At 55.4% G+C, this 45,093-nt stretch carries 47 protein-coding genes (1 of these 47 cut by a window edge); 36 read left to right on the top strand and 11 right to left on the bottom strand.

Annotation, left to right across the window (positions count from 1 at the left end; genetic code table 11):
- From AQ1_RS01140 to AQ1_RS01075, 13 genes are all read left to right on the top strand, one after another.
- Positions 1 to 3,048: Ig-like domain-containing protein (locus AQ1_RS01140; RefSeq protein ID WP_042083086.1), on the top strand; the 3,048-nt coding region annotated here is incomplete at its 5' end.
- A 206-nt stretch (positions 3,049 to 3,254) separates the two neighbouring features.
- A complete protein-coding gene (locus AQ1_RS01135; protein WP_042083083.1) occupies positions 3,255 to 3,728 on the top strand; it encodes a Na+/H+ antiporter subunit E in 474 nt (157 codons plus the stop codon).
- A gap of 4 nt (positions 3,729 to 3,732) precedes the next feature.
- On the top strand, positions 3,733 to 4,056 hold the full coding sequence (locus AQ1_RS01130; protein ID WP_052370689.1) for a monovalent cation/H+ antiporter complex subunit F: 324 nt from the start codon (positions 3,733 to 3,735) through the stop codon (positions 4,054 to 4,056).
- Positions 4,056 to 4,406, top strand: a complete 351-nt coding sequence (gene mnhG / locus AQ1_RS01125) for a monovalent cation/H(+) antiporter subunit G (protein WP_052370687.1) — start codon at positions 4,056 to 4,058, stop codon at positions 4,404 to 4,406. The genes AQ1_RS01130 and mnhG overlap by 1 nt, the downstream gene beginning before the upstream one ends.
- A complete protein-coding gene (locus AQ1_RS01120) occupies positions 4,403 to 5,377 on the top strand; it encodes a DUF4040 domain-containing protein (protein WP_042083080.1) in 975 nt (324 codons plus the stop codon). Before mnhG ends, AQ1_RS01120 begins: the two co-directional genes overlap by 4 nt.
- A complete protein-coding gene (locus AQ1_RS01115) occupies positions 5,377 to 5,748 on the top strand; it encodes a cation:proton antiporter subunit C (protein WP_150006888.1) in 372 nt (123 codons plus the stop codon). Before AQ1_RS01120 ends, AQ1_RS01115 begins: the two co-directional genes overlap by 1 nt.
- The gene (locus AQ1_RS01110) at positions 5,748 to 7,235 is read left to right on the top strand and encodes a monovalent cation/H+ antiporter subunit D family protein (RefSeq protein ID WP_052370684.1); all 1,488 of its coding nucleotides are present in this window, start codon (positions 5,748 to 5,750) and stop codon (positions 7,233 to 7,235) included. Before AQ1_RS01115 ends, AQ1_RS01110 begins: the two co-directional genes overlap by 1 nt.
- Positions 7,232 to 8,698: a monovalent cation/H+ antiporter subunit D family protein gene (locus tag AQ1_RS01105; protein WP_042083076.1), complete on the top strand. Its 1,467-nt coding sequence runs from the start codon at positions 7,232 to 7,234 to the stop codon at positions 8,696 to 8,698. The genes AQ1_RS01110 and AQ1_RS01105 overlap by 4 nt, the downstream gene beginning before the upstream one ends.
- Positions 8,695 to 8,985 (top strand): hypothetical protein, encoded by a 291-nt coding sequence (locus AQ1_RS01100; RefSeq protein WP_042083073.1) that lies wholly within the window; start codon positions 8,695 to 8,697, stop codon positions 8,983 to 8,985. The genes AQ1_RS01105 and AQ1_RS01100 overlap by 4 nt, the downstream gene beginning before the upstream one ends.
- On the top strand, positions 8,975 to 10,669 hold the full coding sequence (locus AQ1_RS01095; RefSeq protein WP_042083070.1) for a Na(+)/H(+) antiporter subunit D: 1,695 nt from the start codon (positions 8,975 to 8,977) through the stop codon (positions 10,667 to 10,669). Before AQ1_RS01100 ends, AQ1_RS01095 begins: the two co-directional genes overlap by 11 nt.
- Before the next feature lie 123 nt (positions 10,670 to 10,792).
- Positions 10,793 to 12,040: a hypothetical protein gene (locus tag AQ1_RS01085; RefSeq protein ID WP_150006862.1), complete on the top strand. Its 1,248-nt coding sequence runs from the start codon at positions 10,793 to 10,795 to the stop codon at positions 12,038 to 12,040.
- A gap of 109 nt (positions 12,041 to 12,149) precedes the next feature.
- The gene (locus AQ1_RS01080; RefSeq protein ID WP_042083063.1) at positions 12,150 to 13,694 is read left to right on the top strand and encodes a flagellar hook-length control protein FliK; all 1,545 of its coding nucleotides are present in this window, start codon (positions 12,150 to 12,152) and stop codon (positions 13,692 to 13,694) included.
- 16 nt (positions 13,695 to 13,710) lie between these two features.
- Positions 13,711 to 14,379: a flagellar hook assembly protein FlgD gene (locus tag AQ1_RS01075; protein WP_042083061.1), complete on the top strand. Its 669-nt coding sequence runs from the start codon at positions 13,711 to 13,713 to the stop codon at positions 14,377 to 14,379.
- An 83-nt stretch (positions 14,380 to 14,462) separates the two neighbouring features.
- Here the strand turns inward: AQ1_RS01075 and AQ1_RS01070 are convergent, their stop codons facing one another.
- The 5 genes from AQ1_RS01070 to AQ1_RS01050 are packed head-to-tail and all read right to left on the bottom strand — an operon-like array spanning position 14,463 to position 17,981.
- Positions 14,463 to 14,951 carry a flagellar basal body-associated FliL family protein gene (locus AQ1_RS01070; RefSeq protein ID WP_042083059.1) on the bottom strand — a complete coding sequence of 163 codons (489 nt, stop codon included), beginning with the start codon at positions 14,949 to 14,951 and terminating at the stop codon, positions 14,463 to 14,465.
- Positions 14,952 to 14,966: 15 nt separating this feature from the next.
- Complete coding sequence (gene flgH, locus AQ1_RS01065; protein WP_313979321.1) at positions 14,967 to 15,731, bottom strand: flagellar basal body L-ring protein FlgH; 765 nt, start codon at positions 15,729 to 15,731, stop codon at positions 14,967 to 14,969.
- Entirely contained in the window at positions 15,706 to 16,389 is a 684-nt protein-coding gene (gene flgA / locus AQ1_RS14310; protein ID WP_052370682.1) for a flagellar basal body P-ring formation chaperone FlgA, read from the bottom strand. The genes flgH and flgA overlap by 26 nt, the downstream gene beginning before the upstream one ends.
- Positions 16,390 to 16,419: 30 nt before the next feature.
- Complete coding sequence (gene flgG, locus AQ1_RS01055) at positions 16,420 to 17,205, bottom strand: flagellar basal-body rod protein FlgG (RefSeq protein WP_042083056.1); 786 nt, start codon at positions 17,203 to 17,205, stop codon at positions 16,420 to 16,422.
- 41 nt (positions 17,206 to 17,246) lie between these two features.
- Positions 17,247 to 17,981: a flagellar hook-basal body complex protein gene (locus tag AQ1_RS01050; protein WP_042083055.1), complete on the bottom strand. Its 735-nt coding sequence runs from the start codon at positions 17,979 to 17,981 to the stop codon at positions 17,247 to 17,249.
- Positions 17,982 to 18,220: 239 nt separating this feature from the next.
- Between AQ1_RS01050 and AQ1_RS01045 the strand changes: the two genes are divergently transcribed.
- The 6 genes from AQ1_RS01045 to AQ1_RS01020 all read left to right on the top strand — a co-directional run bounded on the left by AQ1_RS01045 (position 18,221) and on the right by AQ1_RS01020 (position 26,029).
- Positions 18,221 to 20,065 (top strand): hypothetical protein, encoded by a 1,845-nt coding sequence (locus AQ1_RS01045; RefSeq protein ID WP_152550368.1) that lies wholly within the window; start codon positions 18,221 to 18,223, stop codon positions 20,063 to 20,065.
- 45 nt (positions 20,066 to 20,110) lie between these two features.
- On the top strand, positions 20,111 to 21,001 hold the full coding sequence (motA, locus tag AQ1_RS01040) for a flagellar motor stator protein MotA (RefSeq protein WP_042083049.1): 891 nt from the start codon (positions 20,111 to 20,113) through the stop codon (positions 20,999 to 21,001).
- Positions 21,002 to 21,025: 24 nt separating this feature from the next.
- Positions 21,026 to 22,030: an OmpA family protein gene (locus AQ1_RS01035; protein ID WP_042083047.1), complete on the top strand. Its 1,005-nt coding sequence runs from the start codon at positions 21,026 to 21,028 to the stop codon at positions 22,028 to 22,030.
- 141 nt (positions 22,031 to 22,171) lie between these two features.
- Entirely contained in the window at positions 22,172 to 23,455 is a 1,284-nt protein-coding gene (locus tag AQ1_RS01030; RefSeq protein ID WP_042083045.1) for a flagellar hook protein FlgE, read from the top strand.
- Positions 23,456 to 23,497: 42 nt separating this feature from the next.
- Positions 23,498 to 24,961, top strand: a complete 1,464-nt coding sequence (gene flgK, locus AQ1_RS01025) for a flagellar hook-associated protein FlgK (RefSeq protein WP_042083042.1) — start codon at positions 23,498 to 23,500, stop codon at positions 24,959 to 24,961.
- A gap of 9 nt (positions 24,962 to 24,970) precedes the next feature.
- On the top strand, positions 24,971 to 26,029 hold the full coding sequence (locus AQ1_RS01020; protein WP_081836966.1) for a flagellin: 1,059 nt from the start codon (positions 24,971 to 24,973) through the stop codon (positions 26,027 to 26,029).
- A 113-nt stretch (positions 26,030 to 26,142) separates the two neighbouring features.
- On the opposite strand, the gene AQ1_RS01015 is transcribed toward AQ1_RS01020, so the two are convergent.
- A complete protein-coding gene (locus tag AQ1_RS01015; RefSeq protein WP_052370680.1) occupies positions 26,143 to 26,952 on the bottom strand; it encodes a response regulator transcription factor in 810 nt (269 codons plus the stop codon).
- A 223-nt stretch (positions 26,953 to 27,175) separates the two neighbouring features.
- On the opposite strand from AQ1_RS01015, the gene AQ1_RS01010 reads away from it, so the two are divergent.
- From AQ1_RS01010 to AQ1_RS00975, 8 genes are all read left to right on the top strand, one after another.
- Positions 27,176 to 28,330, top strand: coding sequence for a flagellar basal body P-ring protein FlgI (locus AQ1_RS01010; RefSeq protein ID WP_042083038.1), 1,155 nt, complete (start codon positions 27,176 to 27,178; stop codon positions 28,328 to 28,330).
- Between the two features lie 51 nt (positions 28,331 to 28,381).
- Positions 28,382 to 28,660, top strand: coding sequence for a rod-binding protein (locus AQ1_RS01005; protein ID WP_042083142.1), 279 nt, complete (start codon positions 28,382 to 28,384; stop codon positions 28,658 to 28,660).
- A complete protein-coding gene (flgN, locus tag AQ1_RS01000) occupies positions 28,657 to 29,187 on the top strand; it encodes a flagellar export chaperone FlgN (protein WP_042083036.1) in 531 nt (176 codons plus the stop codon). The genes AQ1_RS01005 and flgN overlap by 4 nt, the downstream gene beginning before the upstream one ends.
- Before the next feature lie 222 nt (positions 29,188 to 29,409).
- Positions 29,410 to 30,651, top strand: coding sequence for a flagellin (locus AQ1_RS00995; protein ID WP_042083035.1), 1,242 nt, complete (start codon positions 29,410 to 29,412; stop codon positions 30,649 to 30,651).
- Positions 30,652 to 30,783: 132 nt separating this feature from the next.
- Positions 30,784 to 31,194 carry a flagellar biosynthesis regulator FlaF gene (locus AQ1_RS00990; RefSeq protein WP_042083032.1) on the top strand — a complete coding sequence of 137 codons (411 nt, stop codon included), beginning with the start codon at positions 30,784 to 30,786 and terminating at the stop codon, positions 31,192 to 31,194.
- A complete protein-coding gene (locus tag AQ1_RS14305; RefSeq protein ID WP_161760360.1) occupies positions 31,184 to 31,741 on the top strand; it encodes a flagellar biosynthesis repressor FlbT in 558 nt (185 codons plus the stop codon). The genes AQ1_RS00990 and AQ1_RS14305 overlap by 11 nt, the downstream gene beginning before the upstream one ends.
- Positions 31,686 to 32,054 carry a hypothetical protein gene (locus tag AQ1_RS00980; protein WP_152550367.1) on the top strand — a complete coding sequence of 123 codons (369 nt, stop codon included), beginning with the start codon at positions 31,686 to 31,688 and terminating at the stop codon, positions 32,052 to 32,054. Before AQ1_RS14305 ends, AQ1_RS00980 begins: the two co-directional genes overlap by 56 nt.
- A 2-nt stretch (positions 32,055 to 32,056) precedes the next feature.
- On the top strand, positions 32,057 to 32,866 hold the full coding sequence (locus tag AQ1_RS00975; protein WP_052370673.1) for a DUF1217 domain-containing protein: 810 nt from the start codon (positions 32,057 to 32,059) through the stop codon (positions 32,864 to 32,866).
- Between the two features lie 24 nt (positions 32,867 to 32,890).
- Here AQ1_RS00975 and fliI read toward each other — a convergent pair whose 3' ends face one another.
- Positions 32,891 to 34,369 carry a flagellar protein export ATPase FliI gene (fliI, locus tag AQ1_RS00970; RefSeq protein ID WP_081836965.1) on the bottom strand — a complete coding sequence of 493 codons (1,479 nt, stop codon included), beginning with the start codon at positions 34,367 to 34,369 and terminating at the stop codon, positions 32,891 to 32,893.
- 158 nt (positions 34,370 to 34,527) lie between these two features.
- Between fliI and AQ1_RS00965 the strand changes: the two genes are divergently transcribed.
- From AQ1_RS00965 to flhB, 7 genes are all read left to right on the top strand, one after another.
- Positions 34,528 to 34,929: a flagellar basal body protein gene (locus tag AQ1_RS00965; protein ID WP_042083027.1), complete on the top strand. Its 402-nt coding sequence runs from the start codon at positions 34,528 to 34,530 to the stop codon at positions 34,927 to 34,929.
- Positions 34,930 to 34,992: 63 nt separating this feature from the next.
- Entirely contained in the window at positions 34,993 to 35,409 is a 417-nt protein-coding gene (gene flgC, locus AQ1_RS00960) for a flagellar basal body rod protein FlgC (RefSeq protein ID WP_042083024.1), read from the top strand.
- Between the two features lie 45 nt (positions 35,410 to 35,454).
- Positions 35,455 to 35,778 (top strand): flagellar hook-basal body complex protein FliE, encoded by a 324-nt coding sequence (locus tag AQ1_RS00955; RefSeq protein WP_042083022.1) that lies wholly within the window; start codon positions 35,455 to 35,457, stop codon positions 35,776 to 35,778.
- Positions 35,779 to 35,816: 38 nt separating this feature from the next.
- Positions 35,817 to 36,083 carry a flagellar biosynthetic protein FliQ gene (locus AQ1_RS00950; RefSeq protein ID WP_042083020.1) on the top strand — a complete coding sequence of 89 codons (267 nt, stop codon included), beginning with the start codon at positions 35,817 to 35,819 and terminating at the stop codon, positions 36,081 to 36,083.
- 16 nt (positions 36,084 to 36,099) lie between these two features.
- Positions 36,100 to 38,163, top strand: a complete 2,064-nt coding sequence (flhA, locus tag AQ1_RS00945) for a flagellar biosynthesis protein FlhA (RefSeq protein WP_042083017.1) — start codon at positions 36,100 to 36,102, stop codon at positions 38,161 to 38,163.
- Positions 38,164 to 38,181: 18 nt separating this feature from the next.
- Complete coding sequence (locus AQ1_RS00940; protein ID WP_042083014.1) at positions 38,182 to 38,946, top strand: flagellar biosynthetic protein FliR; 765 nt, start codon at positions 38,182 to 38,184, stop codon at positions 38,944 to 38,946.
- Between the two features lie 7 nt (positions 38,947 to 38,953).
- Positions 38,954 to 40,054: a flagellar biosynthesis protein FlhB gene (flhB, locus tag AQ1_RS00935; RefSeq protein WP_052370668.1), complete on the top strand. Its 1,101-nt coding sequence runs from the start codon at positions 38,954 to 38,956 to the stop codon at positions 40,052 to 40,054.
- 9 nt (positions 40,055 to 40,063) lie between these two features.
- Here the strand turns inward: flhB and AQ1_RS14300 are convergent, their stop codons facing one another.
- The 4 genes from AQ1_RS14300 to AQ1_RS14295 are packed head-to-tail and all read right to left on the bottom strand — an operon-like array spanning position 40,064 to position 42,923.
- Positions 40,064 to 40,834 carry a MotE family protein gene (locus AQ1_RS14300; protein WP_052370666.1) on the bottom strand — a complete coding sequence of 257 codons (771 nt, stop codon included), beginning with the start codon at positions 40,832 to 40,834 and terminating at the stop codon, positions 40,064 to 40,066.
- A 1-nt stretch (position 40,835) separates the two neighbouring features.
- The gene (locus AQ1_RS00925; protein ID WP_042083011.1) at positions 40,836 to 41,318 is read right to left on the bottom strand and encodes a hypothetical protein; all 483 of its coding nucleotides are present in this window, start codon (positions 41,316 to 41,318) and stop codon (positions 40,836 to 40,838) included.
- Complete coding sequence (locus AQ1_RS00920) at positions 41,315 to 42,364, bottom strand: FliM/FliN family flagellar motor switch protein (RefSeq protein ID WP_042083009.1); 1,050 nt, start codon at positions 42,362 to 42,364, stop codon at positions 41,315 to 41,317. Before AQ1_RS00920 ends, AQ1_RS00925 begins: the two co-directional genes overlap by 4 nt.
- Before the next feature lie 22 nt (positions 42,365 to 42,386).
- Positions 42,387 to 42,923 (bottom strand): flagellar basal body-associated FliL family protein, encoded by a 537-nt coding sequence (locus AQ1_RS14295; protein ID WP_161760358.1) that lies wholly within the window; start codon positions 42,921 to 42,923, stop codon positions 42,387 to 42,389.
- Between the two features lie 135 nt (positions 42,924 to 43,058).
- Between AQ1_RS14295 and fliF the strand changes: the two genes are divergently transcribed.
- Complete coding sequence (gene fliF, locus AQ1_RS00910; RefSeq protein WP_152550366.1) at positions 43,059 to 44,765, top strand: flagellar basal-body MS-ring/collar protein FliF; 1,707 nt, start codon at positions 43,059 to 43,061, stop codon at positions 44,763 to 44,765.
- Positions 44,765 to 45,093, top strand: partial view of a FliH/SctL family protein gene (locus AQ1_RS00905; protein ID WP_042083003.1) — the beginning only. It continues 352 nt past the right edge of the window; 329 of the gene's 681 nt are visible here — the first part of the coding sequence; the start codon lies at positions 44,765 to 44,767; its stop codon lies beyond the right edge, outside the window. The genes fliF and AQ1_RS00905 overlap by 1 nt, the downstream gene beginning before the upstream one ends.

Below are 45,093 nucleotides of genomic sequence, written 5' to 3'. Positions count from 1 at the left end.
GATCCTGCGCAGGAATTTTCCGGCACCATTCACGGGGTTCAGATATTCGATGGGGTGCGCAGCGCCGGGGATATCGCGACCGATGCCGAAGGCGGGGTTGCCACCGGTGATCCGGCCATGGCGATGGGCTTTGATTTTACGGGCACCGATCCCCTTGTGGATACCTCACCAGCCGGGCAGGAGATCAGCCTTGGTGGGGGTGCGGTGATCGAATCCGCATCCGATCCGGCTTTTGTCGCCAATTTTGGGGCCAGCGATATTGATGGCGATGATCTCGTTTTCTCGATCATTTCAGGCAATGAGGATGGGGCCTTCCTGATCGATGCCGCCACCGGGGTGGTGACCTTCGCGCCCGGCGTGGAGCCTGATCTTTCGGATGGTGCGATCCGTAATCTGGTGGTTGAGGTGAGCGACCCTCATGGTGGTGTGGATCGGGCTTCCTTGCAGGTGACATTGGCCGATCCCAATCATCCGCCGATCCTGAGCCTCAATCAATCGGGGATCGAGCATGTGAGCCTTGATGGAACCGGCCTTGTGATTGATCCCAATGATGGGTCGATGGGGCGGCTGGGCGATTTCGTGACCATTACCTCTAGCGGGGCGGATGGCCATCCCGCCGATCTGGCGCTCACCAATGGGAATGGCATCGGGGTGAATGGCGGGCGGATCGGCACCCAGATCGATTTCATGGCTGATAGCGGTGCATCCGAGGCCCTGACCCTGAACTTTGATGGCCCGGTGGTGAATGTGTCGCTGGTCAGCGAACGGCAGATTGAAAATGAATTTCCAACCGGTGAGCAGGGCCGGTGGACGGCTTTTGATGCCGATGGCAATATCGTGGCCACCGGATTGCTCAATCTGGATGAAGGCACCCGCTTATCGGGTTCATCCGTGCGCTATGATATCGATACCGGCGGCGTGCCGGTTTTCTCGATTAAGATCGAAGCCATTGATGTCACCGGAAAAGCATCCGGCGATAATTCCGATTTCACTTTGAAATCAGTCAGTTTCGATAAAATTCCGCCTGCTGTGGCCGGTGCGGATGGCTATGAGGCAGAACTCTCGGAAAAAGCCGCCAATGGAACATTGGTGGCGGATTTCGATGGCAGCGATCTCGATGGCGATGATCTCGTCTTCTCGATTATCTCGGGCAATGAGGATGGGGCCTTCAGCATCGATCCTGTGACCGGTATCGTCACCGTTGCCAATGGCGATGCCCTTGATTTCAATGCAAAGGCCGAACATCGTCTGGTGATCGAGGTCTCGGATGGCAAGGGCGGCACCGATCAGGGTGATCTTGTGGTGCGCCTGCAGGATGTGAATGATGTGCCGATGGCCATTCCGGGGCTCGTCTCTGCTGTTGAGGATGGGCCCGTCGTCAATGGCCAGCTTTTTGCCATTGATGGTGATGGCGATGTCTTGAGCTTCAGCCTTCTCGAAGGGCCGGATGAAGGCTCGGTGGTGGTGAATGCCGATGGCAGCTTCAGCTTTGATCCCGGTGATGATTTTCAGGATTTGGGCTTGGGGGAAAGCCGCAGCGTCAGCTTCACCTATCAGGTGGATGATGGCCGGGGCGGGGTGAGCGAAGAGCGCATCAGCATTGAGGTGGCGGGCACCAATGATGTGCCGATCCTGACGGTTGCTTCTGAAGTCGAGGGCACAACCAGCCTTGATGCCAGCACTTTGGTGATCGATCCCGCAGATGGTTCGAGCGGTCGATTGGGTGATTTTGCCACCATAACGGCACAGGGTGCCGATGGTAATCCGGTCAATCTGGCGGTGAATGCCTCTAATGGCATCGGGGTGAGCGGCGGGCGGATCGGCACGCAGATCGATTTTATGGCCGAAAGTGGAACATCGGAATCGCTGGCCATCAATTTTGATGAGCCGGTGAGCAATGTGGAATTGATCACTGAACGCCAGATCGAAGGTGAATTTCCGGGTGGCGAACAAGGCCGATGGACGGCCTTTGATGCCGAGGGCCAGGTTATTGCCACCGGGGTGATGAGCCCTGATACCGGCACAAAGCTGTCGGGGTCATCTTTTGCCTTCAGCTTGGGTGTGGGCGGGGCGGCCATTGCCGCGATCAGGATCGAGGCGATTGATGTTACCGGAAAACCAACGGGCGATAATTCTGATTTCACGCTGAAATCGATCCGTTTTGATCCTGTGCCTGTGGAATTGCCCGATGATGGGGCGGTGCCGGTTGATCTGTCGGGTGGGATCAGTGATGGCATGACGGTGTTTGATTTCGATGCCACAGATCCCGAGGGTGGGGCTTTGACCTTTGCCATCAGTGGCGGCAATGAGGATGGGGCTTTCAGCATTGATCCTGTGAACGGGGACCTGCGCATTGCCGATGAAAGCCGCCTGGGGGCGGAAGGCGAAAGCGAGCGCCTTGTTACCATCGAGGTGACGGATGCTGCGGGCGGTCGTGATAGCGCCAGCATCAAAATTGCGCTGCCTCCTGCTGGCGATAGCCTCTCCGCTGACGGTGGGGATGCTACGCCGGGGCAGGTGATCGAGGGCACCAATCAGAATGATCGTCTTGTGGGCACCGACGGTGACGATGAAATTTTCGGTCGTGATGGCCAGGATCATATCGAAGGCGGTGCGGGCAATGATGTCATCGATGGCGGGACAAGGAACGATGAGCTGTTCGGCGGCGATGGCGACGACATACTGATCGGCGGACGCCTTCAGGGCAATGATCGCCTCGATGGCGGTGCTGGCAATGATGTTCTGTCGGGTGGCGAGGGCAATGATCGTCTTGATGGGGGCGAAGGCGCGGACATTTTCCTGATCGAGGCCAATGCTGGCCGTGATCGCATCGATGGCGGCGATGGGGCGTGGACGGATGTGATCGACATATCCGCCGCCGTTGGCAATGGGCAGGATTGGACCATTGCCATCGAAAATGGTGCCAGTTTCGAGGGAAGCAATCTCAGCGGCAATCTGCTTGATCTGGGCGAAAATGTATCGGGTACGATCAGCTTTGAGGATGGTTCAAAAATCGATTTCACCGATATTGAACATGTGGTTTGGTGAGGGGGTATCGCATGTTCTGATCAGCAGAATGGGTTCTTTTTGGTTGAAAATTTGCCCTGAAATTATCCGGAAAGACCCCACATACAGGCAATTTTTCGACTGATCATTTACAAGGGCCACGTTTCTTTGTAGTCACATGTCAGCGTGCCGCTTGGCATCAGGCTGAACATTAAAACGATCATTCAAAAAAATGGCGATTGAGGGGCATGATCAGAAGTCTTGTTTTATTTTTGGCGCTTTGTGGCACCTGGCTTTTATGGTCGGGGATCTATGAGCCGCTTCTGTTATCCTTGGGGCTTGGTTCATGCCTTTTTGTGATCTGGCTTTCCCGCCATCTTGGGATCATCACCAAAGATACGGTGCCGGTGCAGCTTGGTCTGTCCATTCTTGGCTATTGGATGTGGTTGCTCAAGGAAATCGCCCAGTCCAATTTTGCGGTGATCCGCGCCATTCTCTCGCCAAAGCTTGATATCAGCCCTGGCTTTTTGAAATTCGAAGCCGAAAATCCCCATGATCTGGGGCAGGTGATTTTGGGCAATTCCATCACCCTCACACCGGGTACGGTCACCTGCGATATGTTGCAGGGCGTTTTGCTGGTTCATAGCCTTGATGATCGCGATGCCTTGTCCGGGATCGCGGCTATGTCGCGCCGTACTCTTAATTTCAGCGGAGAAAACTGAGCCTATGTTCATTGGGGCAAGTCTGGCTTTGCTGGTCACTATGTGTTTGGCCATCGCCCGTGCGGTGGTGGGGCCTTCGGTTTATGATCGGATTCTGGCTGCCAATATGTTTGGCACGAAAACTGTTTTGTTCCTCGCGGTGGTTTCTTTCCTATCGGGGCGGCCGGATTTTCTCGATCTGGCCCTAGCTTATGCCCTGATCAATTTTGTAAGCATTGTGGCCGTTTTGCAATTTGTTGAGCGCCGTGCCCGCAACAGGGCATTGGAAGCGCAAAATCCTGTTGCGGATCATGCCGAAAAGGGTGCCGCGGATGGAAAGGCCCTGTGATGGATCAACTCATTGAAATTTTAAGCTGGATTTGTCTGATTGGTGGGCCTTTGATTGTTTTGATCGGCGGCATCGGGATGCTGCGCTTCCCCGATTTTTTCACCCGGATGCATGCAGCCAGCCTGGCCGATACCGGTGGTGCGCTTTTGGTTGTTTTGGGCCTTCTTTTGCAATCCGGCTTCACTTTGGCCAGCATCAAGCTTTTGGCGATCCTGCTTTTCTTGTTGTTCACCAGCCCCACAGCGGGCTATGCGCTGGCCCATGCGGCGATCAAATCCCGTGCGCATGGCAAGGATGTGCCAAAGCCTTTGGTGCTTGGCTCATCAGATAACGAGGGAAACGCGCCATGATGATCGTTTTCAGCCTGTTTTTGCTGACCATGATGGTGATCGTGGCGCTGGCCGTGGTGGAAACGCCCAATCTGTTTGCGGCTGCTATGCTGACCGGAATTTTCAGCTTTTTGATGGCCGCCAATTTCTTTGTTCTGGATGCCGCCGATGTGGCGCTGACCGAGGCCGCCGTGGGGGCCGGGGTGGCGACGGTGTTTTTTCTGGGCGCCATTGCGCTCAGCGCTGAACATGAACACAGCCCCACGCGCAAGCGGGGTATAGGGCTTGTGGTGATGGCATCGCTGGCCATGGTGATCCTGTTTTCCAGCCTGCAATTTCCGCAATTGGGCGATCCTTCAGCGCCGGTGCATCAATATCTGGCACCATGGTATCTTGAGAAAACGCCAGAACTCATTCATGTGCCCAATGTGGTCACGGCCATTCTCGCCAGTTTCCGGGGCTATGATACGTTGGGCGAGGTCTTTGTGGTGCTGACCGCGGCCATCGGGGTTCTATCCCTATTGGGCTTTCCCCGCGCAAAATTGGATGAGGCGGCGATCAATGATGGTCTTTATCATCAGCAGATCCCACGGGTGGTTGGCAAAATCCTCATCCCTTTCATCATTTTATTTGGTCTATATGTGCAGTTTCATGGGGATTTTGGCCCCGGCGGCGGCTTCCAGGCGGGCACCATCATTGCCACGGCGCTGATTTTATATGCTCTGCTTTATTCAGGCGATGTGGCCCGCCGCCTGATGCCGCCAAAGCTGATTTTTGGCCTCGCCTGCTTGGGGGCCTTCATCTATGCGGGGGTTGGGGGTGTCACGCTTTTGCTGGGGGGCAATCTGCTGGATTATTCCGTTTTGTCATCCGATCCGGTGGCCGGCCAGCATTTGGGCATCATCCTGATCGAATTTGGTGTGGGGCTTGCAGTTGCCAGCGTGATGCTGACCATTTTTCATGCATTCGCCGGACATGAGCACAGATCATGATGGATCTTTTAGGGCTATATAATTATTGGGTTTTCGCGTTTCTGCTGCTGATCGGCCTTTATGCCGTGATCACCAAACCCAATTATACCAAGAAGCTGATCGGCCTGAATATCTTTCAGGCGGCCATTTTCCTGCTTTATATCTCGATGGATAAGGTAGAGGGAGGCACCGCCCCGATCATTTCCCATGGTGCTCAGGCCGCCCATGATCCGCAGATATATTCCAACCCACTGCCGCAGGTTTTGATCCTCACCGCCATCGTCGTGGGCATTTCAACAACCTCCTTGGGTCTTGCCCTTGTGGTGCGGATCAGGGAAGCCTATGGCACGATTGAAGAAGACAAGGTTTCAGATATGGATCGGACGCACTGATGCTGGCGGCGCAATTCCCGGTTTTTCCGGTGATCATCCCTTTGCTGTCGGCGCCTCTTGCCGCTTTGATGCCCAATCGTTTGTTGGCCTGGCTTCTGGCTTTGGCTGTCAGCCTCGTGGTTTTTGTTACAGCCATTTTTTTGGCGATCAGCGTTTATGATGGCACGATCATTTCCTATGCCGTGGGGGGCTGGGTGGCCCCTTATGGGATCGAGGTGCGGATCGATGCCTTTTCGGCGCTGATGCTTCTGGTGGTTTCCGGGGCCTCAACGCTGGCGCTGCTGACCGCAAAGCCCAGCATTGATCAGGATATCGCAGCCGATCGCCAGCCTTTGTTTTATGCCGCTTGGCTGTTGGCGCTGGCGGCTTATGGCGGGATCGCGGTGGCGGGTGATGCCTTCAATATCTTTGTGTTCATGGAAATCTCATCCCTTGCGAGCTATGTGCTGATTGCCAATGGCCCCCATCGCGGGGCTTTGCCGGCCACCTTCAAATATCTGGTGATGGGCACGGTCGGTGCGTCTTTTTATCTGATCGGTGTTGGTCTGGTTTATATGATGACCGGCACGCTCAATCTTGCCGATCTGTCTCAACGCCTGATGAATGCCCCGCATCTGCATCCGGTGATGCTGGCGGCGGCTTTCGTCACCATTGGCCTCGCTTTGAAAGCGGCGATTTTCCCGCTCCATGTGTGGATGCCCAATGCCTATGCCAAGGCCCCTTCGGCAGTGGCGGTGTTTTTGGCGGCCAGCGCTACCAAGGTGATGCTCTATGTGCTGTTCCGCTTTGATTTTCTGGTTTTTGGCGGGGCTTTGGCCCTTCATGATCTGCATTTTGCCAGCTTCCTGATGCCCTTGGCGCTTTTGGCCATGATCATCGGTTCGGCGGTGGCCATGCGCGAGCAGAATATCAAGCGGATGATGGGCTATTCATCAGTGGCTCAGCTTGGCTATATCCTTTTGGGGGCCACTTTGCTCAGTACCGCCGGTTTAACGGCGGCGGTTGTGCATATGTTCAACCATGCGATGATCAAGGGCGGCTTATTTTTAGCCATTGCTGCACTTGTGGTGCGGATCGGAGGGGCCGATCTCAAGGCCTTTGAAGGGGCCGGACGACGGATGCCCTGGACCATGGCGGGCTTTGTCTTTTTAGGGATGAGCCTTGTGGGCGTGCCTTTAACAGCGGGCTTCATCTCGAAATGGGTTCTGGTCGAGGCCGCTTTGGAGCAGGGCGCTTTGGGCGTGGCGCTGATCGTGGCTATCCTCATCAGTTCGCTCATGGCGGTGGTTTATATCTGGCGGGTGGTTGAGGTAGCCTATTTCCGGGCCCCCGCCGATGATCTGCCGCCGCCTCGGGAAGCGCCTTTGGTGATGCTCATTCCTTTATGGGGCATGGTGGGGCTCAATATCTATTTCGGGCTTGATCCGCATATACCCATGGAACTGGCCGGACATGCCGCCCAGATTTTGATGGAGCATGCCAAATGACTGATCGCTTCATCCTAAGCGCCATCCTTCTCATTCCGGCGGTGGCGGCGATCCTCATTGCCTTCCTCGCACGCTTTCCAAATCTGCGCGATGGGCTCGGCCTGATCGCGGCCTTTGCCCTCACCATCATGGTGTGGTGCCTGCTGCCCGGGGTGATGGCGGGGGATCGGCCGCAGCTTATCCTGTTTGATATTCTGCCCCATGTGCCGCTGGCGTTCAGAATTGAGCCCTTGGGCATGGTGTTTGCCGCCCTTGCATCCCTTTTATGGATCATCAGCACGATCTATTCGATTGGCTATATGCGCGGGAATAAGGAAGCGCATCAGGGGCGGTTTTTTGCCCTGTTCGCGGTGGCGCTTTTTGCCGTTATGGGTGTGGCCATGGCCAGCAATTTGCTGACATTGTTCATTTTTTATGAAGTGCTCACCTTATCAACCTATCCCCTTGTCACGCATAAGGGCGATGCCAATTCCATGCGCTCGGGCCGGGTTTATTTCGGGGTTCTGATCGGCGCTTCGATCGGATTATTCCTGCCCGCCATCATCTGGACCTATAGCCTCACCGGAACGCTGGATTTTCAATCGGGCGGCATTTTAGACGGCCATATCGCCGGTCCGGCGCTGGGGCTGATGCTGGGGCTTTATGTCTTTGGGGTGGCCAAAGCAGCGGTGATGCCGTTCCATAAATGGCTGCCTGCAGCGATGGTGGCGCCCACACCGGTATCTGCCCTGCTCCATGCGGTGGCGGTAGTGAAGGCGGGTGTTTTTACCATCACCAAGGTGATCATCCTGATTTTTGGCTATGATTTTCTGTTCAATAGCGGGATGGGCAGTTGGCTGGTGCCGGTGGCCGCTTTTACCATCATTGCGGCGAGCCTTGTGGCTTTGCAGCAAACCAATCTGAAGCGGATGCTGGCCTATTCCACGATCAGCCAGCTTTCCTATATCGTGATGGCCACAGCCATATTGGCCCCCTTATCGCAGATTGCGGCGATTTTGCATATTGTGGCCCATGCTTTTGGCAAGATCACCTTGTTTTTTGCGGCGGGCAGCATCTACACCGCATCGAAAAAAACCGAAATCACTCAGTTAAACGGGATCGGGCTGCGGATGCCCATCACCATGGGGGCCTTTGCCATTGGGGCCTTGTCGATGATCGGGGTGCCGCCCACGGCGGGGTTCGTCTCGAAATGGTATCTGCTGAGCGGGGCTTTTGCGGTTGAAAATTATATTGCGATTGGCACCGTGGTCTTATCCACGGCGCTTAATGCGGGCTATTTTCTGCCGATCATCTTTCGCGCGTTCTTCCGGGCCGAAGATGTGCCCCCGCCCCTTGATCATAAAGAGGCGAATGTGCCGATCCGGATTGCGTTAATAGCAACCTCCCTTCTGGTTCTTGTGTTCTTTGTGTTCAATGGGCCGGTGATCGATCTGGTGATGCCGATTGTGGAGATGAGACCATGAGCGAACAATCCCCCCATCAACCTGATCCCGAATTGGCTGCACATGATGAACAGCCGCACTGGCTGGTGCGCCCCTCAACCATCCGGCTTTTATGGGTGGTTTTTGTGGCGATCCTGGCCGGGACCGTGGCGGCACAGCTTTTCGTCAAGCCCCATGCCTCATTTGGGATTGATGGCTGGATGGGCTTTGCCGCCGTGTTTGGGTTTTTATCCTGCGCGGTGATGGTGGTGGCCGCGAAGCTTGTCGGCTTTGTTTTGAAGCGGGGTGAAGATCATTATGAGCATTGAAATGATCCCTCCGGGCCTGATCATGATGCTGGCGGCCATTCTGATTGCCTTCAGCCGCGGGCACATGCGGACGCTGATTGTTCTGGCGGCGCCGCTCCTCACCCTTTATGCGGTTTTGCAGGTGCCTGATGGGGTTTCGCTTTCCGCCCATTATATGAACTATCCGGTGGAATTGATCGAAGGCAGCCCGGTGCGCCGATTGTTTGCCACGGTCTTTTCGATCATGGCCTTTGCCGGGGGGCTTTATGCCTTCAAAACCGCCCGAAATGCCGAACTCGCAGCGGCTTTTGCCTATGCGGGCGGGGCCATTGGCGTGGCTTTTTCCGGCGATCTGCTGACCCTGTTCATTTTCTGGGAAATGATGGCGATTTTCTCAACCCTTGTCATTTTGATGGGGGGAACCGAAAAATCCCGGGCGGCGGGGTTTCGCTATGGCGTCATCCATTTTCTGGGCGGCGTGATCCTGATGGTGGGGATCATCGGCCATTATCTTGGTACCGGATCCCTTGAGATCATGGCGATGAAAGCCACGGATTTTTCAAGCTGGATGATTTTGATCGGCTTGCTGATCAATGCGGCGGCCCCGCCCTTATCGTCGTGGCTGGCGGATGCCTATCCTGAAAGCAGCGCCACCGGCATGGTCTTTCTCTCCGCCTATACCACCAAAACAGCGGTGCTGACGCTGATCCTGCTCTTTCCGGGCGAGAAGATTCTGGTTTTCGTAGGCCTTTATATGGTGTTTTACGGCATCATGTATGCGCTTTTGGAAAATGATGCGCGGCGGATCTTATCTTATTCCATCGTCAATCAGGTGGGCTTCATGGTCACCGGCATTGGCATCGGAACAGAAATGGCCATCAATGGCGCGGCCGCCCATGCTTTTGCCCATATCATATACAAAGCGCTTTTATTGATGAGCGCGGGCGTGGTGCTGCACCGCACCGGCAAAAGCCTGTGTACCGATCTGGGGGGCCTGTTTCGGACCATGCCGATTACTGCATTGTGCGGGATCATCGGGGCTTTGGCGATTTCGGGCTTCCCGATGACATCGGGATACACCACCAAAACCATGATATCCGAAGCCGCGGCGCTGGAGCATTTGCCGGTGGTGTGGTTCTTGCTGGCGGCAGCCTCGGCGGGGGTGTTTCTTCATGCCGGGATCAAATTCCCGTGGTTTGTGTTCTTCCAAAAAGACAGCGGCATGCGGCCCAAAGATGCGCCCTGGAATATGGCGCTGGCGATGGGGCTGCTTTCGGCCTTTTGCATCGGCCTTGGCATCTGGCCCGAGCCACTTTATGCGATGCTGCCTTATGAAACGAGCTTTCATGCCTATAAAGCATCAAAGCTGGTGTTTTATTTGCAGCTCTTGCTGTTTTCGGGGCTGGCTTTCTTCCTGTTCCTGCCCCTGATGCGGCGCACCCGTACCATCTGCCTTGATACGGATTGGTTTTATCGCCGGGCTGGCAAGGCTTTGGCCCTCCGCCTCTCGCGGGGGCTGGGGGCTTTGCGGGCGGGCGTGATGGCCATATTGTCATCCCTTTGGGGATCGATGGGATCGGGTTTCGATGGCCTTGTGGGGCAGCAAAAGCGCTTGGCCGCAAGCTGGAGCATCGGCATATCGGCCCTGTGGGTGCTGGCTTTCGTGGTGGCTTATGCGGTGATCTATTATCTGCGGGCGATGTGATCCCTATCGATGGTAGCCGATCCATCCCCGCTCTTTTGATCGGCCAAATGTTTAAGCCGGAGTATAGATCCTGATATTTGGGGATTGAGCCGCAGGCCTTCGCCATGGATAGTCGTTTTTTCCATGATGCTGACGGCGGGGGCTTCAGTGATAAAGCGCGCTACACTCAACCGGATTTTGGCCTTTTGTGCCGGGCTGTGCCTGGTTTTGGCGATGATCCCATTTTTGGGATTATCCATTTCGATACCGAAACATCCCAATATTTTCTACAGCATTTCATGGTTTCTGTACGCGCTTATGCTGATCTTGTCTTATCGGCAGCAGGCCATGCCCTTTTTTGTGACGGCGGTTTTTTTAGGCTTGGGATTGCTTTTTCTCAGCCTTCTTGAAGCTGGGGACCGGCCCCGTTTTCTGGCGCTTTTCAGTCTGGTTTTTGTGGGTTTTTGGAGCCTTGCCTATGGCGTAATCCACGATCACAATCGCACATCCTTCCCTAAAAGGCGGTTTTTTGCCGGGCTTGCGGTGGCTATGGCGATGTTTTTGGCCGTTTTTTTTCCGCCTCTATGGATTGGGGATGTTTTGGGCGGCTTTCTTTTGCGTCCGTTTTTTTCCGCATCATCGGTGTTTTCGCTTTTCCCCGATCTGGGCGGGCTGATTTTGGTGCTGAGCATAAGCGCGCATGTGTTCAAATCCGAAAAGGGGCCGATGCTGGATGATCGTATTGCCCTTTTGCCTGCTGTGACGCTCTTTTTTCTGGCACTCAATCAAAATGTGGATCCCGCGCTTGCGGCTTTTCAGGGGGCTTTGGCGCTTTTTTGTGCGGCTTTCGGCATGGTTTTTTGGACCTATCAAAACCGGCTGATCGATCCGCGCACGGGCCTTTATCGAAAGGCCGCTTTAAAGCCCTGTCTTGCAGCCCTTGAGCAGCCTTTATTTGCCCGCTTTCGCTTCAAGGGGCGGGAAGAACTCCAATTGGCTTTTGGCTCGGAAACGATCAGGGATATGGAGCATTTGCTGGCAGCCCGCCTGCGCTCTTTCGCCTCTTATGGGGCTTTTCAATTGGCGCAGGATGAATATCTGGTGCTGATGCGGGCGATGCCGATGGCGCATCTGCAAAGCCGGGCGGAAGATTTTTCGGCATCCATCCGAGCCTATCCTTTTCGCATTCGGCGGCAAAACAGGCCCAGCAGGCTGGAGCCGGATGAAGCCGAAGAAAAGCGCAAGGCCTTTCATTATTATGGCCCCCAGATCCATCTGGAATTTTTTCTGGAAGCTGTGGGTGCAGACGAGCCTGAGACCTTTGACCCGCAGGGAAAGTGGGGAGACAAGACAGGCGATTTTCCCTCAAAACATCTAAAATCCGAGATTTAGTGCGGGTTTAATCCGCTCAGCATAGGCTGATCATCATTCTTATGGAGGGGATATTATGCCCATGCCACCGGGTTTCGGACTTGCCGAGACAAGACCTGTCCCACGGCCGTTGTCCGAACAGCAAGATCGCCTTGGTTCGCGGGACGAACGGCCTTTTGCGCATCTGATGGAAGCTGCAAAAGATGCGCAGCGTCGCCCGGAAAAGGCGCCATCGGATGATCAGCGCATGCCTGCGCCTGCCCGCACGGAAGCCAGAGTTTTAGAAAGCGGGACGGAGTCAGGCAGGGTCGCGCCCAATGAAACCGAGAAAGCCGCCCCCCTAGATTTGCCAGATGGCAGCAGGGCCCAGAATAAGCACTTGGCGGCCCCTAGCGGCATGAAGCTGATGCTGGGCGATCCAGACATTTCAATACCCAAAGAGCCGGGGCGTGATCAGGTTTTTGCCGGCGTTTTGCTCCATCCGTTGATGAAACCGCTCATCAGCAGCCCAAATCCGGAAGCACAGATTCTGGCGGCTGAGCTTGGCGGCATGGCAAATGAGGGCGGGCCTATTCTATCCGCATCGCCCGTGATGCCGGCAGCCCAGCCATCGGGGGAATTGCCGCTGATCGAGGGGCTATCGGCTGATCTGCCAAGGCAGGGCGTGGCCAGCGATCTTGTTCCCGTACCTGTTCCGATGCCAGCCGCTTTATCGCCTTTTCCTGCACCACCATTTCAGGGTGCGGGCCAAGCCGTGGTGATCAATGGGGCAGCCACAGCGATACCAGTGCAGCCCATGCCTGTTCAGGCAGGCCCAATGCAGCCTCTCCCGGTGCTTCCAAATGGGGCGGCGGCGCTGCCCTTAGAGCCTGCCCCTCCTGCTCTTGTCATCGCAGATAGCACGATCATCAACCCAACCGCAGCCGCATCCAAAGGCAGTTCAGTCGGGGCTTTGGCAGCGTCTTTGGACGTACCACCATCACCGCCGTCACCGGCATTGCCACCATCGCCTAAAGGTTTTTCGGCCGTGGCGGCATCACCTTCCTTCATTCCGGGGGGCATAAGCGAGGCTGGTTTGCCTTCTTCATCCTTTTCGGCTTTTAGCGGCGGCGGTGCGTTCTCATCTGGTGCGGCACCGGGCGGGCTGGCCTCAGCCGCTCTGCCCGCCGCCCCGGCGATTGCCAATCAGATCATCGCACAGTTGAATGGATCGGCGCGCCACAGCCTGTTGCAGGGTCAAAGTCATATGCGGATCAGCCTTCATCCATCGGAACTGGGGCAGGTGGATGTGCGGCTCAGCATGCGGGATGGCAAGATGACCGCGCATCTTGTGGTCGATCGTGCTGAAACGCTGGAAATTCTACAAAGCCAAAGCCGCCATCTGGAAAAGGCGCTGGCCGATCCGGCGGCTCGGGCTGACGACCGATCAGATGCCAAGCTGGAATTATCGCTCAGAAATGATCGGGGAAATGACCGGGGCCATGATCGGGGCGGGCAATTTGGCGGCTTTTTGGGCGGCTCGGGGGGTGATCATCCTGATCGATCGGATCGCGCCGCAGCAACGGCCATAGCAGGCGCTTTAGCGCCAACAGACCTAGAGGCCACAAGCAATGAAAACAAGGCCGCACCGCTTTTATGGGGGCGGCGCGATGGCCATGTGGATGTAAAACTTTAGACAAGGATCAAAGCTGATGGATATCACCAATACATCATCTGTAGGCAGCGCCACCACGAATGCCCTGAGCGGGGATATCAATACCTTCCTGCAATTGCTCACCGCGCAATTACGCAATCAGGATCCCCTCAATCCTGTGGATAATACCGAATTCGTTGCCCAATTGGCGCAATTCAGTCAGGTGGAACAGCAATTGGAATCCAATAGCAGCCTGAAATCCATTCTGGATGTGATGAAAGGGCAAAGCCTGAGCGATCAGATCGCTTTCATGGGGCAGATTGTGGAAGCCAGAACCGATCGTTTGCCTCTGGGCCCGGATGGCGCGCAAATTCAATATCGCCTTGATAATCCCGCCGATGCGGTAACAATCACGATTTTGGGGCCGGGTGGGGAACCCCTTGCCACACTGCCCGGATCGGTGGAAGCCGGGGCGAATACCGTGCTCTGGGATGGCCGGGGCGAGGATGGCATCGCTTTGCCCCCCGGCAGCTATGCCATTGCTATCGAAAGCCTGCGTAATGGGCTGATGAGCCGGGTTGATCCCGTCATCGCCGGAGTGGTGAGCCAGGTGCGGGTGAATGAAGCGGGCGAAGCCGATCTGATCTTGTCGAACGGGCTGACCGTGCCAGCCGACAGCATCACCCGAGCCGCAGCCCCCATGAACCCTGTGGCCCCGGCGGGCTGAGGGATGCTGCTTTATTCGAGATCAAAAAAACCCCCGTTCAGAAAACGGGGGTTTTTCATATCCGTAAAGGGTATTTCTAAAGCTTATGAAGGGCGGGGTTGCAGCATCAGGCGGCTGAAATGAACCGAGGCGATGTGTTCAGCCCCCAATCGAGCGTTCATATCCTGACGCAGAAATTCCGATAACAGATCAGGTTTCTGGGCATTTTGCAGATCAAAAACCCCCCGCGCCGCCAATTGCATGAAACCCGCCAAGGCTTCATGGCGCACCCGGGGCATATGCCGCAATAAAAAACCGGCGCTTTCATTGCTGGAGGCACCAAGGCTGATTTCGGCCAGCAAAAAGGCTTTGACCTCATTGTTCAGATCATGAACGGGGATTACCAACTGGCCCATATCCAGATAGCTGTTATCGGCCGATAAAGCGGCTTCTTTTTCATCCTCACCCTCGGCTTTTTGATTTTGGGCCTTATCCGGATTTGTAAAATAGCCAACCCCATACCCCCCAAGCCCCACCAAAAGGCCAAGGATCACAAGAGGATGGGTGAGCACTTGTTTATAAGGAAGGGGCATGGTGCAGGGCCTTTGTCAAAAGGGAAGGATGATATCTAGGAATTCCTGACCATAGCGGGGTCTTTGAATATCGCTGAGCACGCCGCGGCCGCCATATTGAAAGCGGGCTTCGGCAATCTGGTCATAGCGAATGGTATTATCGGTGGCCACATCTTCGGGGCGGATGATCCCGGCGATACGAACTTCGCGTAATTCAGAATTCACGCGCAATTCCTGTCGCCCGGAAATCACGAAATTTCCATTCGGCAATTCCTGAATCACAATGGCGGCCACCCGCAAACTGATTTCTTCCTCACGGTCGATCTCGCCTTCACCATTATGCTGACTGTTGCTATTGAGATCGATAGCGGCCGAAGGATCAAAGCTATTGGGCAGGGCATCATCCAATTCCCCTGGCAGGCCGAAAAATCCATCAAGCCCCAGATCGGAATTGGCGGTCCGGTTTTGCCGGGTGGAATTGGTTAATTCCGCTTCATCATCTATATCGATCACCACGGTTAAAAGATCGCCGATGGATTGGGCGCGCAGATCCCGGAAAAAGGTTTTTTTCCCCGCTGTCCATAAAGCATTGGGTGGCAGGGTCTGATCACCCATGGCGGGCAGGGGGTAGCTCACCACCTGATCCTCCCGGCGCTGCTGGGGATCTTCAACCGGGGTCATTTGTGGATCTTCGCCGATCCGCCCCAAGCGCCCGGAACAGGCGCTGAGGCTGGTGCCAAGGCTGGCCAGCAGAATGGCTTTGAAAGCGGCGGACTTAAAAACTGACTTCAACATGGCCATGACCGATAATCCTTGCTTCAATAACTTTCTTGCTGGCGATATTCATCACCTGCACCATTTCATGCATTCCGCCATCGGAAAGAGCGCGCCCTTTGCCGGTGATTTTCATCTGTGCGGAATGATAAGAAATCTCGACGAGGCTATTGCGACTGACGATGGTGCGTGCACCGATCTGGTGGGCTTCGATGGGTCGTCCTGCGGGCAAAGCGCGGCGGGCCTCCTGACCGATCAGATCTCTGCCATCGAGCACAGCATCGGGCGAAATGTCAGACAGGCGTAATGGCTCGCGCACCAGATCAGCGGCGGTGATCATTTCCCCGGGCCGGATGGTGCGGTTTGGCACGATGGCTGGCTTTTCGACATAAGCGCGGCCATAAATCCGGGCAAGATGGCCGCCGGTATCGATGAGCGCGCTGAAGCGACCCGAAGCGCGGTCGTAATCGATCTGCTGGATGTGCATGGCCTCGGTGATGCCCTGGCTTGCTACCCTGACGATCAGGGTTTCATCGGCATCGAGCATATTGTCCTGCTGGCTCAGGATGTGCTCTGCCAGTTTATTTTCCAAAGCAATGCTGGCCCATGCGGGATGCCCCGGAAAAAGCGCGGCATAGCCGCAGATAGCAAAGCAGAGCAATCCTTGCATGATGATACGAGCCATGGCGTTCATCCCTTGATGCCTTGTCAAAATCTAGCGCAGATTGGTCACGGTCCGGGCCATTTCATCGGCGGATTCGATGATTTTGGAATTCATTTCATAGGCGCGCTGCACGGTGATCAGATTGGTGATTTCCTCAACGATATTGACATTCGATCCTTCAACGAAGCGCTGGCGCAAGCGCCCAAACCCTTCTTCGCCGGGAATGCCCAATTGCGGATCGCCCGAAGCGGCTGTTTCGCGAAACAGATTATCACCCAAAGCTTCCAGCCCCACTTCATTGAGAAAAGCAACAAGGGTGATCTGCCCCTGAGCCACAGGATCATCCTGGCCATCCACCACGGCAAACACCTCGCCCGAGCGATTGATGATGATATCTGTGGCTTCCTGGGGAATGAAAATGCCCGGATCGATCTGAAAACCCTCATTGGTGACAATCTCTCCCTCATCGGAAAGCTGGAAATTGCCGGCCCGCGTATAGGCGGTTTCCCCATCGGGCAGGGTTACGGCGAAAAATCCCCGGCCTTCGATGGCCACATCAAGGGGATTGGATGTCTGGATCAGCGAACCCTGGGTGCCGATTCGGCTGACGGCGGCGGCCTTTACGCCCAGTCCCAATTGCACCCCGGCAGGGACGATGGTGCCCGCATCCGAAGAAAAGGCACCCTGCCTTGTTTCTGTCTGGTACATCAGATCAGTAAATTCGGCCCGATTGCGCTTGAAGGATGTGGTGTTCACATTGGCAATATTATTGGCAATCACCTCAACATTCATTTGCTGTGCCATCATGCCGGTGGCGGCGATTTTCAAGGCTCTCATGACGGATCTCCTCAGGAAAATTGAAGGGGGGCGCTGTGGTATCAGCTTCGGCGGCCAAGCCTGCTGATGGCTTCACGCTTTAATTCATCGCCATTTTCAATGAACTCCGTGGCTTGCTGAAAGGCGCGGGAAATATCCATCATGCGCACCATTTCCAGTATCGGCTGCACATTGGATTGCTCCAACGATCCCTGAATGAGCGCGCTTTCCAAAGCCGGTTGCGGCGGCGCCACGGCGGCATAAAGGCCATCGGCGGCGCGTGTCAGGCTTTGATCTTCGGGAAATTGAACAAGTCCGATCTGGCCGACCTGCTGCTCGAACTCCCCCAGCTTTTGGGAAATCATGCCATTTTTGGCTATCTGTATCGGCCCGCCTTCCGGGTCGATGGCAATGGGGGCCTGGTTGATATCAAGGATCGGCAGCCCGCTAATGCGGGTGACCAGAACGCCATCGCGGGAAATCGCCATCCGGCCATCCCGGCTGTGCAAAATCCCTGCTGGGGCATCCACACTCAGCCAGCCTTCCCCCATGATCGCCAGATCGAGGGGATTGCCGGTTTCATCCAGATTGCCTTGGCGCACATTAAGAAAATTCGCTTTATCGATCACAAATGACACTGGATCAGATAGCCCGGCTTTCTCCATGGATTGATCAAAAAGGGTGCTGTCGCCGCGATAGGCCACTGTGCCGGCATTGGCAATATTATGCGCCACGATATCAAAGCTGCGTTCCAAAGCCACTTGGCGCGACAGCCCCACATAAAGCGATGTATCCATGATCCACTCTCTCAATTTGAACCTGAATTTAATGTACAGCACGTAGTTTAAATCGAAGTTTCAAAACAAAAGATCGTTGAATGAAGTAAAGAATTGCAAAAATGATGAAAAATTTAAATAAAAAATTTGTCATTAAATTTTATATATTTTTGGGGTGCTTATTATTTTTGCCGCACTCCCATGGTGTTTTTGCACAATCCATGGTGATTCCTCGGCCCAAGCCTATCAAGGCTGAGGGGGTGGCGGCTGTTGCCGATAAACATCGGTCCTCCGCATCTTTATGGGCGCTGGGGATGCAATATTGCCGCTTGCCGACCAAAGCCCTGTTCAGCGATCCCATCATCCCGCCGATCCCATCGGATCGCAGTTTCCAGGAACAGCGCGCTGCCTATCATGTGGCTTTATCCCGTTTTGATAAGGGCTCTTTGGCCTATCAAATGGCGCTCAAGGACCTCGCCCGTTTTTATTTTGGCCATGCCATGCTGGCTGAAACTCTGGCGGTTTTGCGCGATGATCCTGCCCCCGATCCAGCACTTTTGATGGCGTCGCACATTCTGCTCGATCGCCCCATGGATGAGGCCAGATTGGCGGGATGGCTGGTGGATGGGGATCGCGATGCCTGCCTATGGGCGGCAGCGCAATCGGCTTTGAAAGGCGGGCCATTGGCCGATCATCTGTGGTTAGGGGCAGCCTATCGGCGCCTTGCCGCCTATCCTTTATGGTTGCGCGGGCGGCTGACGGCGATCTTTGCAGAGTCCTTGGTGGAAACGGGCCGGGTCGAGGAAGCGGCGGATTTGCTCGGGGCGGAAAGCTTGCCTTCCCGGTTATCTGAACCCCGGTTGTCTGAACAGACAAATATCTTGCCAGCCGATCAGGCTGCCCTGCTCATGATCCGGGGGCGGATCGCCGATAATCAGGCTTTATATGAAGAGGCAAGAGCCCTTTATCTCGATGCCATGGCCGGGGAAGGGAGTGCCGCTATCGAAGCGCGCTTGCGCTTGCTGCTGATGGTGGCAAAACGCCAAGACATAACCATGCCCCAATTGATCACAGCCCTTGAGGCTTTGCGCTATGATTGGCGTGGCGATGGGATCGAAGCGCAGGTGATGCTGGCTTTGGCCGCGGCCTATCGGCAGATAGGGCAATCCATTGAAAGCGGCCTTGTTTTGCATGATGTGATCACGGCTTTTCCGGGCAGCCTGTGGGCGCTGGTGGCGCGGGAAAAATTATCCGAACTGGTTCATGCTTTGGTTAAGCCAAAGGGGGATGACGCGATCCCGGATGAAGATCGGCTGGCGGTGATCGATTTTCTGCTGGTAAGCCATGCTGATCATGAGCCGGGGCTGATCCAGCGTGAAATCACCCGCTATTCCAGCCATTATCTGATGGCGGCGGGCCTGCCCATGGCGGCAGCCCGCATGATGCAGGCCTATCGTGCCGCGATCAGCCCACAGGAGGCAGATGCCTTTGCGATCAACCATGCCCATGCCCTGATGGCGGCATATCAGCCGGAGATGGCTGCGGCCATTCTGGATGCGGCCAATCCGCAAAAGCCGCCCCTGCTGGCCGAGGTTGATCCTTTATGGCTTGAAATCAGGATCGCCATTGCGCGCGATGAGCAAAGCCGTGCCGCCGCGCTGATCGCCGAATATGAAGCGGAAAATCCCCTGGGTGCTGCGGATTTTTATTGGCAGATCAGGGCTTGGGCGAAGGCGGCTTCGGCCTATGAAGCGGCGATGGCCGCTGCGGATCCCATGGCCCTGTCCCCAAAACAGCGCCGGCGCTTTCTAGTGGCGTCATATCTGGCCGGAAACAATCTGGCCCGAAACAATCTGGCTCCAGATGATCTATCGGCAGGCCATGCGGCTCTTTATGCAGCCCTTTATGGTGCTGACCTAAAAGCGCCGTCAGCGCTCGCGTCCCAACCGTCTCGCGATGGATCATCCCCCAGGGCCGAACCTTTGAGCCATGCCGAGATGCTGAGGCAGGACCTGCCGGATATCACGGCGCTGGGCACGATCATCGAGCAGATCACCGAAGATATTTTAAATCAGCAACAAGATTTCAATGCAGCAGAAGGCTGAGGGGGTGACGCTCATGCCGCAGAAGCCGCAAAAGGGAGGCAAATCATGAATATGATTATCGGTGCGATCATTGTGATCGCCAGTGTTTTGGGCGGCTTTGCAGCCCTTGGCGGGCATGTGGATCTGTTATGGCAGCCTTATGAAATTCTGATCATTGTGGGGTCGGCCATCGGGGCCTTTACCATTGGCAATCCGCGCCGGGTGATCCGCGATACCGGCCGGGCGCTGATGGGGTTATTGGGAAATAACAAATATAAGCGCGCTGATTATCTGGAATTACTGTCTTTGCAATTTGCCCTTTATAAGCAGGCAAAAGCCAAGGGCATGATGTCGTTAGAACGCGATATCGATGATCCTTTTTCCAGCGATCTGTTCAATAAATTTCCCGGCATCCTGAAAAATGAACGCGGTCTTTTGTTCATCACCGATTATCTGCGCCTGATTTCATTGGGATCGGAACGCGCCCATGAGCTGGAAGCCCTGATGCAGGAAGAAATGGAAACCATGCAAAGGGAGCAGGCCCAAGCCCCAAAGGCCCTGCATCGGGTGGCGGAAAGCCTGCCTGCATTGGGAATCGTGGCGGCCGTTCTTGGGGTGATCAAGGCGATGGGGGCGATCAATCAGCCGCCAGAAATTCTGGGTGGATTGATTGCCGGTGCTTTGGTCGGCACCTTCATGGGGGTGATGCTGTCTTATGGCTTTGCCTCGCCGGTGGCGGTGGCGATCAAAACCCGGCGCGAGGAAGATCTGAATTATTTCACCTGCATCAAGGCCGGGCTTTTAGCCTATCTCAATGGCTATGCGCCCCAGATTTGCGTTGAATATGCCCGCAAGGTTCTGATCACCGAAATGCGCCCCAGTTTTTATGAGGTGGAAGAAGCGACGATGCTGGCGGTGGCGATGAACAGAAAACAGGAAGAACAGGCGGCGGCCTGATCTCAAATCTTGAAAGTGTGAACCATGGCCAAAAAACCGGATAATCTGATCATCATCCGCCGTCCGAAATTATCGGATGATGATGATGGCGAGCATGATGGCGTGTGGAAAATTGCTTATGCCGATTTTACCACGGCCATGATGGCATTTTTTCTGGTTTTATGGCTCGCCACCATCACCACCGAAAGCCAGCGCGATGGGCTGACCGATTTTTTCAATCCGGTTTCGGTGTCTCGCTCCAATTCAGGGGGCGAAGGCATCATGGGCGGACGCTCTGTGGATCAACAGGGTTCGCTCACCTCTCCCCATGCCGAGGGCGAGCGCAGCCTGCCGGTTTCATCCCCGCCGGTGGAAGCCGAAATCGGCAGCGAAATTCGGGCCCCTTATCTGGGCGATGATTTAAACCTGCCCACAGGCAATGAGGCAAGCGCGGATGCGCGCCGCCTTCTGGCCGAAATGGATGAAGGCGTGAAAGCCGAAATGCGCAGGATCAAAACCATGGCAGAAAGCGAGACCACGGCCATGGATGGGCTTGAGGAAGCAATCCTGAATGCGATCAAGGCCGAAGACGATTTGACGGACCTGCTTTCGGTGATGCTGTTTGAACGTACACCTGAAGGATTGTTGATCCAGATCACTGACAAGCAAGGCTTTGCGATGTTTGCCACGGCGCAATCCCAACCAGGGGACCGCGCAGCGCTTTTGCTTGATCTGGTGGCCCGGGCTTTGAGACGGGTGGATAATCCGATCATCGTGCAGGGCCATACCGATGGCGCAGGTTATTCGGCAGAAGCTTTTGGCAATTGGGAATTATCGGCAGCCCGCGCCAATGCGGCCCGGCGGCTTTTGGAATCCGGCGGGGTGGCAGGCGATCGGATCAGGAAAATCGAGGGGATGGCCGATCGCGATCCCCTGATCATGGATCGCCCCCTTGATCCGCGCAATCGGCGGATTGCTATTCATGTTTTGCGGCAAACACCCTTGGCGGTGAATCTGTTGCCGGAATTTTCCAATAAATACCGCCGTTGAACAAGCATAAGAAGGCGGGGTGTGCTGGATAGGCAAATAAATATCTAAAAATATCAGTAAAAGTGAAATTTCATCGCAGTTTAAAGTGACGGGCCTAGTCTTGGGAGAGCGATGAATGAACCCCATAGAGGAGTAGACGACATGAGTTTGGGAAGCGCATTACAAGCCGGGGTGAGCGGTCTTTTGGCTCAGGCCACCAGATTGGCGACCATTTCCGATAATCTGGCAAATTCTTCTGTGGTTGGCTTCAAACGATCGGATGTTGATTTCACATCCCTATTCGTGGGCACCGGCGGCGGCAGCAGTTTTGCCGCATCAGGCACCATTCCCAATGTGCGCACCGATATTTCCCTGAATGGAACCATCACCACATCGAGTGGCAGCACCGATCTGGCGATTGCCGGGCGCGGCATGTTTGTGGTGACATCGGATGTTGCGGGTACCGGGGCCAATGAATTTGCCCTCACCCGTGCCGGGCAGTTTTCCCCTGATGCCAATGGCTTTTTGCGCAATAGCGCGGGCTTTGTGCTTCAGGGCTTTGCCCTTAATCCCGATGGCAGCTTTGCCGCAGGGGTTCCCAGCCGCGATACATTCGGCAGCTTGCAGCCGGTCAATATCAATGCGTTCAATAATATCGGCACCCCCACAACCCAATTGGGCCTGCAGGGCAATCTGCCGGCGCAATTGACCGGGCTTGCCCCGCCTCCCGGCCCGCTGGTGACATCGGTGGAATATTTCACGCCTTTGGGGGCCGCCCAAACCCTGACCCTTGAATGGCAGGCCACGGCCACCCCCAATCAATTCGATCTCAGCATCACGGATTTCGATGGCACGGCTTTGGGCACGGTTACCATCGATTTTGATGATGGCATCACCCCCGGTGTTACGGCGGGATCGCCCGCGGCCTTTACCACCGCCCTTCCCGAAGCCAATGGGGTTGTGACCCTGACCGTCAATGGCGGGCAGGTCATTGAATTATCCCTGGGCAATGTGGGGGGCTTGAACGGCATCACCCAATTTGTGGGCGATAATTCGGTGCGGGCGCCCGTGCGCGATGGCACCCCGGCAGGGGAATTGCGGGGCGTGGAAATCGGCGATGATGGCACGGTTTTCGCCATCTTCGATTCCGGGGCAAGGCTCGCCTCTTTCATCGTGCCGGTGGCGGATCTGGCCAATCCCAATGGCTTGCAGCCCATTGATGGGAATGCCTTTCAACTGACCAGAGACTCGGGAACCTTCCGCCTGTTCAATCCCGGGGAAGGCCCCAGCGGCGAATTGCGGAGCAATGCTCTGGAAGTGGCGAATGTTGAAATCGCTCAGGAAATCACCTCGATCATCGAAACCCAAAGGGCTTATTCCTCGAATGCCACGGTGATCCGCACCGCCGATGAAATGCTGGAAGAAGCCACCCGCCTGAAACGATAAAATCACTTGATGCCCGGGCTTTAAGCGAAAGGGAGAGCGATCATGAGTTTGACACTGGCCTTGTCCAATGCGCAATCCGGCTTGCGGGCGGCGCAGCAGCAGATTGCCACCACATCGGTCAATATTGCCAATGCCAGCACGGAAGGCTTTGTGCGCAAGGATGTGTCGCTCAGCTCATTGGTGCTTGGGGGCGTGGGATCGGGGGTGGTCTCCAGCCAATTGCGCTCGCCGGTGGATCAGCAGCTTGTGCGCGATATCCGCTTTCAATCCGCGCTCACAGCGGGTGCTGAGGTGCAGGCCGAAGCTTTGAGCCGCTATAGCGATCAATTAGGCGAGCCGGGGGAGGAGCGATCCATCCCCTTTTTGATCGAAGGTTTGGCCGATGGCTTCAGGGCCTTGTTCGATGCCCCCGCCAGCCCCAGCGCCCAGCGTGGGGCCTTGAATGCCGCCAATGCTTTGGTTGATGGCTTTGGCGCTTTGCAAGATACCCTCAATGCCGAAAGGCTGACGGCGGAACAGTCTATTTCCTTTGCCGTGAGTGAAGCCAATGAACGGCTGGGGCGGATCGAGGATCTGAACCGGGATATCCGGCAAGCCGTGGCTTTAGGCGAAGATGCCTCGGATCTGCAGGATGAGCGCGATCGCCAGCTTGATGGCTTATCCAGCCTTATGGGGGTGCGCAGTTTTACCCGTGAAGATGGGGAAATGGTGGTCCTCAGCCGCGAAGGGGTCACTTTGGTGGATGGCAGGGCCCGGCAAATTGATTTCACGGCTGTGAGCGCCATGCCCCCCAATCTGGTTTTCGGTGCGGGATTGAGCGGGCTGAGCGTTGAAGGGATCGATATCACCCCCGGCGGTGGCGATCCCACATCGATCCAATCAGGCCGATTGGCGGGGCTTTTTGCTCTGCGCGATGAGGTGTTCCCGGCTTTTCAGGCCCAGCTTGATGGGTTGGCCAGTGGGGTGATCAACAGTTTTCAAAATGCCGATCCCAGCGTTCCGGCCGGTACGCCGGCTTTATTCACCGATGCCGGGGTGGCCCATGATCCGACGGCCTTTGCCGTGGGTCTGGCGGGTCGCATCGCCGTGAATGGCGCGCAGGTCGATCCGGCGCAGGGGGGTGTTCTCAGTCGTTTGCGCGATGGTGTGGGGGCGATTGTGCCGGGGGCCAGCGGGGATAGCAGCCAGATTGCCAATTTCCTTGATGGCCTGACCGGCACCACAAGCTTTCCCCCCGGCACGGGGCTTCCCACGTCGCAAACTTTGCTGGGCTTTGCCGCGGCCATGGTGGATCAGCAGCAAACGCAAAGAGTGGCAAAAGAGCGCGATGCCGGGTCCAGCGCCATTGTGCGCGATACCCTGATGAACCGGCTGGTCAATCAAACCGGGGTGAATGTGGATGATGAAGCCCAAAGGCTTTTGATCATCGAACAGGCCTTTTCCGCCAATGCCCGGATCATTGCCACGGTTCAGGCGATGTTTGATGAGCTTAATCGTATCAGATAGGATGGCAAGATGATCAGTCTAACTCCTTCAACCCTGGGCGCGCAGATGAGCAGCGCTTCACTGGTTAAAAATCTGCAATCCGATATTGCGCAATTCCGGGAACAATCGATCACCGGGAATAAGCTTGATATGGCGGCTGAAGGCCCCGGCCAATCGGCGCTTTTGATCGGTTTGCGGGCGCAATTTAGCCGGATTGAAAGCGATATGCGCTCTTTGCAAAGCTTTCAAAGCCGCGCGGATTTAAAGCAGCAGGCGATGCAATCTGTTGAAGGCAGCCTGACCGGCGTTTTGACCATTGCCGCTACCGGGCTTGATGATCTGAATGAAACCATGCGGGTGAGCCTGCAAACGGCGGCGAAAGGCGCGCTCGATGAGTTGATCGCGGCTTTCAATGTCAGCGATGGCCAGCGCTTTTTATTCAGTGGCATTGCCACGGATCGCGCGCCCATGCAGAATTTCAACCAGATAAATCCGGGCACCGGTTTTTCGCCGGCTCAGGTGATCGAAAATGCCATTGCCGCCACCCCACCGGTGGATGCAGCCAGCGCCACGGCGCTTCTGGCTTCCATCGATCAGATTTTTGCCGATACCGCGGCAGCGGGTACCAATTTCGAAGAAACCTTTTTCAATGGGGCGCCCACCGGCAGCCCGCCCTCGCAGGCGCGGATTTCCGATCAGGTGATTGTTGATTTCGGCCCCGAAGGTAATGATCAGGCCCTGCGTGATATCATCAAGGGGCTGGCGGTTTTTGCAAGCTTTGATCCGGCAGCTTTGGCCGATGATGCCTTTCCGGTTTTGATGAAGGGGGCCTTTGATTCACTGTCATCGGGGCTTGATGGCTTGCGTTCAGGCGCGGCCCGCCTTGGCGAGCAGCAGCGCCTTGCCCAATCTTTGGAAGATCGCAATGGAGCCCTGAAAACCATCCTGAATGAGCGGGTGGTGAATCTTGAAACCGTCGATCCCTTTGAAACTCAGGTACGCTTGCAGGCGCTGATCGGGCAGTTGGAAACCTCTTTCACCCTCACCGCCCGGATTGCCAATCTGTCGCTGGTCAATTTTATCCGCTGATCGGGCTGAAACAGGCCGCTTTTCCTCACTTTTTTTCATGAAAAATTCACAAAAAACCCCCTGCCAGATCACCGGGCGGGGGGTTTGTCATTTTATGCTATAAAGCTATGTTTTCAAACAGCTTTTTGCAATTGCGGGCGGCTGATCTGCGCGATGCTGATCGGTGCCTTCACCATCGTGGGAAGCCGGATGGCGGGGGTCTGTTCGCAGGCCTTGCCGAATCGGGTGCGCCCGGCGCTGGTTTTTTGGGGCAGATCGAATTTATAGCCGCGCCCATAAACGGTTTCGATATATTGCTGACCGCCTGTGGCATCGGCGATTTTTTTGCGCAACTTGCAGATATAAACATCGATCACTTTATCGTGGGGCAGCATATCCACCGTGCCATAAACAGCATTATACACCGATTCCTTGGAAACGACGCGTCCCGATTGTTGGGCCAGATGCATGAAAATACTGTGTTCGCGGTGGCTGAGCTTCAGCCGCCGGCCTTTGACATCGGGATCGCGGCCATCCAGAAAAATGGTGAGATCGCCGATCTGAAGATTGCTTTTGTTTTCACCAAATCCGCGCCGCAAAATCGCCCTGATTCGGGCGGCCATTTCATCGCCATTGATGGGTTTAACCACCACATCATCGGCCCCGGCTGCCAAAAGATCGGCAGATTGACGGGCATTTCTGAAGGGAAGCAATGGAATGATCGCGGCTTTCAGATTGCACTGCCGCAAGGTGGCGACGATATCGATTGGGCAGGCAATATCGCCTAAAATAACCGCGCCATAAGCATCGAGCCCAAGCTGTTCCTGATCAAGACCATGCAACAGGCGTGGGTCCATCAGATCCGTGGGAAATTTGGCGCGTTCCATGGCATTGGCGATGGATCGTGCGGTTTCTGGATTGGTTTCGAAAAGCAAGGCACGCATAAGAACCCCCTTATTTGCGGTTGTTATCACATAAAATTTCGTGTTTTTCACCTGACACGAGATTTTGCGAATGCAGGTGAATAATCGACACAACCATATTAAGTAAAGATAAATAGAAAACTCTAAATTAGATCAAAAATTTGACGTTCTAAACGATAAACAAGCATAAAATTTTAGCAAATAGGTATTTATAACCTATTTTAAAGTTTGCGCTTTAAGGTGCATGGAATTGGATCAGTTTTTACATAGGTGGAACGTGGCCAGTTTTTCTAAAAATTTAATTTTCATTCTTTTATCTTTTTATGCGATATCCGCCCAAATCGCTCAGGCGGCCCAGGTGCGGGTCAAGGATATCACCAGCTTTGAATCCGTGCGTTATAACCAGCTTATTGGCTATGGCCTTGTGGTGGGGCTGCCCGGCACGGGGGATCGCCTGACCAACACCCCCTTTACCGAAGTCAGCATCATCAGCATGTTGCAGCGTTTAGGGGTGGCTATTCCCGATGCCAATCTGCGCACCCGCAATGTTGCGGCGGTGATGGTTACGGCCCGATTGCCCGCTTTTGCCCGCAATGGTTCGGCGATCGATGTTTCGGTGGCGGCGATGGGGGATACCACTGATCTGCGGGGCGGGATGTTGCTGGCCACGCCTTTATTGGCGGCTGATGGCCAGGTCTATGCGGTGGCCCAGGGGCAGCTTTCGGTTTCCGGTTTTGCGGCCGGTGGTGATGCCGCCAGCATCACCCGTGGGGTTCCCACCATTGCCAGCGTTGCCAATGGGGCTTTGGTCGAACGCGAAATGGGGTTCAATCTTGATGATTTCAGAAGTTTGCGGATGCGCCTGCGCAATCCCGATTTCACCACCGCTTTGCGCGTTGAGGCGGCAATCAACAGCTATTTCGATGCGCGAATTGCCAAGGCTGAAGATTTATCGACCATCGTGATCGCCGTGCCTGAGCGCTTTCAAAGGCGTGTGGCCCAGTTTTTGGGCGAGGTTGAGGCTTTAAGGGTGGAGCCGGATCAATTGGCCCGGGTGGTGATCGATGAAAATTCGGGAACCATCGTGATCGGGGCCGATGTCAGGATCAGCGAAGTGGCGGTGACTTTGGGGTCGATCACCATCGAGGTGAATGAGCAGCCGGTCGTCTCGCAGCCGGCACCCTTTGCCGAACAGGGGGAAACGGTGGTGGTGCCGCGCACCAATATCGGGGTTGATGATCAATCCGAAGCGCGGTTCCAGCTTTTGCCCGAAGCCCCCACCTTACAGGAACTGGTGGCGGGTCTCAATGCGCTGGGGGTTGGCCCACGGGATGTGATTTCCGTATTGCAGGCCATCAAATCGGCCGGGGCGCTTCATGCGGAACTGATCATAGAATAAGAAAAGCCGATGTTTGATCCCATAGCCCAAATCAATGCGTTTCCCCTTCCCATGTCAGCCGAAAGCCAGGCGCCCATTGATGAAAAAGCCTGGGGCGTGGCCAAGGATTTTGAAGCTCTGATGATGGGTCAGATGGTGGAGCAGATGTTTTCGGGCCTTGATCAGGATGGTTTTTTCAGTGGCGGCTATGGCGAGAAAATGGCCCGGGGCATGCTGAGCGAGCCTTTGGGAAAAGCCTTGTCTTCATCAGGAACACTTGGCATTGCCGAAGCGATTTATCGAGATATTTCAGGTATTTATCAATCCTATGGCACAATGGGTGACGCATGATGATGGGTTTGCGCTCGATCTTGAAGGATTTCACCGGCAAAAAGCCTGAAGCACAGGATGCCCCCGCTGTTGAGCCCACCCTGAGCGATGGGTCTGAAGGGGAGGATGATCAGAATATCTCTGAACATGAAGCCGCCTTCATAAAGAATATGGATCAGCTCATCGCAGTGCTGGAGCAGGAGGGCAGCTATCTGGCAGCCGGCAGGATCGACTCTTTAACCGGGCTGCAATCGGAGAAGGAAAAAGCGCTGGATCAGTTGATTGCTGCGGCCAAAAGCTTCCGCGAAAGCGCCGATACAGCCGGATGGACCGTTTCGGAACAGCTTTTGAAAAAAGCCGGGCAGTGCGATCAATTGGCCCAGGAATGCAAGCATAAGCTGGAAGCGCATAAACATGCGGTGCTGCATTTGCATAGTTGTTTCATGATGGCGCTGGAGAAAAGCCATGCCGATGGCACCTATGCCAAAGATGGAACTCTCTCGCGTCCGGGCAATCTTTCGCAAAAAGGGCTGAATACGCGGCTTTAGGGGCTGGCTCTAATAGGCATATATGAAGTTGTCGTGCCCGTTCTTTTTTATAGAGCGGGCATGTTCTTTTATGATTTGATGCGTAAATACCTAAAATACCATTTTTTAATTCGCCTTAATCGGCCTCTGTCACAGTGATGGTGCAGAGGGATAGAACCCTGTTCCTCATGCCCCAGCGTCAGAAGGCGCCCGTGTCAACCTGAGAAAACGGGAACTTGTAAAATGGCTGGTATTTTAACCAATGTGCAGGCGCAGGTCGCCTTGCAAACCCTTCGTTCGGCAACCAATAGCCTGAATGAAACCCAGGATCGGATTTCCACCGGACTTGAAGTGCGGACAGCGAAAGACAATCCGTCTTTCTTCCTCGTCTCACAGCAGGTGCGGGGCGATAATGCCGTGCTCAATGGTTTGCGAGACAATCTTACCCTGTCGGTGAATGCGGCAAAAACAGCCACCAATGGCATCACGGCCATTTTTGGTACGATCAACGAAATCCAGCAGGCCCTGACCACCGCCGACTCCGGTCAGGCGCTGGATGAGCTTCAGTTCACCATCAATAATCTGGTGGGCGAAGTGGAAGGCACGATCAATGCCACCTCTTTCAATGGCATCAATCTTCTTGCGGGGAACAATACCCAGACTGTGACCACCACGGTGACCCGCGACGGCGGTAATTTCAATATCTCGACCTTTACCCTCGTCGAACAAAATCTTGGTGATATCTCGCGCTTTGATGCCACGGCAGCGGGGGGTGTGCTCACCCTTGAGCGTGCTTTCGCATCTTTTGCTCCGGGTGTTCTGGATCAGATCGATGGGGCCAATCCCACGGGGCAGGGCGGTAATGGACAGATCGATTTCGTAGCCGGTGGCGACGATGATCTGGCCGCCGTAGCTTCTCCCACGGTAACAGAAATCACGGTCAATGCCGATGTCGGTGCGGCCATCAATAATGCATTGGTGCAATTTGGTCAGACGGCTATTGCTGCCAATGCCGATGGCACGGTGACCTTTGATGGCGCGGCTGCGGTGGCCCTTGATTTCGATGGCGATACTTTTAATGAAGTCAATACCCTTGAGGAATTCGTCAATACGGTTGTTGTGGGGGATACGGCCCTGCGTCAGGCGGTTGCGGAATCCGGCTTCACCGGTGCTTTGCGGACCATTGCGGTGAACGGTGCCAATGGCAATGTGCAGGCAGGTCTTGTGGTGGCCGATGCGTTGATCGGTCAGGTCAATCTGGCTTCATCCACCTTGGGGACATTCGAGCGGACCTTGGAAAATCGTCAGAATTTCCTGGATAATCTGTCCGATTCTCTGGAGCAGGGCGTTGCCTCTTTGGTGGAAGCGGATCTGGATGAAGAATCCACCCGCTTGCAGGCCTTCCAGGTGCAGCAGCAGTTGGCCATTCAGGCCCTTGGGATCGCCAATCAAAATCCTCAAAACATCCTGTCGCTCTTCCGATAGGACGTGTCCCCCGGCTTTTGGTCGGGAAACGGGATCGTTACGGGACGCTGTCATGGCGTCCCGTTCTTCCCGGCGCTGCGAGGCTTATGGATCGCCTGCGCGCCCTTGTAGAAAAGCAAGGAGACTGGATCGATGTTGGCATCGGCTGTGGGCGGCGCATCCGCCTATAAACAAACCATCAGGGAAACCGAAAATCCACGTTCCATCGAACGCCGGGTGTTCAAATCCGTGACCGCATCCCTTGAAATGCTGGCCCATGAAAAGCCGCCCTTCAAACCCGATATCATGCGCGCCCGCAATGATGCTTTGGCGCGCAATTCGCAATTATGGGGCGTGGTTTTATTTGAAGTTTCAGATCAGGAGAATGCCCTGCCCATGGCTTTGCGCGCTCAATTGATCAATATGGCGCTTTATGTGGATCGCACTACCCCGGATGTGGTGGCGGGCAAACGGCCCATGGATAGCCTGATCGATCTCAACCAATCCATCATTCGCGGGCTTGAGGGCATTGCATCGGGCGATGGAGGCGGGCATGGCGCTTAGACTGAGGCTGAAGCCCTTTGAAAAGGTGATCATCAATGGCTGTGTCGTTACCAATGGGAACCGGCGCAATACCATTACTTTATCGAATTTCGGCCATGTCATCAAAAGCAAGGATATCATGCAGCCGGAAGGGGCGAAAAGCCTTTATGGCCGCTTTTATTTTCAGGTCCAGACCCAATTGATCGAAGCGCAAAAAGGTGATGTTCATATCGACGAGATCAATAAGATCGCCTCGCAGCTTTATCTGGCGGCAGCATCTCATGAAGAACGCACGGCCCTGATGCGGGCGCTGGATTTTGTCCATGCCGGTGATTTTTATAAGGCCCTGTCGCATATCCGCGCTTTGATGCGCCGTGAAGCCCCCGATTGCCTGCCATCCGGGATGGATGCTGATCACGCGCCAGACAACAGCCCCGAGGGCGAGGAGACAGCGCCCAGGCAAGGGCAGAAGCCCCGCAGTATTTTTACCTATAGCGTTGAGGAGGAAGACCATGGCGTCAGTTCCCCCGATCGGATCTGGAACCGTTCAACAGCCCACCACCCTTGAAACGGCTGCCGATAACAGAGCATCCGTGGCGCAAACCCAGGGCCGAACGGATACGCTGGAAGCCAAAGCCATTGCCCGCGCGGCTTTGGCCGATGAGGTGCGCGACAAGCAACAGAACCGCGAGGCTTTTCGCATCCGCTTTCGCGATAAAACCCGGCTGGTGACCGAAGTGCTCGATTCCCAAACCGGCAATGTTCTCTATGAAATTCCCCCGGGCTTGCGCCCCTTGGAGCCGTTCATGGTGACCCTTGATGATCTGTTGGAAGGGGAGCCGGTGCTTGAGGATATTCCCTCTATCCGTGAGGAGCGCTGATCATGACCAGCAGCTTTGCCCAGTTTTCTCTGGTGGATCGCACCTTCAATAAGCAGGTTGAGACGATGGCTTCGCGGGGGGAAAACCGCCGCGAGATTGAATATTTCGTGAACAATATTGCCAATGTGGAAAGCGCCGAAGACCTGGTGAAGGATAGCCGCCTTTTGCGCTTTTCCCTGACCGCCTTTGGGCTTGAAAGCCAGTTTTTTGCCAAGGCTTTGGTGCAGCAGGTGCTGGAAAGCAATCTGAATGATCCCCGGTCTTTGGCCCGGCGGATGACGGATCGGCGCTTTCGGGATTTTGCCGCTGCCTTTAATTTTGGCGGTCCCGGCGCGCCCAAAAATGGCGATCTCGATTTGACCAAAGCGGTTGTTCAGCAGTTTTTATCGGTGAAGGTGGAAGAAGAGCAGGGCAAGCAGAATGAAGCCGTGCAGCTCGCCCTGTTTTTCCAAAGACAGGCGCCGCGCATCAAATCCTTTTTCGATATTTTTGCCGATCGCGCTTTATCCGAAGTGTTTCGCGTGGCCTTGCGTTTGCCCCAACAGGTTTTTTCGCAAGATCTTGATCGTTTGGCGGTCAAGCTTGAAAGCCGCTTTGATCTGGAAAAACTGCAAGATCCGGTTGAACTGGAAAAATTCATCAAACGCTTCACGATCCTGCATGATCTGGAAAATGGCGGCGGTGCGGGCGGTCTTTCCGGGGTTGCTGCGGACCGCCTCAGCCTCTTCAGGCCTTTGTCCTTGCCCTCATCGGGGCAGAATAATCTGCTATCCATCCCCCCCATCACGGTGCGTGGGCCTTTCGTCTTTTAATATTCAGCCCGATGATCGAAGGTTTCAGGAGTCCATCACCGCAGGCCGATGATCAGCGGTCATGGCAAGGGGGCCGCTTTCGTCAGGGCCTAAAACGGTGCCCGTTCGCACCTCGCTTTTTTGATCGTCTTTGCGCCATTTGGATTGATCTTGTTCTCCATCATGATGATGGGGTGGGGGATCGCTAAATTCGATGATTGCGGCCAGTGTTTCAAAGGCTTCCATCTGATTGGCATGGTCATGGGTGGATTGGCGGCAGAAATCTTCAAGCCTGGGATAATAGGCGATGGCCTGATCCACATCGGGATCAGAGCCCTGCTTATAGGCGCCCAAACGAATCAGGTCTTCGCGTTCTTCATAGATGGCCATCCATTTGCGGGCCGCTCGATAGACCGCATTTTCCCAATCATTATGGCAATCGGGCAGCATTCTCGACAGGCTGCGCAACAGATCGATAGCTGGAAAGCGGCCTTTTTCCGCGAGCTTTCGCGATAGCACCATATGGCCATCCAGAATGCCGCGCACGGCATCGGATATCGGCTCATTATGATCATCCCCATCCACCAGCACGGTGAAAATTCCGGTCACATCGCCTTGGCGGTTGATGCCCGGTCCGGCGCGTTCCAAAAGCTTGGGCAATTCCGAAAACACCGAAGGGGGATAGCCCTTGGCGGTGGGTGGTTCCCCTGCGGCAAGACCGATTTCGCGCTGGGCCATGGCAAAGCGGGTGACGCTATCCATCACACATAAAACCTGTCGGCCGCGCTTGCGTTGATCTTCGGCCAAAGCCAAGGTGAGATAGCTTGCCTGTTTGCGCATCAGCGGGCTTTCATCGGACGTGGCGGCCACGATGATCGATTTTTCAAGGCCGGCCCGGCCCAAACCATTGATGAATTCACGCACCTCGCGGCCCCGTTCGCCGATCAGCCCAATCACATTCACCGTGCTTTCGGAATGGCGCAAAAGCATCGATAAAAGGGTGGATTTGCCGACCCCCGAGCCTGCGAAAATTCCCATTCTCTGGCCCCGGCAAAGGGGGGTAAACAGGTCGATGACCTTGATCCCGGTCTGGATTTTGCCCCCCACCGGGCGACGGCTCATGGCATTGGGGGGGGTGTTGCGCAAAGGCAGAACGAATTCGCCCTGCGGCAGGGGACCAAGGCCATCGATGGGCTGGCCCAAAGCATTTACCACCCGCCCCAGCCAGCCATCATGGGGCCTGACGCTGAAATAGGCCCCATCAAACATTACCTTGCAGCCATGGCTGATGCCATCCATATCCTGAAGCGGCATGACAATCGATTGACCATCGCGAAAACCGATGACCTCGGCCTGAAGTTGGGTGCCATCGCGGCGCATGATCTGGCAGATATCGCCAACCGCCAGGCGGGTTTCCAGCCCTTCCACCAAAAGCGTGCGGCCCGCCGTTGCGGTGACCGAGCCCTGCCAGCGCGGGCCGGGCATGGCGCGCAGTTCCAGCGTTAATTCATCAAATATTTTCATCAAAATATCCGCTTATGGATGCCTTTCCATCAGCATAGGTTCGCCCCGTCAAAGAGACGTAAAAGATAAAATTGTTCCCTTTAAATCGTGTTTAAGTCAGCGCGTGCATGGTTTTGTGAGCCAAATCAGGAATTGATTCTGTTACCGGAGCCTTTCAGATGCTGCTTGATGGAATAGAAGTCGTCCGCATGGCGCAGATGCGGCTTTCATATTTAAGCGAACGCCACAAGCTGGTGGCCAGCAATGTGGCCAATGCCGATACGCCCAATTTCCAGACCAAGGATTTGAAACCCTTCGATCAGGTGATAGATAAGGCGTTCGGGATGGCCATGACCACGGCCCGCACCCATGCCGATCATCTGGGGCCATTGGCCGGCGAACAGCGCTTTGCCCTTGATCGCAAGGCCGATGGCTGGGAACGGGCACCGGCGGGCAATAGTGTTGTTTTGGAACAGGAAATGATGAAAGCCTCGCAGATTTCCGGGGCCTATGACCTGACCAGCCTGATTATGGGCAAAACCGGCGACATGATGCGCACCGCCCTGAGCTTCAGGGCCTGATTGCGATGATCCCTGATCGCACAATCGCAAACCCCCCGCAGATGAATAGTCAGGAGCCGCGCTATGGATGCCCTTGAAGCTGTGATGAAAATTGCATCCCACGGGCTGCAGGCCCAAAGCCTGCGCCTGCGGGTGGTGGCAGAAAATATCGCCAATGCCAATTCCACGGCCAGCGTTCCGGGGGGTGATCCCTTTCGGCGGAAAACCGTGGTATTTGATCAGATCATGGATCGCGCCACCGGCGCAGAGCTGGTGACCATCAAAAATATTGGTGTGGATCGCTCCGATTTTCTGGAAGTCCATGATCCCGGCCATCCTTCAGCCGGGGCCGATGGCATGGTTTTGATGCCGAATGTAAAGCCTTTGATCGAAATGACCGATATGCGTGAAGCCTCGCGCAGCTATCAGGCCAATCTCAATGTCATCGAACAGGCGCGCTCAATGGTGATGAGCACGGTGGACCTTTTGCGCCGCGCCTGATCCTCATTTTTTCATATCCCCCACAAGCTTGGAAGAATTTCAGCCATGGCGATCACTTTTCTCCCCGTCGAACATGTAGCTCAGGCCTATAACACCGCCCAATCCATGGGCCTTGATGGCCCCGGTGCGGCATCCTTCACCGATCAGAACGGTGTCAGCTTTGAAGATTTCATGAAAGCCGGGGTCGAGACCGCGATCAATCGCGTGCGCGGCTCGGAAGCGGTCACCGAAGCGGCTTTGCGCGGTAAAGCCAGCGTGCAGGAGGTGGTGCAATCGGTGATGGCCGCCGATATGACCGTGCAATCGGTGATCGCGGTGCGTGATCGGCTGGTCAGCGCCTATCAGGAAATCCTCAGAATGCCGATCTAGGCAATGCTGGGCAATGCCGGGTCGGATGGTGGCGTACCATGAATGAAGCCGATGTGATCACGGTGATCCGTGAAGGTTTATGGACCGGGCTTGTGGTGGGTGGCCCTTCTTTGGCAGCGGCTTTGCTTTCGGGCCTTTTGATCGCATTTTTCCAGGCGCTGACCCAAATTCAGGAAATCACCCTCACCTTCGTTCCCAAGATTTTCGCCATCTTCTTTGCGGTGCTGATCAGCCTGCCATTCATGTATCAGGCCATGGCCCGCTATGCCGAACTTCTGGTGGATATGATGATCCGGGGCTATTGATAACAGGATAAATCGTATGGCAAGCCTTGCTCTGCCCCATGGCGCCAAACGCCATCAGGATCTGATTTTTGCCATTGGTGTGCTGGGCATTCTGGCGGTTTTGTTTCTGCCAATGCCCGCCTGGGCGCTGGATGCCGGATTATCGGCCTCTATGGCTTTGGCCTTCCTGATCCTTTTGGTGGCTTTGTGGATCGAAAAGCCCCTTGATTTTTCAAGCTTTCCGGTGATTTTGCTGGTCGCCACGATGTTTCGTCTGGCCCTTAATATTGCGTCCACCCGGCTTATTCTGGCCGAAGGTCATACCGGCCCCGATGCGGCGGGCGGGGTGATCCAGGGGCTATCGCATTTCATCATATCGGGCAATTTTGTCATTGGCCTCATTGTGTTTGCGATTTTGGTGGTGGTCAATTTCGTGGTCATCACCAAAGGGGCGACCCGCATTGCCGAGGTGGGGGCGCGCTTTACCCTTGATGCCATTCCGGGCAAGCAGATGGCCATTGATGCCGATCTTTCGGCGGGGCTGATCGATGATAAAACAGCTAGAACCCGGCGCAAGCAGCTTGAAGATGAAAGCTCGTTTTTCGGATCGATGGATGGCGCATCCAAATTCGTGCGGGGCGATGCCATTGCCGGTTTGATCATCACCGCGATCAATATCATCGGGGGCATGATCATCGGGGTGGTCCAGATGGGGCTGGAAGCCGGTGAGGCGGCGGCGTCTTATACCATCCTCACTGTGGGCGATGGGCTGGCCAGTCAGGTGCCCGCTTTGGTGGTTTCATTGGCGGCGGGGCTTTTAGTGGCCAAAGGCTCCAATACCGGCAGCGCCCATGTGAGCGTGGTGGCGCAATTGGGCGGCTATCCAAAGGCTTTGATGCTGTTGGCGGCTTTGATGGTGTTGTTTGGTTTGATGCCGGGCCTGCCCGCGCTGCCTTTTCTGATTTTGGGCAGCTTATCAGGAACAGCGGGCTGGCTGGTGCATAAAGGGGTTTTGAAAACCCGCGCCGAAGAAGATGAAAAAACCGCCAGTGCGGCCCTGCCGGATAAAGAGCAGAGCGCCGAACAATCCTTGAAGATCGAGGATATAGAGGTGCAGGTGGGGGGGCAATTGGTGCCCCTGATCGCAGCGCCCGATAAGGGGCTTCCCCCTAAGGTGAAATCCTTGCGGATGCGCTTTGCCCGGGAATTCGGCTTTTTGCTGCCCCCGGTCAGAATCCGTGATGATGCCTATGTCGATGCCAATGCCTATGTCATTTTGGTGCAGGATATCGAAGTGGCACGCGGCCATGTGATGATGGGCCGCAAGCTGGTGATCAATCCCAGCGGCGGCGATGTGGATGTGCCGGGCGAGGCGACGAAGGAACCCACATTCGGCCTGCCTGCCAAATGGGTGGATGATGCAACAGCCGAACTGGCCGAAGCCCGTGCCTATACGGTGGTGGATACGGAAAGCGTGATCATCACCCATCTGGCAGAAGTTTTGAAAGGGCAGTTGCATCATCTGCTGACCTTCGCCGCCTATCAGCGCTTGCTGGATAATCTTGATCCCGATTATGAAAAGCTGCTGGGCGATATCGTGCCATCGCAGCTTTCATCCACGGCCATCCAGCGGGTGTTGCAAGCGCTTTTGGCCGAGCGTTTATCGGTGCGCAATCTGCCGCTGATTTTGGAAGGCATATCCGAAGCCATCGGCTGGACCCGCAATGTCACCCTGATCACCGAGCATGTGCGCGCGCGGCTTTCGGCGCAGATTTCCGCCACTTTGAAGGGGGCCGATGGGTTCATTGCGGTGATTTCCTTGTCATCGAAATGGGAACAGGCCTTTTTGGAGCATATCCGCCGCGAAGGCGAAGATCGCTCTTTTGCCATGCCGCCTTCTTTGGTCACTGAATTCGTGACGCAGGCGCGCTCGAAAATTCAAACCCATGCCAGCGCCCATTGCTGGCCCGCTCTTTTGGTGGGGGCCGAAGCCCGGCCCTTTGTGCGCTCGCTTCTGGAACGGGTCAGCCCCACCACGCCGATTTTGTCGCATGCCGAGCTTGATCCGAAAACGCCGGTTAAAACTCTGGATCAGATATAGTTTTGCGAGGGGCAAAAAATGACATTGGAAGCCCTTCTCAGCCGCGAGATTTATATCCTGCTTTTGATTTTCGCGCGAACCGGAACGGCCTTCATGTTCATCCCCGGCTATGGGGAATCTTTTGTTGCCGCCCGGATACGGCTTTTATTGGCGCTGGTTTTCAGTTGGGCTTTGATGCCCCTGCTCAGCCATGGGGCGCCTGATCTTCCCGATGCACCTTTTATATTGTTTCAGGCTCTGTTTTTTGAAATTTCCATCGGGGCCTTTCTGGGATTGGCGGGGCGGATGTTCATCACCGCACTGGTCACGGCGGGGCAGATGATTTCCCAGATGATCGGTTTGTCGAATATTTTTGTGATGCCCAATGTTTCGATGCAGCTTGGTTCGGTTGTGGGGGCCTTTCTGATGCTTTCGGGGCTGGTTTTCATTTTTGCATCAGGCCTTCATCTTTTGAGCATCGATGCTTTGGCGCGCAGCTATATCGGTCTGCCGATGGGGCGTATCCCCGATATGGATTGGATTTCGCAAAATTTTGTAGCCGTTGTGGCCCACAGCTTTCGATTGGCAGTTGAACTGGCTTCGCCCTTTCTGGTTTTGGGGTTCATTTATTATCTGGGCCTTGGCCTTGTGAACAAGGCGATGCAGCAGCTTCCGGTGTTTTTCGTCTCGATCCCGGCGGCGATTGCCGGGGGGCTTTTCATCCTCATTCTATCTGTTTCGGCGATGTTGACCCTGTTTCGCGACAGCTATGCCGATTGGCTGATGCGCCTAACGGTCTTGTAGGAGGGCGATGATGGCAGCCGATGATCAGGATAAATCGCAAAAAACCGAAGAGCCAACAGAGAAAAAGCTGGATGAGGCCCGCAAGAAAGGCAATTTGCCGGTCTCGCGGGAAGTGGCGAATGCCATGTCGATACTGGCGGCGCTCATCATGCTGGCTTTTTATGGTGCTGAGTTCACATCAAAGATTTCCAACAGCATTTCGCCCCTGATCATGCAATCCCATGCCATCGATGTGCAATCCGCCCAGGGGGATTTGCGGGCTTTGGCTTTGCAGATCCTTTATGGCCTGTTTGCACCCCTGGCGGTAATTGCCGCTTTTTTTGTGGCGGCGGCCTTTTTATCAGGCTGGATGCAGAATTCGATCATGCTGGCGGCGGATCGGATCACCCCGAAAACCGAGCGGGTCTCGCCCATTGCCGGGTTCAAGCGGCTATTTTCGCTTTCATCTGTGGTGGAATTCATCAAAAGCCTGGTGAAGGTGCTGGCGGTGGGTTTGGTGGTGGGGATTTTGATCTATCAGCAATTGGGTGGGATCGAACAGGCCACCGGCTATGGCATCGATGAATTATCGCGACTTTTGAGCGCTTTATCGGTGCAATTGCTGTTTTTTGTGATGCTGGTTTATATGGTGATCGCCATTCTTGATGTTTTGTGGCGGCGCTTTGATTGGCGGCGGCAATTGCGCATGTCGCGACAGGAAATCAAGGACGAGCACAAGCAGATGGAGGGCGATCCTCAGATCAAGGCGAAGCTGCGGGAGATTCGCCGATCAAGGGTGAAACGGCGGATGATGGCCGAGGTGCCCAAAGCATCGGTGGTGATCATGAACCCAACCCATTATGCCATTGCCCTGCGCTATGAGCGGGGGCAGACACCCGCACCCCTGTGTCTGGCAAAGGGGGTGGATGAACTGGCCTTGAAAATTCGCAGTGTTGCCAAAGAAGCAGGGGTGCCGGTGGTGGATAATCCCACCCTTGCCCGGGCTTTATATCCCCTGGTGGAGATCGATCATTATATCCCCACCGAATTTTATAAGATGATCGCCCAGATCCTGACCGTGGTGATGAAAGAAGATCGCCGCGCCTATAATAAGAAAAAGAAGGGCTGATCCCAACTTTTAGCCATTACTTGATAGAAAAGCCGCTTTGCGATCGGCAAACAGGCGCATGACAAGGCGGGCTTTTTGCACATCCATGCGCGCCAGAATGGGGGCGCCGATGCGTTCGGGCATGCGCTCGATCACCGCTGCCACCACCCGTTCATCCATCTCGTTCAGGATTTCCGCCGCTTCTTTGGGCTTCATATTCTGATAAAGATTGGTCATGCGGGTGAGATCAGCTTCTTCGGTTTGCTGCAGGCGATCAAGCAATTGGCTGGTTTTCTGGTGCAGATCCTGCAGCTTTTGAAAATCAGCGGCCACAGCCCTGCGGCTGGCTTCCACAAGGGCCCGGGCATCGGCCAGATCGGCTTCCTGACGGGCCAGATCGGCTTCGCGCTCGCGGATCAGGGCCAAAGCCCGGCTTGGCACCCGCTCGGCTCGGGCCGAGGTGAAAGCATCGGTCGTGTAAAAAAGAGCGGTCAATTCAGATATATTCTCGTTATCTGAGGACGGGGGCTTGCGGTTATCGCGTACACTTTTAGCCAATTCCTCAGGCAAGGATGATGGGGATTGTGCATTTTTCGGCAATAAATTGCGCGCCCAGGGGCGATCATGCTGGCCAAAGGCATTATAGGGCTTGGTCGTCTCATCATCCGGCTGTGGCTGGGCGGCGGCCGTTGTTTTCAAAGCTTCGTCATTGTTCGGGGCCAGTTGATAGGCTTGGGCCATCGCGGCCATCGATAAAACGGCGATGCTGATGGGCATGATCCGAAATGAAAAAACCGCCATATCAGCGCTCCTTGCTTACAGGATCAAAAGGATTTGCCCCTTTTATGGGTTCGATTCTGGCTTGAGCCAATGGCCATAAAACCTTTTTGAAACCCGGTTGATGGCCGGATGGTTGCGTTGGTGAAGGGGCTGAAGCTTGCGACGAAGGCGGGGGGGCATCAGACGCTTTGGCCGGGGTGGAAAAAGCGGGGGCCGGGGCCCGGTGCTGATGCGCCCGATCAAGGGTGAGGTTAAGACGGCTATTGATTTTCTCGGCTTCAAACACGCCTTCATCCAGCACCGTGGCGATATGATCGCCAGCGGCTTTCATATCTGCCAGCAGCGATTGGGAGCGATCCACCTGTGCCCCAAAATCCTTGAACAGGCTTTCCATATCGCGCAGCGCTGTGCGCATCTCGCTGATTTTTTTATTCAGCCGGATGGAATAAAGGGCTGACGCCAGCAAGGCGACAATCACAAGAATATTGATGAGCATCCCATTCATGCATTTTGCTCCTCAGAAGCATCAAAGATATTCTTTTCGATCCTGATGGCGATCTGGCCTTTGCTTTGGCCGATATGCCCCGATAAAAGGCGCATATCGCCGGATAAAAGATCGGCGCTGCCATCCGCGCTTTTGTTCAATTCGATGAAGGTTCCGGCTTTCCAGCCCAAGGCGGTGGCCAGCGGGATTTCCATTTCGGCCAAAACGCCATCCAAACGGATTTCCGTGCGCTGTAATTGATCGCGGAAATGCTTTTTCCAGCCATTGTCGCGGCCAAAGCTTTCCCCCATGAACATCTGCAACAACAAGGTGCGCACCGGCTCCAGCATGGAATAGGGCATCACCAGATCCACGAAACCATGGCGATTTTCAATCTCGATGGCAAAACGGGCATGGATCGAAGCGCTTGTGGAGCGCGCAATCATCGCCAATTGCGGGTTGGTTTCCAGCCGATCCACATTGAAGGCGATATCTGAAACCGGGGTGAAGGCCTCGCTCAAAGCCCCGCTGAACACCGTCATCAGCCGGGTGACCAGCCTGCGTTCAACCGATGTCAGCGTGCGCACCTCCAAAGTATCGCTATCGAGCATCTCGCGCCCGCCCAGCAGGATTTCCACCGCCGTATAAACCAGCCTGTGATCCATCACGGCCACGCATTTATCTTCCCATTCCACGGCGTTCAGGATGGAAACAAGGCAGGGCAAAGGCACCTGTTCGATAAAATCGCCAAAGCGGATGGCCGAGACCTGATCGATGCTGACTTCCAGATTGGCTGACATCAATTGCCGCAGTTTTTCGCCAAACAGCCGCACAAATCGATCGAACACCACATCAAGCATGGGCAGGCGTTCATAATTGACGATGGTGGAATTGGCGATTTTCTGCATCACTGTTTCAGGGGTATCAAAGCCCGTGGCGTGATCGCTCATCAAGCGGTCGATATCGCTTTGATCCAGTTCGTTTTTGGAAAGATCAACATCAACGGCAGCGGCAAAAGCCTGACCCAAAGTGCCTTGCTGATCGTCGGTTTGCGGCTCATTTGCCATTCATCCACCCCTTCATGATGGTTTACTGCACCAAAAGATCGGTAATCAGCACCTGCTCGATGATCTCATCACCCAATAACAGATTGATCCGGCGCAAGGATTCAGAGCGCATCCGGTAAAGCCCGGCGCTGCCATAGGTATCGCGGGCCCCCAGTTCGCGGAAAAATTCCAGCATCATATCCATGATCAGGGGTTCGGCAGCCTCGACCCGGCTCACCATCAGCGCCGGTGTTTTCAAAACGATCCGGGCCTTGATCACCACCGGCCCGGATGGCCCGCTGCCATTGACCAGAAGATCGGGCAGATGCACATAAGCGGGGGGGCGCTCCCTGATTTCCGGGCCAAAGGATGCGCGGATCGCGATCATCGTCTCGCCCATAAGGCTCATGGCCCGATCCGGCCCCACGGCTGCCATCAGGCCGATCAGGCCCGCCAACGGCAGCCCCAAAAGGCCAGCCAAAGCCAGACCAAGGTGTCTGCGGGCCGATGAGCGAAGATGCGGACGCCATCTTTTCTTTGGCTCATCGATTTCGTCATCTTCTTCAATTTTATTTGGCATTTTAATTAAAAAAGCTCTTTTTTGCATTTCTACCAAGTGTTCGTGAGTGATTATTAGCATCACATCTTTGAACTGAGTTTAAACAGGCTGTCGTAGCTTTGGGGCATTCGGACAGACAACAAAGGTAGAAATCTTGTGACCAAGCTGCTTGCCTCTCTTCGGGCAATGGATCGCAATCGCCTGATCGTTATGGGCCTTGCGGGTGCAACGCTCCTTGTGATTTTGATTGTAATGATCGCGCAATTGGCCAAGCCGCCGATGGCGCTTCTCTATTCGGGGCTGGATCTGGCCGAGGCGGGTAAGGTCAGCCGTTCCCTTGAGCAGATGGGCATATCCGTCGATGTGCGGGACGGTGGCACAACCCTTTTCGTGCCCCAGCCCAGCGTGGCCCGGGCGCGGATGGCTCTGGCCGAAGAAGGCCTGCCCAGCAGTGGGGCGATGGGCTATGAGCTGTTTGATCAGCAGGGCTCTTTGGGGCTGACAAGCTTCATGCAGCAGATCAATCGCTTGCGCGCCCTAGAGGGGGAATTGGCCCGCACGATCACCGCACTGCGCGATGTGGATGCGGCCCGGGTGCATCTGGTTTTGCCGGATCGCGATGCCTTTACCCGCGAACAGATCACCCCTTCGGCTTCGGTGGTGGTGCGGATGCGGGGAAATTTCGCGCTGGAAAAAGCGCAGGCCAGTGCCATTCAATCGCTGGTATCAGCGTCGGTGCCGCGCCTTAATTCATCGGCTGTGACGGTGATGGATAGCCGGGGCAACAAGATTTTTGCCAATGATGGATCGGATATGGCCGGGGCGGCCACCGGCATGAAAGCCGAAGCCGAACTGGCTTTGATCCGATCCGTTGAATCTTTGCTGGCCCCGCGCTTGGGGGCGCAGAATGTGCGGGTTCAGGCGGCGGTTGAATTTGCCCGCAATCGCAGCCGCCTGCGTGAGCAGACCTTTGATCCCTCGGCAACGGCGGTGCGTTCCACCCAATCGGTTGAAGAAGCCGAAATCAATCGTGAGGGTAGCAATGAACAGCCCGTGACCGTGGAACAGAACCTGCCTCAGGTGGTGGTAGGCGCCGAGAATGCCGCCAGCGATCTCAATAACAGCGAGCGCAGTGAACAGGTCACGAATTACGAGATTTCCTCGCGCGTGTTTGAACAAAGCACAGAACCCGGCGGCATCAACCGGCAATCGGTGGGGGTGCTGGTGAATGGCATCTACCAAACCGATGAGGCCGGCAATCAGGTTTATGTGCCGCGCTCGGCCGAGGAACTGGCGCGCATTGAAAATCTGGTGAAATCGGCCATCGGCTTTGATGCCAGCCGTGGCGATCAGGTGACGGTCGAAAATCTGGAATTCATCGATATTGCCAGCACCGCCTTCCCGCCGCAGGGGTCTGCTTTGATGGCGTTCGTTCAATCCAATCTGATGAGCATTCTGCGCTATCTGGTTTTATTGGTGGCGATTGCTTTGGTCAGCATTTTTGGCTTGCGGCCCTTGATCACATCGCTGGCCAATCGCGAGGGCAATAACGAAAACAGGCTGGCCATTGCGGGCGCGCAAGGGCGATCATCGGAGCAGGGCGGGGATGGCGATCTGGCGCTGGAGCCGGGCGCGGATGGTGAACAGGCCCGGCTCGATGGCCCCGATGATGCGGCGGCAAGCGGGGCACGGGCCCTGCCCAAACCCAGCGTGGATGAACGCCTTGATCAAATGCTGGAGGTGCGCGCGGTTGAAGGAAAAGTGCGGGCAAGCTCCCTGCGTAAGCTGGGCGATATTGTAGAAGATAACCCCGATGAGGTGGTGGCGATCTTGCGGAGCTGGATTTATGAGGATGCCGCCTGATGCAGCGCCCCTTTGCCTTTCATCGTGATTTCGATCAGGAAGACGCTGCCCCCCCCAAGGAACCGGCAGCCGATCCAAAATTGATCCTGCGTCACAGCGATGCCGATCTTGAGGCCGCGCAGCTAAAAGCCCGCGAAGAGGGCCATCAGGCAGGCTATGCCGCCGGGCAAAAAGCCGCCAGCGAAGCCATTGCGGCCAAACGCGATGCCCTGATTTTAGAAGCCCTTGATCATATCAGCGATCAGATGCCCGATGCCCGCGAAGCCCTTGATCATATTCTGGCTGATATGGAGCAGCAGGCCACCCGCACCCTTTTGGCCCTGTTGCA

This window comes from Iodidimonas nitroreducens (assembly GCA_000710935.1).
In the GTDB taxonomy this organism is placed as follows: Bacteria; Pseudomonadota; Alphaproteobacteria; order Sphingomonadales; family Rhodothalassiaceae; genus Iodidimonas; species Iodidimonas nitroreducens.
Note: the sequence above shows the minus strand (reverse complement) of the source record. Positions and strands in the feature narration are given on the sequence as shown.

Bases quoted from the DNA above. Each gene is read 5' to 3' on its own strand.
- AQ1_RS01135 (WP_042083083.1), top strand. From the start codon at position 3,255: ATGATCAGAAGTCTTGTTTTATTTTTGGCGCTTTGTGGCACCTGGCTT.
- AQ1_RS01130 (WP_052370689.1), top strand. From the start codon at position 3,733: ATGTTCATTGGGGCAAGTCTGGCTTTGCTGGTCACTATGTGTTTGGCC.
- mnhG (WP_052370687.1), top strand. From the start codon at position 4,056: ATGGATCAACTCATTGAAATTTTAAGCTGGATTTGTCTGATTGGTGGG.
- AQ1_RS01120 (WP_042083080.1), top strand. From the start codon at position 4,403: ATGATGATCGTTTTCAGCCTGTTTTTGCTGACCATGATGGTGATCGTG.
- AQ1_RS01115 (WP_150006888.1), top strand. From the start codon at position 5,377: ATGGATCTTTTAGGGCTATATAATTATTGGGTTTTCGCGTTTCTGCTG.
- AQ1_RS01110 (WP_052370684.1), top strand. From the start codon at position 5,748: ATGCTGGCGGCGCAATTCCCGGTTTTTCCGGTGATCATCCCTTTGCTG.
- AQ1_RS01105 (WP_042083076.1), top strand. From the start codon at position 7,232: ATGACTGATCGCTTCATCCTAAGCGCCATCCTTCTCATTCCGGCGGTG.
- AQ1_RS01100 (WP_042083073.1), top strand. From the start codon at position 8,695: ATGAGCGAACAATCCCCCCATCAACCTGATCCCGAATTGGCTGCACAT.
- AQ1_RS01095 (WP_042083070.1), top strand. From the start codon at position 8,975: ATGAGCATTGAAATGATCCCTCCGGGCCTGATCATGATGCTGGCGGCC.
- AQ1_RS01085 (WP_150006862.1), top strand. From the start codon at position 10,793: ATGATGCTGACGGCGGGGGCTTCAGTGATAAAGCGCGCTACACTCAAC.
- AQ1_RS01075 (WP_042083061.1), top strand. From the start codon at position 13,711: ATGGATATCACCAATACATCATCTGTAGGCAGCGCCACCACGAATGCC.
- AQ1_RS01070 (WP_042083059.1), bottom strand. From the start codon at position 14,951: ATGCCCCTTCCTTATAAACAAGTGCTCACCCATCCTCTTGTGATCCTT.
- flgH (WP_313979321.1), bottom strand. From the start codon at position 15,731: ATGGCCATGTTGAAGTCAGTTTTTAAGTCCGCCGCTTTCAAAGCCATT.
- flgA (WP_052370682.1), bottom strand. From the start codon at position 16,389: ATGGCTCGTATCATCATGCAAGGATTGCTCTGCTTTGCTATCTGCGGC.
- flgG (WP_042083056.1), bottom strand. From the start codon at position 17,205: ATGAGAGCCTTGAAAATCGCCGCCACCGGCATGATGGCACAGCAAATG.
- AQ1_RS01050 (WP_042083055.1), bottom strand. From the start codon at position 17,981: ATGGATACATCGCTTTATGTGGGGCTGTCGCGCCAAGTGGCTTTGGAA.
- motA (WP_042083049.1), top strand. From the start codon at position 20,111: ATGAATATGATTATCGGTGCGATCATTGTGATCGCCAGTGTTTTGGGC.
- AQ1_RS01035 (WP_042083047.1), top strand. From the start codon at position 21,026: ATGGCCAAAAAACCGGATAATCTGATCATCATCCGCCGTCCGAAATTA.
- AQ1_RS01030 (WP_042083045.1), top strand. From the start codon at position 22,172: ATGAGTTTGGGAAGCGCATTACAAGCCGGGGTGAGCGGTCTTTTGGCT.
- flgK (WP_042083042.1), top strand. From the start codon at position 23,498: ATGAGTTTGACACTGGCCTTGTCCAATGCGCAATCCGGCTTGCGGGCG.
- AQ1_RS01020 (WP_081836966.1), top strand. From the start codon at position 24,971: ATGATCAGTCTAACTCCTTCAACCCTGGGCGCGCAGATGAGCAGCGCT.
- AQ1_RS01015 (WP_052370680.1), bottom strand. From the start codon at position 26,952: ATGCGTGCCTTGCTTTTCGAAACCAATCCAGAAACCGCACGATCCATC.
- AQ1_RS01010 (WP_042083038.1), top strand. From the start codon at position 27,176: ATGGAATTGGATCAGTTTTTACATAGGTGGAACGTGGCCAGTTTTTCT.
- AQ1_RS01005 (WP_042083142.1), top strand. From the start codon at position 28,382: ATGTCAGCCGAAAGCCAGGCGCCCATTGATGAAAAAGCCTGGGGCGTG.
- flgN (WP_042083036.1), top strand. From the start codon at position 28,657: ATGATGATGGGTTTGCGCTCGATCTTGAAGGATTTCACCGGCAAAAAG.
- AQ1_RS00995 (WP_042083035.1), top strand. From the start codon at position 29,410: ATGGCTGGTATTTTAACCAATGTGCAGGCGCAGGTCGCCTTGCAAACC.
- AQ1_RS00990 (WP_042083032.1), top strand. From the start codon at position 30,784: ATGTTGGCATCGGCTGTGGGCGGCGCATCCGCCTATAAACAAACCATC.
- AQ1_RS14305 (WP_161760360.1), top strand. From the start codon at position 31,184: ATGGCGCTTAGACTGAGGCTGAAGCCCTTTGAAAAGGTGATCATCAAT.
- AQ1_RS00980 (WP_152550367.1), top strand. From the start codon at position 31,686: ATGGCGTCAGTTCCCCCGATCGGATCTGGAACCGTTCAACAGCCCACC.
- AQ1_RS00975 (WP_052370673.1), top strand. From the start codon at position 32,057: ATGACCAGCAGCTTTGCCCAGTTTTCTCTGGTGGATCGCACCTTCAAT.
- fliI (WP_081836965.1), bottom strand. From the start codon at position 34,369: ATGAAAATATTTGATGAATTAACGCTGGAACTGCGCGCCATGCCCGGC.
- AQ1_RS00965 (WP_042083027.1), top strand. From the start codon at position 34,528: ATGCTGCTTGATGGAATAGAAGTCGTCCGCATGGCGCAGATGCGGCTT.
- flgC (WP_042083024.1), top strand. From the start codon at position 34,993: ATGGATGCCCTTGAAGCTGTGATGAAAATTGCATCCCACGGGCTGCAG.
- AQ1_RS00955 (WP_042083022.1), top strand. From the start codon at position 35,455: ATGGCGATCACTTTTCTCCCCGTCGAACATGTAGCTCAGGCCTATAAC.
- AQ1_RS00950 (WP_042083020.1), top strand. From the start codon at position 35,817: ATGAATGAAGCCGATGTGATCACGGTGATCCGTGAAGGTTTATGGACC.
- flhA (WP_042083017.1), top strand. From the start codon at position 36,100: ATGGCAAGCCTTGCTCTGCCCCATGGCGCCAAACGCCATCAGGATCTG.
- AQ1_RS00940 (WP_042083014.1), top strand. From the start codon at position 38,182: ATGACATTGGAAGCCCTTCTCAGCCGCGAGATTTATATCCTGCTTTTG.
- flhB (WP_052370668.1), top strand. From the start codon at position 38,954: ATGATGGCAGCCGATGATCAGGATAAATCGCAAAAAACCGAAGAGCCA.
- AQ1_RS14300 (WP_052370666.1), bottom strand. From the start codon at position 40,834: ATGGCGGTTTTTTCATTTCGGATCATGCCCATCAGCATCGCCGTTTTA.
- AQ1_RS00925 (WP_042083011.1), bottom strand. From the start codon at position 41,318: ATGAATGGGATGCTCATCAATATTCTTGTGATTGTCGCCTTGCTGGCG.
- AQ1_RS00920 (WP_042083009.1), bottom strand. From the start codon at position 42,364: ATGGCAAATGAGCCGCAAACCGACGATCAGCAAGGCACTTTGGGTCAG.
- AQ1_RS14295 (WP_161760358.1), bottom strand. From the start codon at position 42,923: ATGCCAAATAAAATTGAAGAAGATGACGAAATCGATGAGCCAAAGAAA.